General features: G+C 45.0%; 50 protein-coding genes (1 of these 50 cut by a window edge). 37 read left to right on the forward strand and 13 right to left on the reverse strand.

The window, feature by feature from the left end:
- From bamA to tilS, 10 genes are all read left to right on the forward strand, one after another.
- Positions 1-1,274 carry the 3' portion of an outer membrane protein assembly factor BamA gene (gene bamA / locus OA79_RS14280; protein ID WP_063333910.1) on the forward strand. 1,069 nt of this gene lie to the left of the window's left edge, so 1,274 of the gene's 2,343 nt are visible here — the last part of the coding sequence; its start codon lies beyond the left edge, outside the window; it ends in the stop codon at positions 1,272-1,274.
- Between the two features lie 33 nt (positions 1,275-1,307).
- Positions 1,308-1,802 (forward strand): OmpH family outer membrane protein, encoded by a 495-nt coding sequence (locus OA79_RS14285; protein WP_063333911.1) that lies wholly within the window; start codon positions 1,308-1,310, stop codon positions 1,800-1,802.
- 3 nt (positions 1,803-1,805) lie between these two features.
- Positions 1,806-2,843: a UDP-3-O-(3-hydroxymyristoyl)glucosamine N-acyltransferase gene (gene lpxD / locus OA79_RS14290; RefSeq protein ID WP_063333912.1), complete on the forward strand. Its 1,038-nt coding sequence runs from the start codon at positions 1,806-1,808 to the stop codon at positions 2,841-2,843.
- A complete protein-coding gene (fabZ, locus tag OA79_RS14295) occupies positions 2,843-3,280 on the forward strand; it encodes a 3-hydroxyacyl-ACP dehydratase FabZ (RefSeq protein WP_013797122.1) in 438 nt (145 codons plus the stop codon). Before lpxD ends, fabZ begins: the two co-directional genes overlap by 1 nt.
- Positions 3,280-4,056 carry an acyl-ACP--UDP-N-acetylglucosamine O-acyltransferase gene (lpxA, locus tag OA79_RS14300; RefSeq protein WP_063333913.1) on the forward strand — a complete coding sequence of 259 codons (777 nt, stop codon included), beginning with the start codon at positions 3,280-3,282 and terminating at the stop codon, positions 4,054-4,056. The genes fabZ and lpxA overlap by 1 nt, the downstream gene beginning before the upstream one ends.
- 65 nt (positions 4,057-4,121) lie before the next feature.
- Positions 4,122-5,279, forward strand: a complete 1,158-nt coding sequence (gene lpxB, locus OA79_RS14305) for a lipid-A-disaccharide synthase (protein ID WP_063333914.1) — start codon at positions 4,122-4,124, stop codon at positions 5,277-5,279.
- Positions 5,279-5,878 carry a ribonuclease HII gene (gene rnhB / locus OA79_RS14310; protein ID WP_063333915.1) on the forward strand — a complete coding sequence of 200 codons (600 nt, stop codon included), beginning with the start codon at positions 5,279-5,281 and terminating at the stop codon, positions 5,876-5,878. The genes lpxB and rnhB overlap by 1 nt, the downstream gene beginning before the upstream one ends.
- A gap of 3 nt (positions 5,879-5,881) precedes the next feature.
- On the forward strand, positions 5,882-9,361 hold the full coding sequence (dnaE, locus tag OA79_RS14315; protein WP_063333916.1) for a DNA polymerase III subunit alpha: 3,480 nt from the start codon (positions 5,882-5,884) through the stop codon (positions 9,359-9,361).
- 121 nt (positions 9,362-9,482) lie between these two features.
- The gene (accA, locus tag OA79_RS14320; protein ID WP_063333917.1) at positions 9,483-10,430 is read left to right on the forward strand and encodes an acetyl-CoA carboxylase carboxyl transferase subunit alpha; all 948 of its coding nucleotides are present in this window, start codon (positions 9,483-9,485) and stop codon (positions 10,428-10,430) included.
- An 81-nt stretch (positions 10,431-10,511) separates the two neighbouring features.
- A complete protein-coding gene (gene tilS, locus OA79_RS14325) occupies positions 10,512-11,822 on the forward strand; it encodes a tRNA lysidine(34) synthetase TilS (RefSeq protein ID WP_063333918.1) in 1,311 nt (436 codons plus the stop codon).
- On the opposite strand, the gene OA79_RS14330 is transcribed toward tilS, so the two are convergent.
- Positions 11,819-12,496 (reverse strand): AAA family ATPase, encoded by a 678-nt coding sequence (locus OA79_RS14330; RefSeq protein ID WP_063333919.1) that lies wholly within the window; start codon positions 12,494-12,496, stop codon positions 11,819-11,821. The genes tilS and OA79_RS14330 overlap by 4 nt on opposite strands.
- 149 nt (positions 12,497-12,645) lie before the next feature.
- Between OA79_RS14330 and OA79_RS14335 the strand changes: the two genes are divergently transcribed.
- Positions 12,646-12,945 (forward strand): DUF6482 family protein, encoded by a 300-nt coding sequence (locus OA79_RS14335; RefSeq protein ID WP_063333920.1) that lies wholly within the window; start codon positions 12,646-12,648, stop codon positions 12,943-12,945.
- Between the two features lie 11 nt (positions 12,946-12,956).
- Here OA79_RS14335 and OA79_RS14340 read toward each other — a convergent pair whose 3' ends face one another.
- A complete protein-coding gene (locus OA79_RS14340) occupies positions 12,957-13,664 on the reverse strand; it encodes a GntR family transcriptional regulator (RefSeq protein WP_063333921.1) in 708 nt (235 codons plus the stop codon).
- 216 nt (positions 13,665-13,880) lie between these two features.
- Here OA79_RS14340 and OA79_RS14345 point away from each other — a divergent pair, with 216 nt between their 5' ends.
- The 13 genes from OA79_RS14345 (at position 13,881) to rpoS (ending at position 26,052) form a co-directional block, all read left to right on the forward strand.
- A complete protein-coding gene (locus tag OA79_RS14345; RefSeq protein WP_063333922.1) occupies positions 13,881-14,975 on the forward strand; it encodes an aromatic ring-hydroxylating dioxygenase subunit alpha in 1,095 nt (364 codons plus the stop codon).
- 25 nt (positions 14,976-15,000) lie between these two features.
- Positions 15,001-15,957 (forward strand): PDR/VanB family oxidoreductase, encoded by a 957-nt coding sequence (locus tag OA79_RS14350; RefSeq protein WP_063333923.1) that lies wholly within the window; start codon positions 15,001-15,003, stop codon positions 15,955-15,957.
- Between the two features lie 169 nt (positions 15,958-16,126).
- A complete protein-coding gene (locus OA79_RS14355) occupies positions 16,127-17,761 on the forward strand; it encodes a CTP synthase (RefSeq protein ID WP_063333924.1) in 1,635 nt (544 codons plus the stop codon).
- A gap of 93 nt (positions 17,762-17,854) precedes the next feature.
- The gene (eno, locus tag OA79_RS14360) at positions 17,855-19,150 is read left to right on the forward strand and encodes a phosphopyruvate hydratase (RefSeq protein WP_063333925.1); all 1,296 of its coding nucleotides are present in this window, start codon (positions 17,855-17,857) and stop codon (positions 19,148-19,150) included.
- A 106-nt stretch (positions 19,151-19,256) separates the two neighbouring features.
- Positions 19,257-19,535 (forward strand): FtsB family cell division protein, encoded by a 279-nt coding sequence (locus OA79_RS14365; protein ID WP_013797108.1) that lies wholly within the window; start codon positions 19,257-19,259, stop codon positions 19,533-19,535.
- Positions 19,532-20,257, forward strand: coding sequence for a 2-C-methyl-D-erythritol 4-phosphate cytidylyltransferase (ispD, locus tag OA79_RS14370; RefSeq protein WP_063333926.1), 726 nt, complete (start codon positions 19,532-19,534; stop codon positions 20,255-20,257). The genes OA79_RS14365 and ispD overlap by 4 nt, the downstream gene beginning before the upstream one ends.
- Before the next feature lie 15 nt (positions 20,258-20,272).
- On the forward strand, positions 20,273-20,764 hold the full coding sequence (gene ispF, locus OA79_RS14375) for a 2-C-methyl-D-erythritol 2,4-cyclodiphosphate synthase (protein ID WP_063333927.1): 492 nt from the start codon (positions 20,273-20,275) through the stop codon (positions 20,762-20,764).
- Positions 20,761-21,855: a tRNA pseudouridine(13) synthase TruD gene (gene truD, locus OA79_RS14380; protein ID WP_063333928.1), complete on the forward strand. Its 1,095-nt coding sequence runs from the start codon at positions 20,761-20,763 to the stop codon at positions 21,853-21,855. Before ispF ends, truD begins: the two co-directional genes overlap by 4 nt.
- On the forward strand, positions 21,833-22,579 hold the full coding sequence (gene surE / locus OA79_RS14385; RefSeq protein WP_063333929.1) for a 5'/3'-nucleotidase SurE: 747 nt from the start codon (positions 21,833-21,835) through the stop codon (positions 22,577-22,579). The genes truD and surE overlap by 23 nt, the downstream gene beginning before the upstream one ends.
- Positions 22,576-23,241 carry a protein-L-isoaspartate(D-aspartate) O-methyltransferase gene (locus OA79_RS14390; protein WP_082825482.1) on the forward strand — a complete coding sequence of 222 codons (666 nt, stop codon included), beginning with the start codon at positions 22,576-22,578 and terminating at the stop codon, positions 23,239-23,241. The genes surE and OA79_RS14390 overlap by 4 nt, the downstream gene beginning before the upstream one ends.
- The gene (locus tag OA79_RS14395; protein WP_063333930.1) at positions 23,234-24,157 is read left to right on the forward strand and encodes a DUF368 domain-containing protein; all 924 of its coding nucleotides are present in this window, start codon (positions 23,234-23,236) and stop codon (positions 24,155-24,157) included. The genes OA79_RS14390 and OA79_RS14395 overlap by 8 nt, the downstream gene beginning before the upstream one ends.
- Before the next feature lie 86 nt (positions 24,158-24,243).
- Positions 24,244-25,026, forward strand: coding sequence for a peptidoglycan DD-metalloendopeptidase family protein (locus OA79_RS14400; RefSeq protein ID WP_063333931.1), 783 nt, complete (start codon positions 24,244-24,246; stop codon positions 25,024-25,026).
- 30 nt (positions 25,027-25,056) lie between these two features.
- On the forward strand, positions 25,057-26,052 hold the full coding sequence (rpoS, locus tag OA79_RS14405) for an RNA polymerase sigma factor RpoS (protein ID WP_063333932.1): 996 nt from the start codon (positions 25,057-25,059) through the stop codon (positions 26,050-26,052).
- Between the two features lie 93 nt (positions 26,053-26,145).
- On the opposite strand, the gene OA79_RS14410 is transcribed toward rpoS, so the two are convergent.
- Positions 26,146-27,597, reverse strand: coding sequence for an AhpA/YtjB family protein (locus OA79_RS14410; protein ID WP_063333933.1), 1,452 nt, complete (start codon positions 27,595-27,597; stop codon positions 26,146-26,148).
- Positions 27,598-27,827: 230 nt separating this feature from the next.
- Here OA79_RS14410 and serB point away from each other — a divergent pair, with 230 nt between their 5' ends.
- Both serB and OA79_RS14420 read left to right on the forward strand, forming a co-directional pair.
- Positions 27,828-28,739 carry a phosphoserine phosphatase SerB gene (gene serB, locus OA79_RS14415; protein ID WP_063333934.1) on the forward strand — a complete coding sequence of 304 codons (912 nt, stop codon included), beginning with the start codon at positions 27,828-27,830 and terminating at the stop codon, positions 28,737-28,739.
- A gap of 124 nt (positions 28,740-28,863) precedes the next feature.
- Positions 28,864-29,790 (forward strand): LysR family transcriptional regulator, encoded by a 927-nt coding sequence (locus OA79_RS14420; protein WP_063333935.1) that lies wholly within the window; start codon positions 28,864-28,866, stop codon positions 29,788-29,790.
- 17 nt (positions 29,791-29,807) lie between these two features.
- Here the strand turns inward: OA79_RS14420 and OA79_RS14425 are convergent, their stop codons facing one another.
- From OA79_RS14425 to moaA, 4 genes are all read right to left on the reverse strand, one after another.
- Positions 29,808-30,236 (reverse strand): HepT-like ribonuclease domain-containing protein, encoded by a 429-nt coding sequence (locus OA79_RS14425; RefSeq protein WP_063333936.1) that lies wholly within the window; start codon positions 30,234-30,236, stop codon positions 29,808-29,810.
- A 92-nt stretch (positions 30,237-30,328) separates the two neighbouring features.
- Positions 30,329-31,519, reverse strand: a complete 1,191-nt coding sequence (locus OA79_RS14430) for a molybdopterin molybdotransferase MoeA (protein WP_063333937.1) — start codon at positions 31,517-31,519, stop codon at positions 30,329-30,331.
- Positions 31,519-32,067, reverse strand: a complete 549-nt coding sequence (moaB, locus tag OA79_RS14435) for a molybdenum cofactor biosynthesis protein B (RefSeq protein ID WP_063333938.1) — start codon at positions 32,065-32,067, stop codon at positions 31,519-31,521. Before moaB ends, OA79_RS14430 begins: the two co-directional genes overlap by 1 nt.
- An 11-nt stretch (positions 32,068-32,078) precedes the next feature.
- The gene (gene moaA / locus OA79_RS14440; RefSeq protein WP_156486278.1) at positions 32,079-33,074 is read right to left on the reverse strand and encodes a GTP 3',8-cyclase MoaA; all 996 of its coding nucleotides are present in this window, start codon (positions 33,072-33,074) and stop codon (positions 32,079-32,081) included.
- A gap of 178 nt (positions 33,075-33,252) precedes the next feature.
- Here moaA and OA79_RS14445 point away from each other — a divergent pair, with 178 nt between their 5' ends.
- A complete protein-coding gene (locus OA79_RS14445; protein ID WP_063333940.1) occupies positions 33,253-34,116 on the forward strand; it encodes an acyl-CoA thioesterase in 864 nt (287 codons plus the stop codon).
- Positions 34,117-34,152: 36 nt separating this feature from the next.
- On the opposite strand, the gene queG is transcribed toward OA79_RS14445, so the two are convergent.
- Both queG and OA79_RS14455 read right to left on the reverse strand, forming a co-directional pair.
- On the reverse strand, positions 34,153-35,226 hold the full coding sequence (queG, locus tag OA79_RS14450; RefSeq protein WP_063333941.1) for a tRNA epoxyqueuosine(34) reductase QueG: 1,074 nt from the start codon (positions 35,224-35,226) through the stop codon (positions 34,153-34,155).
- Positions 35,227-35,283: 57 nt separating this feature from the next.
- Entirely contained in the window at positions 35,284-35,544 is a 261-nt protein-coding gene (locus OA79_RS14455; protein WP_063333942.1) for a hypothetical protein, read from the reverse strand.
- A gap of 427 nt (positions 35,545-35,971) precedes the next feature.
- Here OA79_RS14455 and OA79_RS14460 point away from each other — a divergent pair, with 427 nt between their 5' ends.
- From OA79_RS14460 to OA79_RS14470, 3 genes are all read left to right on the forward strand, one after another.
- Positions 35,972-37,684, forward strand: coding sequence for an acetolactate synthase 3 large subunit (locus tag OA79_RS14460; RefSeq protein WP_063333943.1), 1,713 nt, complete (start codon positions 35,972-35,974; stop codon positions 37,682-37,684).
- A gap of 2 nt (positions 37,685-37,686) precedes the next feature.
- Positions 37,687-38,178, forward strand: a complete 492-nt coding sequence (gene ilvN, locus OA79_RS14465) for an acetolactate synthase small subunit (RefSeq protein WP_063333944.1) — start codon at positions 37,687-37,689, stop codon at positions 38,176-38,178.
- 91 nt (positions 38,179-38,269) lie between these two features.
- Positions 38,270-38,725 (forward strand): Lrp/AsnC family transcriptional regulator, encoded by a 456-nt coding sequence (locus tag OA79_RS14470; RefSeq protein WP_063333945.1) that lies wholly within the window; start codon positions 38,270-38,272, stop codon positions 38,723-38,725.
- On the opposite strand, the gene OA79_RS14475 is transcribed toward OA79_RS14470, so the two are convergent.
- Entirely contained in the window at positions 38,719-39,594 is an 876-nt protein-coding gene (locus tag OA79_RS14475; protein WP_063333946.1) for a DMT family transporter, read from the reverse strand. The two genes, OA79_RS14470 and OA79_RS14475, sit on opposite strands and share 7 nt — an antisense overlap.
- 290 nt (positions 39,595-39,884) lie before the next feature.
- Between OA79_RS14475 and OA79_RS14480 the strand changes: the two genes are divergently transcribed.
- The gene (locus OA79_RS14480; protein ID WP_082825483.1) at positions 39,885-40,520 is read left to right on the forward strand and encodes a LysE family translocator; all 636 of its coding nucleotides are present in this window, start codon (positions 39,885-39,887) and stop codon (positions 40,518-40,520) included.
- A gap of 102 nt (positions 40,521-40,622) precedes the next feature.
- On the opposite strand, the gene luxS is transcribed toward OA79_RS14480, so the two are convergent.
- Positions 40,623-41,135: an S-ribosylhomocysteine lyase gene (gene luxS / locus OA79_RS14485; protein WP_063333947.1), complete on the reverse strand. Its 513-nt coding sequence runs from the start codon at positions 41,133-41,135 to the stop codon at positions 40,623-40,625.
- 65 nt (positions 41,136-41,200) lie between these two features.
- Complete coding sequence (yjeH, locus tag OA79_RS14490; protein ID WP_063333948.1) at positions 41,201-42,475, reverse strand: L-methionine/branched-chain amino acid transporter; 1,275 nt, start codon at positions 42,473-42,475, stop codon at positions 41,201-41,203.
- A gap of 151 nt (positions 42,476-42,626) precedes the next feature.
- Between yjeH and OA79_RS14495 the strand changes: the two genes are divergently transcribed.
- Positions 42,627-43,055 (forward strand): Lrp/AsnC family transcriptional regulator, encoded by a 429-nt coding sequence (locus tag OA79_RS14495; RefSeq protein ID WP_063333949.1) that lies wholly within the window; start codon positions 42,627-42,629, stop codon positions 43,053-43,055.
- Between the two features lie 83 nt (positions 43,056-43,138).
- Here the strand turns inward: OA79_RS14495 and argC are convergent, their stop codons facing one another.
- Positions 43,139-44,170 (reverse strand): N-acetyl-gamma-glutamyl-phosphate reductase, encoded by a 1,032-nt coding sequence (argC, locus tag OA79_RS14500; protein WP_063333950.1) that lies wholly within the window; start codon positions 44,168-44,170, stop codon positions 43,139-43,141.
- A 176-nt stretch (positions 44,171-44,346) separates the two neighbouring features.
- Between argC and OA79_RS14505 the strand changes: the two genes are divergently transcribed.
- The 5 genes from OA79_RS14505 (at position 44,347) to OA79_RS14525 (ending at position 49,884) form a co-directional block, all read left to right on the forward strand.
- A complete protein-coding gene (locus OA79_RS14505; RefSeq protein WP_231908882.1) occupies positions 44,347-46,020 on the forward strand; it encodes a chloride channel protein in 1,674 nt (557 codons plus the stop codon).
- Between the two features lie 56 nt (positions 46,021-46,076).
- Positions 46,077-47,360, forward strand: coding sequence for a glutamate-1-semialdehyde 2,1-aminomutase (gene hemL / locus OA79_RS14510; protein WP_063333952.1), 1,284 nt, complete (start codon positions 46,077-46,079; stop codon positions 47,358-47,360).
- A 26-nt stretch (positions 47,361-47,386) separates the two neighbouring features.
- The gene (gene pssA / locus OA79_RS14515; protein WP_063333953.1) at positions 47,387-48,172 is read left to right on the forward strand and encodes a CDP-diacylglycerol--serine O-phosphatidyltransferase; all 786 of its coding nucleotides are present in this window, start codon (positions 47,387-47,389) and stop codon (positions 48,170-48,172) included.
- Between the two features lie 109 nt (positions 48,173-48,281).
- On the forward strand, positions 48,282-49,274 hold the full coding sequence (gene msrP, locus OA79_RS14520) for a protein-methionine-sulfoxide reductase catalytic subunit MsrP (RefSeq protein ID WP_063333954.1): 993 nt from the start codon (positions 48,282-48,284) through the stop codon (positions 49,272-49,274).
- 1 nt (position 49,275) lies between these two features.
- Positions 49,276-49,884 (forward strand): sulfite oxidase heme-binding subunit YedZ, encoded by a 609-nt coding sequence (locus OA79_RS14525; RefSeq protein WP_063333955.1) that lies wholly within the window; start codon positions 49,276-49,278, stop codon positions 49,882-49,884.
- Positions 49,885-50,160 lie beyond the last annotated feature (276 nt).

Consider the following 50,160-nt stretch of genomic DNA (forward strand, 5'->3'; position numbering starts at 1 on the left):
CCTTTAGTGGTAATAGCGAAACTCAAGATGAAGTACTGCGCCGCGAGATGACGCAATTTGAAGGCGCGTTAGCGACACACTCAAAAATTCAGTCATCCAAACGTCGCATTGAGCGTCTGGGTTTCTTTGGTAGTGTGGATTTGCGTACTCGTCCTGTGGCGGGCACGACGGATCAAGTTGATATCGATGTGGTCGTAGAAGAGCAAGCCTCAGGTAGTATTCAAGCCAGCATTGGTTATTCACAAGAAGACGGTACAGTACTGGGCTTTGGTATTTCTAAGCGTAACTTTTTAGGAACAGGTAATAAGTTATCTTTCAATGCTTCTCGTACCGATTCCACTCAGGATTACTCGATTAATTATGATAACCCTTACTTTACTGTGGATGGTGTTAGTCGTGGTTTCCAAGTGTTCTATCAAACCAGTGATCATGCCGACGATGATGTTGAGGATTATGACTTAGACGAAATCGGTGTTGGGGTCAATTATGGTTACCCGATTTCAGATACGCAGCGTCTAACCTTTGGCATGACGGTAAAGGAAAGTACGGTTCAGTTAGGTTATGACCCATCGAATGAGACCGAAAATTATGTCGATACTCATGGTAATAATTATGACGATGTTATTGCCAGTTTGACTTGGTCTGATAGTGATTTGATTGGTGGGGTATTGCCAACCAATGGTTATTCGACCAAAGCGACATTAGAAGTTGCTTTACCTGTGGGCGATCAGCAGTATGCAAAAGTAGGCCTGACATCACAGAAGTATTGGAATTTAAGCGGTTCGGACCTGTGGTTGTTCCGTCTGAAAGGTCGTCTTGGTTATGGGGCGGGTTATGGTGACAGTGATTCCTTACCTTTCTTTGAAAACTACTATGCCGGCGGTGCTTATTCCGTGCGTGGTTATGGTGCTTCTTCACTAGGCCCGCAAAACTCATACGATGATGAAGGCACTAGTACGTCAGCATTAGGTGGGAATATTCTAATGACGGGAACCGCGGAACTGATTTTCCCACTTCCTATGGTGGAAGATCATAAGTCTGTGCGTACGTCGATTTTCTTAGATGCTGGTAACGTTTTTACAGACGATTGTTTGTCGACCAATACCGAGTGTAATGAAGGGGTGGACTTGGATGAAATTCGTTTAAGCCTAGGTTTTAGTTGGACATGGATTACACCGATTGCACCACTGTCGTTTAACTTTGCAAGACCATTAAATGCGCAAGACGGTGACAGTACCGACGTTTTTCAATTCCAGTTAGGAACAACTTTCTAAGTTAATCTGAGCAAAAGCATAAGAGGATTTGTAATGAAAAGAATGATATTGGCACTTTGTGCCTTGATGTTGATGAGCAGCGTACAAGCGACAGAAATGGCCGTGGTCGACTTTAGAGCCGCGCTATTACAAAGTAATATTGGCCAACAAGCCGCCAAAGAACCAAAGCAAAAAGTGGCGCAAATGGAAGCCCGTTTAGAAGAAGAACAGACAGCGCTAAAAGAAGCAGACGAGCAGCTTAAAAGAGAAGAATTAACGTTGGCGCCAGAAGAATTCAACAAGCGTCGTAATGATTTAGTGAAAAGACAAAATGGCATTCGCCAAATGGCCGCGAAAATGCAACAACAAGCTAAATTGTTAGAACAAAAGCTGATTGAAAGTCTTACTCCTAAAGGTGAAGCGGCTCTAAAATCCATTATTGATGAACGTAAACTAGACTTAGTATTAAATAGACAGCTAAGCTTATATGCTAATAGTGAATCCGATATCACCAATGAATTGGTGGAACGCATTAATAAGGACAATTAATTTATGAGTTATACGCTAGGGCAATTGGCTGAAAAAGTCGGGGGCGTCGTCAAAGGCGACAGTCACCTCGTTATTGATAGATTAGGGACGCTGGAAAAAGGCACAAAAAACGAATTAAGTTTTTTAGCTAACCCTAAATATCAAAGCCAGCTTGCAGAGACTAAAGCGGGTGCTGTCCTAGTAAAAACTGAAGAGCTTGCGATTGACCTTGATCATGCCATTATCGTTGCTAATCCCTATCTTGCGTTTGCTCAATTGTCGCATTTATTTGTTCCGCGTAAGGAATCTTGGTTAGGGGTTCATCCTTCTGCGGTTGTGGCTGACGATGTACAACTGGGTGAGAATGTCGTGATTGGCCCTAACGCGGTGATCGATTGCGGCGTCATCATTGGTGATGATTGTGTGATTGGAGCGAATACAGTCGTCAGTCGTGGCTGCTCGTTAGGGCGTGCGACGCGCTTATATCCCAACGTTACTTTTTATCATGATGTGTTTGTGGGCGCCGATTGTATCTTCCACAGTGGTTGCATTGTGGGGGCTGATGGTTTTGGCTTTGCGCCAAATAACGGCGAATGGGAAAAAATCGATCAGCTTGGCAGTGTGCTTATTGGTGATCGAGTAGAAATAGGTTCTAGTACGACGATTGACCGTGGCGCAATAGAAAATACACAAATTGGTCATGGTGTTAAAATAGATAATCAAGTTCAAATTGCTCATAACGTCGTAATTGGCGATAATACCGCCATTGCTGCAGGAGCAGCGATAGCAGGAAGTGCAAGGATAGGTGCTTCCTGTACAATTTCTGGTTGCGTAGGGATTGCGGGTCATATCACAATCACAGATCATGTTCATATCACAGCGATGAGTATGGTAAGTAAATCGATTCCAGAAGCGGGCTCTTATTCCTCCGGAATGGGTTTGGAACCAACGCCTAAGTGGCGTCGTTCTGTCGCACGCTTTAGACGAATTGATAATATGGCGAAGCAAGTTACAACACTGGAACAGAAAATTAATAAGCTTTCAGAAAAGGTTGATGTTTAATGATGGACGTAAATGAAATTCGTCAGTATTTACCTCATAGGTACCCGTTTTTACTAGTTGATCGTGTTGTTGAGTTAAATCTGAACGATTCCATCGTGGCGTATAAGAATGTGACTGTGAACGAACCATTTTTTAATGGCCATTTTCCAGATCATCCGGTGATGCCTGGTGTATTGATTATTGAAGCGATGGCACAAGCGGCCGGTGTTCTCGGTTTCAAAACAATGGATAAGACACCAGAAGACGGTTCTATTTATTATTTTGTCGGGTCAGATAATGCTCGATTTAAACGTCCTGTTGTACCAGGTGATCGTCTACAATTGGAAGCAAAGATTATCGCCGAAAAACGCGGTATCTGGAAATTTGAGTGTAAAGCAACGGTTGATGGCCAGCTTGCTTGTTCTGCAACCATCATGTGTGCTGATAGGAAGTTATAGTGGCGATACATCCAACTGCTTTAGTCGATCCGAGTGCTGAACTTGACCCAAGTGTTGAAGTTGGGCCGTTTTCTGTGATCGGAGCGAATGTTAAAATTGGAGCTGGTAGTGTTATTAAATCTCATGTGGTGATTAATGGTCATACTGAGATTGGTGAAAATAATGAAATTTACCAGTTTGCTTCTGTTGGAGAAGCAAACCAAGACAAAAAGTACAAGGGTGAGCCAACGCGTTTGGTGATTGGTAACAGTAATGTTATCCGTGAAAATGCTACTATTCATCGCGGTACCGTACAAGATCAAGGCATTACTATTATAGGTAGTGGTAATTTGTTTATGGCCAGTACGCATATCGGTCATGATTGTGTTGTCGGTGACAATAATATTATGGCGAACTATGCGGCATTAGCTGGACATGTGACGTTAGGCGATAATGTCATTCTGGGTGGCTATACTGGGATTCATCAATTTTGTCAGGTGAATTCATACAGCATGTGCGGCATGGGATCCATGGTCTCAAAGGACGTACCAAGGTTTATCATGGTATCCGGAAATCCAGCTAAAGCGCATGGTATGAACTTTGAAGGGATGCGTCGTCGAGGTACTCCGAAAGAGGTCATACGTGCCTTGAAAAATGCCTATAAAAGTGTCTATTTGAAAGGCTTAACACTGGAGTCCGTACTGAGTGAATTGGAACAAAGCCCAGACTATTCCATTCCTGAAGTGGAAAAATTTGTCAGATCGATTCGAGCGTCTGAGCGCGGGATAATTCGATAACTCCCCCATAGAAAAAGAAAACCCCGGAACGCTTCGGGGTTTTTTCGTTATTAGAGGTTGTATTAATGAAAGTGACGTCGACAGCACGTTACGTGTTGGTTGCCGGAGAAGCATCTGGTGATATTTTAGGGGCGAATTTAATCAAGCATTTAAAAGCGTTACAGCCCGACGCTGTGTTTGAAGGAATTGGTGGGCCTCTAATGGAAGCGGAAGGTTTAACCAGTATGGTGCCAATGGATAGACTGTCAGTGATGGGGTTGGTGGAAGTCCTAGGCCGTTTGAGAGAATTACTGGGTATTCGTAAGCGTCTTTACCAATCTTGTTTGGCTAATCCTCCTACCGCCTTTATTGGTATAGATTCCCCAGACTTTAATTTGCCATTGGCAAGAAAGCTGAAACAAGCTGGCATTCCAACAGTGCATTATGTGAGTCCGTCTGTTTGGGCATGGCGTCAAAAGCGCATTTTTAAGATTAAAAAATCGGTTGATTTAATGTTGGCCTTGTTTCCCTTTGAACTGCCTATTTATCATCAACACAATATCCCTGTGGTGTGTGTTGGTCATACCTTAGCGGACGATATTCCTTTGCAGAGTGACCCACAGCAAGCCCGTGAAGCGCTAAAATTGGGCCCAATTACAGGGCCAGTGTTTGCTATTTTACCTGGTTCGCGAGAAGGCGAAGTGGCTCGACTTGCTCCCTTGTTTGCTGAGACCATTAAGTTGATTAAACAACAGGAACCTCAGGCGACGTTTCTGATGCCTGCGGCGAATCAGGCTAGACGTGAACAAATTGAGACGATTCTACAAGAAGTGAATGCGCAAGCGGTGATTACAGATGGGCAATCACGTACTGTGATGGCGGCTGCGGATGCTATTTTATTGGCGTCAGGTACGGCGGCGTTGGAAGCCATGTTGGTTAAACGCCCCATGGTCGTCGCGTACAAGGTGAATCGATTAACCTTTGCGATCATGAAACGTATGATTAAAGTGCCTTATGTGTCTCTGCCGAACTTACTGGCAAATGAAACCCTGGTACCTGAATTATTACAAGACGAAGCGGTACCAGAGAGTTTGGCTACACGCTTGGTGCAAACCTGGCAATCTTTTAGACAAGATAAACAAATACAGCAAAAGTATTTGGATTTGCATCAGATGCTACGAAAAAATGCCGGAGAGCAAGGCGCAAAAGCGATTATCAGTATGTTGGCGGATAAGGAAGTCTAATGGAACCCTTCGTAAGCGAGTTGTATTCAGGGACCTTGTTGGCCGGCGTAGATGAAGCGGGCAGAGGGCCGTTGGCTGGCGAGGTCGTCGCGGCGGCGGTGATTCTAGACCCACAGCAGCCTATTGCCGGTCTTGCAGATTCTAAAAAACTGTCTGAAAAAAAGCGTGAAGCTCTGTTCGATGAAATCCAAGCTAAAGCACTGTGTTATGCCATTGCCAGTGCTAGTATTGAAGAAATCGATCAATTGAATATTTTGCACGCTAGTATGCTGGCCATGTCGCGAGCGGTGGCAATGTTATCGCCTATGGCGGAGCATTGTTTAATTGACGGTAATCGTCTGCCACTTAATTTACCTTGTCCTGCCGAAGCGGTAGTGAAAGGGGATGCTCGACATGCGGCCATTTCGGCGGCCTCTATTTTGGCGAAAGTAACTCGTGATCGAGACATAGTAAAAGCGGCTGAAGTGTACCCTGGATATGGTTTAGAGAAGCATAAAGGTTACCCGACGGCACAGCATTTAGAAGCCATTCGACAATTTGGTGTGACCCCATTGCACAGACGCAGTTTCGCACCCGTTAAAAAGATTCTAGAGGGATAAGTTTTGTCCGCATCGTTCATACATTTAAAAGTGCATACCGAGTTTTCTTTGGTGGATGGCTTAGTCAAGGTCAAAGGTCTGTTAGGGACAACGGAATTAATGTCCATGCCGGCGGTAGCCATCACAGATGAAAATAACTTATGTGGTTTTGTGCGTTTTTATAAAGGGGCTATGGATAAAGGCATTAAACCTATTTGTGGTGCTGATGTCGTTATCGAGGATGATACCGGGGAACTCGAATCTCGTTATCGTATGACTTTATTGGCGATGTCCAATAAAGGTTACAAGAACATCATAGAAATCATTTCTAAAGGATATCAGCTAGGGCAAGTTGAAGGTCGACCAGTTATCCAGAGAGAGTGGATTGAGGCGTCTAGCGAAGACGTGATTGCTTTATCCTGTGCAGGTTATGGCGACATCGGCTTGTTGTTGCAAAAAGGCCGGGCAGAGTTAGCGAAGCAACATTTGGCTTATTGGATGTCTGTGTTCCCTAATCGCTTTTATGTGGAGTTACAGCGCACTAGTCGAGCGGGTGAAGAAGACTATATTCATGCCGTTGTTCCTCTGGCTGCTGAGCTGGGCTGCCCCGTGGTGGCGACCAATGACGTGCGCTTTTTAAAACGAGAAAACTTTGAAGCCCATGAGGCACGAGTGTGTATTCACGATGGGGTTACACTTGATGATCCTCGACGAGTACGTCGTTATTCTGAAGAGCAGTACTTTAAAACGCCTGAAGAAATGGCGGAATTATTCCAAGACATTCCTGAAGCTTTGGAAAATACTGTTGAAATAGCAAAGCGCTGTAGTGTCGATGTATTACTGGGTAAATATTTCTTACCTGATTATCCTGTGCCGGATGGCATGACCATGGAAGAGTTTTTTAACAAGCTGTCGTTCGATGGCTTAAAAGAGCGCTTTGATGTGTTGGTGTTGAAGTACGGTGAACGTGTTGAGAAACGTCGACAGGAATATTGGGATCGTTTGGATTTCGAATTAAACATTATTAATCAGATGGGGTTCCCAGGTTACTTCCTGATCGTAATGGACTTTATACAATGGGCGAAGGACAACGATATTCCAGTCGGTCCTGGTCGAGGTTCAGGTGCCGGTTCATTGGTGGCCTATGCGTTAAAGATCACAGACCTTGATCCGCTTGAATACGATTTACTGTTTGAACGTTTCTTGAACCCCGAGCGGGTATCCATGCCTGACTTTGATATCGACTTTTGTATGGATAACCGAGACAAGGTAATTGATTACGTATCGCGTACTTATGGTCGTGATGCGGTTTCCCAGATTATTACCTTTGGTGCCATGGCGGCTAAAGCCGTTGTGCGAGATGTCGCGCGTGTGCAAGGTAAGCCATACAGTTTGGGTGATAAGCTGTCCAAGTTGATTCCCTTTGAGATCGGCATGACGCTGAGCAAAGCACTTGAAGAAGAGCCCGCGCTACCAGAGTTTTTGGCAGCGGATGAAGAGGCGGCGGATGTCATGGAAATGGCCATGTCTTTGGAAGGGGTGGTACGTAACTTTGGTAAGCACGCCGGTGGTGTGGTAATCGCGCCAACCAAACTGGTCGATTTCGCCCCACTGTATTGTGAAGAAGATGGCTCCGGCTTGGTGACTCAATACGACAAAAACGACGTAGAAGAAGCCGGGCTAGTGAAGTTCGATTTCTTGGGCTTGAAGACCTTGACCGTGGTTGATTGGGCGGTGAAAAACATCAATGATATCCATGCCCTAGATGGCAAACCGCCATTGGATATTGCCCTGATTGATCTGGAAGACAAATCCACCTACGACTTACTGCAAAGAGCCGAAACCACGGCGGTATTCCAGCTGGAATCCCGTGGTATGAAGGAACTGATTAAGAAACTATTGCCATCGCGCTTTGAAGATATTATCGCCTTGGTAGCACTGTATCGTCCTGGTCCATTAGGGTCCGGCATGGTAGATGACTTTATAAACCGTAAGCACGGGCGTGCCGAATTAGCCTTCCCTCATCCTGATTACCAACATGACGATTTGATCCCTGTCTTGGAGCCTACATACGGCATTATCTTGTATCAAGAGCAAGTAATGCAGATCGCTCAGGTGCTGGCGAAATTTTCTCTAGGTGGTGCTGACTTATTGCGTCGTGCTATGGGTAAAAAGAAACCTGAGGTCATGGCGGAACAGCGCTTGATCTTCATGGAAGGGGCGTTAAAAAACAACGTCGATAAGGATTTATCCGGTAACATCTTTGATTTGATGGAGAAGTTTGCTGGCTATGGTTTCAACAAATCTCACTCGGCGGCCTATGCCTTAGTTTCCTATCAAACCGCTTGGTTGAAAAATCATTATCCAGCGCCTTTTATGGCGGCGGTTTTGTCTGCTGATATGCAGAATACGGACAAGATCGTCATTTTCATTGAAGAGTGTCGTTCGATGAATTTGGCACTGGAATTGCCAAACGTGAACGAGTCTGTTTACAAGTTTACGGTCAATCCAGCAGGCGCTATAGTGTATGGTTTAGGTGCCATTAAAGGGGTGGGTGAAGGCCCAATTGAAGCCATTGTAGAAGCGCGCAAGGATGGTCCGTTTGAACACATTTTTGATTTCTGTCAGCGTGTTGGCAAGAAGGTCAATAAACGAGTGATGGAAGCATTGGTTCGTTCTGGTGCGTTTGACACCATAGGACCAAACCGTGCGACCTTGTACGCTTGCATTGATGAAGCCTTGAAACGGGCCGTGCAAGACGCCAAAAACCAAGATGCAGGCATGATGGATCTGTTTGGTGTGGCGGTAGAAGAGAGCACTGAAGATGCGTATAAGGAAATAGGCATCCAGCATGAGTGGCCTGGTAGACAGCGCTTAGACGGTGAAAAAGACACCCTAGGTTTGTATGTGACAGGTCACCCTATTGATGAGTATGAAAAGGAGGTCAGACGATTTGCACGCTCAAAAATTGTCGATCTGCAACCGAAGCGTGGTGACACGCAAGTCATGGCAGGATTGATTGTCGATTTGCGTGTAACAAAGAGTAAAAAAGGTGGTAACATTGCCTTCGTCACATTGGATGACCGTTCCGCTCGTATTGAGGTGACGGTGTTCCCTGATAACTATGAAAACTTCAAAGACATCATCGTCAAAGACGAAGTGGTTGTGGTGGAGGGGGAGATTTCAGTAGACGAGTTTCGTGGTGGACAGAAAGTCATTGCCCGAAATGTACTTGATATTGCTCAAGCTCGTATTCGTTATGTCGAAGCATTGCGAATTACTTGGAGTTCAGAGTCAGTAACACCAGCTGATATTCAGTCATTAGCTGATCAAATGTCAGAATTCCGCGGAGACGGTTGTGATGTGGTCATAGGGTTTGATACCCCTGAAGCTTTTGGTGATATCCGTTTAGGTTCCAGTTGGCGAGTTCGTCCAGATGACGATTTAATTCACCAACTACAGAAACAATACGGTAAACAAAATGTTCAGTTAGTGTATACTTAGGCTCATTTTATAATTTGTGCAAAGGAATGTGGCGTAGTAATACGTTTTATCGCTTTAGAGCAATTGGCACGATGCCATTTGCCTTATATTTGATGGCAACCAGACAGCAGTGTAGTTAACGATGAATTTAAATTATTTACCATTCGAGCAGCCGATTGCTGAGCTTGAACAAAAAATTGAAGAATTACGTTTAGTAGGCAATGATAATGAACTGAACATCAGTGATGAAATCAGCCGACTAGAAGACAAAAAAGTCGCCCTAACAAAAAGTTTATTCAGTAATTTAGGCGCTTGGGAAGTTTCACAGCTTGCCCGTCATCCAAAGCGTCCTTATACACTGGATTATATTGAACACGTCTTTACGGATTTCGAAGAAATGCATGGTGACCGTCACTATGCTGATGACCGTGCCATTGTCGGTGGCATCGCGCGTCTAGATGGCCGTCCTGTGATGATCATTGGTCATCAAAAAGGCCGTGAAGTGAAAGAAAAAGTATTGCGTAATTTTGGTATGCCTCGTCCTGAAGGTTACCGTAAAGCTTTGCGCTTGATGGAAACGGCTGAGCGTTTCAATATGCCTATCGTTACCTTGATCGACACACCTGGGGCTTACCCAGGGATTGGTGCGGAAGAGCGTGGTCAGAGTGAAGCCATTGCTTACAACCTGGCGGTTATGTCGCGTCTAAAAACGCCTATCATCTCGACAGTTATTGGTGAAGGTGGTTCGGGTGGTGCGCTAGCAATCGGTGTGTGTGATGAACTGATGATGTTGCAATACGGTACTTACTCCGTTATCTCACCAGAGGGTTGTGCTTCTATCCTATGGAAGAGTGCAGAACGAGCATCGGATGCCGCAAAAGCAATGGGCATTACCGCGCCTCGTCTAAAAGAACTTGGTTTGGTTGATACCATCATCCCAGAGCCAATGGGCGGAGCACACAATGCTCATGAGCAAATGGCTCACAGCCTGAAAGAAAACATTTTAGCGGCATTGGATCGTATGGAAGCGTTAACAACAGAAGAGTTGTTGGCACGTCGTTACAACCGCTTAATGTCATACGGCTTATAATCGATTGATTTGCTCAAAAGCCTCCTGATTGGAGGCTTTTTTGTTTCTGCTCCCGACGCTTAATGAAATGGTTCACTTTATATGAGTTTTCAGCAGCATCCGCCTTTAAACTTTGCGACTGACATCGAGTTTAACCCGATTTGGTTGACGTCTTTGTTTGTGCAAGCAAACAGAGTTTGGGTGGCGTACAGTGGTGGTGTTGATTCCCATGTATTATTGCACGCTTTGGTGAGTCAAATTCCCCCTGAGCAAAAAGCAAAGGTTACCGTGATGCACGTGCATCATGGTTTAAGCCCAAATGCAGACGCGTGGTTAGACCATTGCCAGCAAGTTTGCCAAGCCCTTAATGTCACTTTTTATGCCCAAAAAGTGAATTTGAAAACACAAGCTTCGCTGGAAGATGCGGCTCGAAAAGCAAGATATCAGGTCTTTGAAGAAAGTTTGTCGGCTGAGGATGTGTTGCTTTTGGCCCACCATCAAGGAGATCAAGCGGAAACGGTGTTGTTTCGACTGGCAAGAGGGTCTGGAACGAAAGGGTTAGCTGGCATGCCATCGATTCGGTCTTTAGGGGATAAGGGGGCTTGCTTAGTACGGCCATTTTTGGCGATCAATAAGGCTCAAATAGAGCATTATGCGAAGCAACATGCTTTACATTGGGTGGAAGACGAATCCAATCAAGACGAACGCTTTTCGCGTAATTTTCTACGTCAAAACGTTATTCCTTTAATGAAGACTCATTTTCCAAATTTGGAACAGAGTGTTTCCAACATGGCGCAACGAGTCGCTGACGACTACGAAATGTTAGCTAGCTTGTCGGCGCAACATTTATCGAATGTATCTAATGTCCATGGTGGGTTGGATTTGAATTGGCTGTATCAACAGCCAATGCCACAAAGACGCTTTTGGTTGCGACAATTTGTAGAGCAAAAAACGAGCAGCTTAACGCAAGCGCAATGTGACAGTGTTCTTAATATGTTTGCTGGCGGCGAAGATAAGCAACCTGAGTTCGTGTTTGCTGATGGTCGTTTGATGCGTCATCAGAATGCCCTGTATGTGCTACCAAGTGAACGTTCAGTCGAGTATGGTGCATTGGTGATTGGCCAAATGAAAACGCGAGGTTTTGACCAACTTAGACTCATCCAAGGGACGGGGGTTGAACTGAAAGCACGACCTTTGGGGGCCAAATTATTATTGCCAAATGGACAGACTCGCTCATTGAAGAAATGGCTAAATGATCAGCAGATTCCGGTTTGGTGGCGAGAGCATTTACCTTATGTGTTTATTCAAGATGAGTTAGTCGCGGTTGCCAATTTATGGCGTCACCCTGATTACGGCCAACTGCAGTTTGAGTGGCAACCAAGCAAGGCTTTACCCTTTCCTAACCATCACTAAACTTGAATGAGCCAATCTGCAGACGATTTTGTTTGAGCGACTTGTTCTGCATTGAGTGCATCGTTTTGTTGAATTCTATTCATGGCTTGTTGATAAGACAGGTTCCACGTCGTTTGATGTCTGAGTGCTAATCGTTCGATTGCGGTCGCCAGCGGAACATCTAGAAACCAGCGTTCATGGTAATAATCACCTGCTTTCTGCCAATCTGTCTCAGGTAAGAATAAATAAAGTCCTTCAATCAAGATGACTTTGGTGTGTTTTGAAATGGATATGTGGTCGTCAATTGGGTCGCCTAACCCATGATCAAAACTGGGCCATTGGCAGTCTAGGGTTTGATAAGCGTTGGCAATGTTAGCGACATACTGGGCGAATTTATGATGATCAAACGTCCAAGCCGCGCCACGTCGAGCAAATGCCTCATCGGCATTGGGTAAGTTACGTAAGCTTTGTTTGGGGAGGTGGAAGCCATCCATAGACAGACAAGCGACCTGTGAAGGATGTTCGGCATTAACGTGTTCGGCTAAGTAGCGAGCAAGCGTACTTTTTCCAGAACCCGGCCCACCTGCAAGTGCAATCAGACAGCGTTTATCTTGTTGCAAATGAGTCTGTATCTTTTCGATTGCTAGTTTTACATCGGCAGTATTTTGGTACAAGTTGTGGCGTGTTGTATTCATTTGGTCAGCTGCTCATGGATCATGCTTATTGTTGTTAAGTGAGCCTCTGATTCTGAAAGATTTTAGCTGCCCTAAAATAATCACTGAACCTTTATGGCTTTCTCTGCGTACCAATAATACCTTCTAATGAACCATTGAGGCCATTCAGTATGCAATTAAAAGAATTAAAACGTACTCAACATTTTGACAAAGTAAAGTTGCACTCCTTGGAGTCAAATCTCTATCAGTTGTCAGTGGTGGTGGATGGTAAAGAGGATTATGTTATGGATGGCAAAGGGCGCTTTATGACCAGTCACAACAAACTCGAGCTGCAATCCTTGTTTAAAGAAAAGCAGGTGGATGCCATGGTGTTATGTCATCAAAGTGCCTACGATGAGATGGTTGGGCAGCCACCAAGCATGGCGGGAAATACTCTAGAAGTACCATTGGGTAATACAGATTTAGCGTAATAATTCGCCTTTTACTGCAGTACTTGCATTTTTTCGTTGGTGTCTTCTTTTTGCGAGAAGACTTTGGCGTAACCTAGTGTGGCGTTGGCATGTTCTCGCATGATGGATTCCGCTCGGCTGCTTTGGCCTTGGCTGATGGCATCAAACACTGCATGATGTTGCATGTGAGCAAAGTTGAAGCGGCGAAATTCCAGTACCAAATTATTGCGGTCGAATGCCAGTGCACTCACTGAAGCAAAAGGTAAGTGTTCGTTACGGCTAAGTGCTTCATAAATGGCTGGGTTATTGCTGGCGTCGATAATGATTTGATGAAAGCGCTGATTGATGTCGTGGTATTGCGCCAAGTCTTGTTCATCAAGTTGACCGTTTTCAAACAGTTGGTCGCCCGCCTGAAGCAATTGTTTTAATTCTATCTTTTGGCCTTCCGATAGCCCGTTTTCTGCGGCTTGTCTGGCGGCCAAGCCTTCAAGTACGCCTCTGACTTCAATGGCACCTGTGATGTCTGATAAGGTCACTTGTCGTACTTCATAACCGCGTGCCGGTCGCTTGGTTAATAAACCTTCCTGTTCCAGAGTTCGAAATGCGATGCGAATTGGAGTGCGTGACACACCGAGTCGTTCAGCTGTCGGAATTTCAGCAATCCGTTCCCCCGCGGCCAGTTCGCCTGACAGCACCATTTGTCTTAATCGACTGATTACTTCCTGACCCGATTTACTCATGCCTTCTCTCAGTTCTAGATTAAAGAAAGAGAGAATAATAGCGCATATGACGAGAATGTAAAATTGGATCCAATTTGATGTGGTTTGACATTATAAAGTTGGCTGAGTCATTCAAAAAAGGTTTATTGGATCCAATTTTGTGATTTTAGACTTGTTATTATGTTTTTTTGTTTTATATTGGATCCAATAAATACAATAAGAAGCAGGAGTATCCTAATGAAGCAACAAACCTATCCCAAAAATGCTTGGTATGTGGCCGCCATGTCTGAAGAGGTGGCGGGCAGCAAACCTCTTGGCCGTAAAATTTGTGGTGAAAGCATGGCTTTCTACCGCTCTCATGATGACCAGATCGCCGCGGTTCTCGATTTTTGTCCGCATCGTGGTGCGGCTTTATCGTTAGGGTATGTGGAAGATGGGCTTTTGGTATGTGGGTACCATGGCTTAAAAATGGGCGCGGATGGTAAAACTCAGTCGATGCCACTGCAACGAGTTCAAGGTTTTCCATGTATGAAATCCTATGCAGTCGAAGAGCGTTACGGGTTTATCTGGGTTTGGCCCGGTGAACAAAGCAAAGCGGATGTCTCTTTGATTCCGCAATTAGAGTGGGCCGACAACCCAGAATGGGCTTACGGTGGCGGCCTGTATCACATTAATTGTGACTATCGCTTGATGATTGATAACCTGATGGATCTGACTCATGAAACTTACGTTCATGCGAGCAGTATCGGGCAGAAAGAAATTGATGAATCACCTGTGGATACCAAAGTCGATGGTGATAAAGTCATTACCAGTCGTTTCATGGAAAACATCATGCCGCCGCCATTCTGGCAAGCGGCGTTACGTGGCAATAATTTGGCAGACGATGTTCCTGTCGATCGTTGGCAGATTTGCCGTTTCAGTCCACCGTCTCATGTGATGATTGATGTGGGTGTGGCGCATGCTGGACAGGGTGGTTTTGAGGCCAGTAACGATCATAAAGCCAGTAGTACCGTAGTGGATTTCATTACCCCTGAAAGTGACACCTCTATCTGGTATTTTTGGGGGATGGCGCGAAACTTTAATCCCCAAGACGAAGCGCTAACGGATCGCATTCGAGAAGGGCAAGGGGCGATTTTCGAGGAAGATTTAGAGGTCTTGGAGCGGCAGCAGGAAAACTTATTAGCATTTCCCGACTATGATTTATTGAAACTGGACATTGATGCTGGTGGTGTGCAGTCTCGAAAAATCATTGAGCGTATTATTGCACAAGAGCAGCAAGAAAATGTCAAAGCGGCGCCATCTGATGGTCCGCTGCAAGTGATTTCTTTTTAGTTGGTTTGGGAATGAGGTTGTTGAAATGATTCCAGTGGTTGTGAAAAACGTCGTTGCGGAAGCGCAAAATGTTGTGCGACTCGTCTTGGGGAGCCTTGATGGGGCGGATTTGCCTACTTTTGAAGCTGGAGCGCATATTGATGTGCATTTGCCAAGTGGTCTGATTCGCCAATATTCTTTGTGTCGTTTACAGGTTGAACCACAGTATTACGAAGTGGCGGTGCTGAAAGACCCGCAATCTCGTGGCGGTTCTGAAGAAGTGCACCGTCTGATCATTGGCGACGAGCTGGCAATTAGTGCGCCTCGTAACCATTTTGGTCTGATTGACAGTCCTCGTCATAGTGTTTTGATTGCAGGTGGTATTGGTGTGACGCCGTTGTTACCGATGGCACAGCAATTACAAAAGCAGGGTCGATCTTTTGAATTCCATTATTGTGCTAAAACGCCTGAGAAAGCGGCGTTTTCAGAGTCATTAAAAACGGCCTCCTTTGCGGACAAAATGTTTTTTCATTTTAGTCAGCAGGCTGATTCTGGTCGCATGGACATGGTGAATGTTTTATCTCGTCATGCCTTTGATGGGGAGCTTTATGTTTGCGGTCCAGCGGATTTTATTAATGAGGTTTTAAGCCAAGCCCGAATGCAAGGTTGGGCAGAAGATAAGTTGCATAGAGAATTTTTTGCCGCCCCCGACGCGTCAGAGGACGAATCGGATAATGCGGTATTCCAAGTGAAAATCCACAGCACAGGGGAATTGATCGAGGTGTCGGAACATCAAACCATGTTTGAGGCGCTGGATCAGCATGGGGTATTTGTGGCTGTCTCTTGTGAGTCTGGTGTGTGTGGTACTTGTCAAACCGGTGTGATAAGTGGCACTCCTGATCATAGAGATGTGTTCTTGACGGAAGCGGAGCGACAACAGGGTCATTGGGTTATGCCATGTTGCTCTCGCGCTAAGTCGAAAATTCTAGAACTGGACTTGTAAGGCACGCTTTTTATGTGTGTCATTTTTTGCCTCGAATGAATGCAAAACAAGGATGTTTTACATTGAGAGATGGGGCCAGCGATGCTATCATTTCCTCCCGTCCTGAAGGTGCATTTTTCAGCATCATCAAATTTCATATTTATCTATTTTTAAGGCGGGTTAAACACTCATGGCGACACGATATATTTTCGTAACAGGTGGTGTAGTATCATCTCTTGGTAAAGGATTGGCATCTGCTTCTTTAGCGGCCATTCTTGAATCTCGTGGGCTAAAAGTCACCATGTTAAAGCTGGATCCGTACATCAATGTGGATCCTGGCACCATGAGTCCCTTCCAGCACGGTGAAGTGTACGTTACTGAAGACGGCGCTGAAACCGATCTTGACCTTGGTCACTACGAACGTTTCATTTCCACTAAAATGGGTAAACGTAATAACTTTACCAGTGGTCGTGTTTATCAGCATGTATTGAAAAAAGAACGTCGTGGTGAGTACCTTGGTGGTACGGTTCAAGTTATTCCGCACATTACCGATGAAATCAAACGACGTGTTATCTCGGGTGCCGAAGGCGCTGATGTTGCTTTAGTCGAAATCGGTGGCACCGTTGGCGACATTGAGTCGCAACCTTTCCTTGAAGCGGTTCGTCAATTAAAAGTGGAATTGGGTTCTCGCCGTGCCTTGTTCATGCATTTAACCTTGGTTCCTTACATCCGTACGGCGGGTGAAACTAAGACCAAACCAACGCAACACTCTGTGAAAGAATTGCGTTCTATTGGTATTCAGCCAGACATTCTAATCTGCCGCTCTGAAGTGACCATTGAGGCGCCTGAGCGTAAGAAAATTGCTTTGTTTACCAGTGTTGAAGAGCGTGCTGTTATTTCATTGCCGGATGCCGACACGATTTACCGCATTCCACAAATGTTAAATGACCAAGGCCTAGACAGCTTGATCGTGGAATACTTCAATCTAGACTGCAATATGCCAGATTTGGCCATCTGGAACAAAGTGACGCAAGCCAAATTGAATCCTGAGAAGCAAATTAACATTGCCATGGTTGGTAAATACATGGAATTGCTGGATGCTTACAAGTCTTTGATTGAAGCCATGGATCATGCTGGTATTCATGCGCGTACGAAAGTGAAATTGCATTACATCGATTCTGAAAGCATTGAAGAAAATGGTACAGAAGCGTTGAAAGGTATGGACGCGATTCTGGTACCAGGTGGTTTCGGTGAACGCGGTGTTGAAGGTAAGATATTGACCGCACAGTATGCTCGAGAAAACAAAGTACCTTATTTGGGGATTTGTTTGGGTATGCAGGTAGCGGTTATTGAATTTGCTCGTAATGTGGCAAAATTAGACGGTGCGCACAGCACTGAATTTAATCTAAAAGCAGAGAACCCAGTTGTTGGTCTGATTACAGAATGGACTAATGCAGAGGGTTCCAAAGAAATCCGGTCAGAGGAATCCGATCTAGGTGGAACGATGCGTCTCGGCGCGCAGAACTGTAATCTCACAGAAGGCACAAAAGCCTTTGATGCTTACGGTAAAGCGGTGATCACGGAACGTCATCGTCATCGTTACGAAGTGAATAACTTCTACGTATCTGATTTAGAAAAGGCAGGTCTGACGATTTCAGGTCGTTCAGAAGACAACTCTTTGGTTGAAATGATCGAAATTGCTGATCACCCTTGGTATGTCGCTTGTCAGTTCCATCCAGAATTTACGTCAACACCTAGATATGGTCACGGCTTATTCAGTGCCTTTGTTCACGCGGCATTGAAATACGCAGGAAAAGAAAAATAAGTAAAGAAAGCGAATAAGTAAGAAAGCGTTATTTATTACTTTCTAATGCAAACAGGCTGTTTGTGATTTTTTATCTATTTGAAGAGGTTTGTTATGAGTCAAATCGTTGATATTAAAGCCAGAGAAGTATTGGATTCTCGTGGTAACCCTACTGTTGAAGCTGATGTGATTTTGGCGGATGGTTCAGTAGGTTCAGCGTGTGCACCGTCTGGTGCCTCTACCGGTTCTCGTGAAGCTTTGGAACTACGTGATGGCGATAAAAGTCGTTATCTAGGAAAAGGTGTCTTAAAAGCAGTTGCCGCTGTAAATGGTCCTATTCGTGATGCTTTGATTGGGCAAGATGCACTGGCACAAGCTGAGCTAGACAAGGTGATGATTGATCTTGATGGCACCGAAAATAAGTCAACTTTTGGTGCAAATGCTATCTTGGCGGTTTCTTTGGCCGCCGCGAAAGCCGCCGCAATCTCTAAGAAAGTGCCTTTATACGCTCACATTGCTGACTTGAACGGCACCTCTGGTCAATACTCTATGCCTGTGCCTATGATGAACATCATCAATGGTGGTGAGCACGCTGACAACAATGTTGATATTCAAGAATTCATGGTTCAGCCAGTCGGCGCGCCAAACTTCCGTGAAGCGCTACGTTACGGCGCGGAAATCTTCCACGCTTTGAAAAAAGTCTTGAGTGCTCGTGGTTTGAATACCGCGGTGGGAGATGAAGGTGGTTTTGCTCCAAACCTTGCTTCTAACGCGGAAGCTCTTGCTGTAATCAAAGAAGCCGTTGCGGCGGCAGGTTATGAGTTAGGTAAAGACATTACCCTTGCGATGGACTGTGCTGCATCTGAGTTCTACGAAGACGGTAAGTACAACTTGAAAGGTGAAGGTAAAGTCTTCTCTTCAGAAGGTTTCTCTGATTACCTTGCCGAGTTATGTGAGGCTTACCCAATCGTTTCCATCGAAGATGGTTTAAACGAATCTGACTGGGAAGGTTTTGCTTACCAAACGAAGATTCTGGGTGACAAGATCCAATTGGTTGGTGACGATCTTTTCGTAACCAATACTAAAATCTTGAAGCGCGGTATCGATGAAGGCATCGCTAACTCTATCTTGATCAAGTTTAACCAGATTGGTTCTTTGACTGAGACGCTTGAAGCGATCAAAATGGCTAAAGACGCAGGTTACACAGCGGTGATTTCTCACCGTTCAGGTGAAACTGAAGACGCAACGATTGCTGATTTGGCAGTTGGTACGGCGGCGGGTCAAATTAAGACAGGTTCTTTGTGTCGTTCTGACCGTGTTGCTAAGTACAACCAATTGCTACGTATCGAAGAGCAATTAGGTGGTAAAGCACCTTACAAAGGTCTTTCTGAGATCAAGGGTCAAGCTTAATTCTGCTTGACCTAAAAAAAGGGAGAACTTAGTTCTCCCTTTTTTTGTTTTTTTCATGCGATTCCTTTGATAATAAGGGACAGTTTTTTTAATCGTAGAGGATATTATGGCGCGTTTATTATTGGCTTTTTTTGTCTGTGCCATTGGATACCAGTGCTATCACCTATATTTTGGTGAGCAAGGGGTAAAACGTCAGGAAGAGCTGGCTAAGCAAATTGCCTATCAAGAACGCATTAATCAAAGATTGAAGCATCGTAATGATGCCTTACGTGCTCAGGTTGAAGATCTACGTTTAGGTGAAGAAGCGGTGGAAGAGCATGTTCGTACAGAGCTTCAGTATATTAAAGATGGTGAAGTGTTTTATCGTATGGTGGAAAAAAGATGAGCCAGGCAATGTGGGTGATTATTCCTGCCGCTGGTGTGGGACAACGTATGTTGTCTGATTGCCCTAAACAATATTTATCCCTGGCCGGCGAAACCATTTTGGACCGCACCATTGAGGTGTTTCTAACACACCCATGGATTGCGGGGGTGGTGGTTGGCTTAGGAGCGAACGATGCCTATTGGCCAGCGTCAAAATGGTTTGATAATCCACGTGTGAGAACTTATGTCGGTGGGGCGGAGCGCTGTGACACGGTACAAAAAGGGTTGCAGTTACTGCAACAAGCGTCGCTTCAAGATGAGCAGCACGTGTTAGTGCATGATGCGGCTCGACCGTTGTTATCCCAGAGTGCGTTATCGCGTATTATTAAGCATGAATCATCGCAGGGAGCATTGTTGGCGATGCCGTCAAAAGACACGGTGAAACAACAAGAGGCTGTTAGCTCAGTGGAACCGATCTCAAAAGTAAAAAGCACATTAGATCGACGTCATATCTGGTTGGCCCAAACACCACAAAAATTTCCTTTGGGCGCGTTATTAGGCGCCTTAGACCAGGCTCAAATGGACGGTAAACAGGTTACCGATGAATGTTCCGCTATGGAGTTGCAAGGCTGGCAGCCAGACTTGGTGATGGGTGAAAACAGTAATATTAAAGTGACATTGCCCGAGGACTTGATTATAGCCGAGGCGCTTTTTTCACACTTATCAAATTCAAAAGCGCATTAAGTTGGAGTTATTTTTATGATGCCATTTCGTATAGGTCATGGGTTTGATGTTCATAAATTTGGCGAGGGTGATCATGTTATTCTAGGTGGCGTGTCGATTCCTTATTCGCAAGGGTTGATTGCTCATTCAGATGGGGATGTTGTGTTGCATGCCCTGACAGATGCTTTGCTGGGCGCAGCCGCTTTAGGCGACATCGGTAAGCATTTTCCTGATACCGATGCAGCATTTTCAGGGGCGGACAGTCGCATTTTACTAAAGCGTGCTTTCGCTGAAATCAAAGCATTGGGGCTACTGGTTGGCAATGTAGATGTGACTATTCTAGCGCAAGCGCCGAAAATGCGACCACATATTGATGCCATGCGAGCCAATATTGCCGAAGACCTTGAAATCGCTATGTCAGAGGTAAATGTAAAAGCCACGACAACAGAGAAGTTGGGTTTTACCGGGCGCAAAGAAGGCATTGCGGTGGAAGCGGTGGCATTGTTGTATAAGCAAGGAGTCTTATGAACACGGATTGGCAATACGCTTGGTCAGAACCTACCAATACGGGCGACCTAAAAACACATGCCCAAGACTTTTATGTGGAAGAACAGCTCGGCTTTGAACCAGATGGAAAAGGTGAGTTCTGTTATGTGTTTATTGAAAAGCTAGGCGTTAATACTGACTTCTTAGCAAAGCGCTTAGCTCAATTGGCTGGGATTGCGCCGAATAAAGTGACTTACAGTGGCGTAAAGGATCGTCATGCTTGTACACGGCAATGGTTTTGTTTGCATACCCTGAATGAGGAAGCGGATTTATCGGACCTTCATCAGGCCTTCCGTGAACCTGAGAGTGTCCGTTTGATTGCTCAATTACGTCATTCTAAAAAGCTAAAAACGGGAACGCATTTTGCTAATCGTTTTATCATTCGGTTGCGTAATGTGGCGGGTGATCTAGAAGAATTGGAAGCGCGTTTGCAGTTGATACAGCAAGGTGGGGTGCCGAACTATTATGGTCCTCAGCGTTTTGGTATTAACGGTAATAATTTGCACAACGGCAAAGAGTTTGTCCTAAAAGGGCGGCAAAGTCGTCGCAAATTATCAAAGACAGAGTCCTTTTGGTTGTCTGCTATTCGTTCTTGGTGCTTCAATCAAGCCTTGAGTGATCAGGTTGAAAATGGCATGTGGAATCGTTTGTGCGATGCGGATATTGCACAATTTCAGCATAAAGAAGAACAGTTCCGAGTACAGCAACGATCAGCCTTGATGCATTTGAGTGTGGCGCGAGGCCAGATAAGCCCGGTATTGCCCTTGCTAAGCCCAGGCTGGGAAGCGGGTACGGGACCCCAAAGAGAAGCCGCTATAAAAGCGTCATTGGCAGACCATGGAGAACTGGTTGAAGCCTTAATGGATTTTGGTTTATCTCGAGACAGTCGTCTAGCCAGGTTGGTGCCAATGAACATGGCCTGGGAATTGCTAAAGGAAGATACGGGCAAGACCCAGTTAATACTTGAATTTTCGTTACCGAAAGGTTGTTTCGCTACCAGTATTCTGCGAGAGATGATGAATTTTACGGACAAATCAGCTGAGAAGTATCATGAGAATTCTGATCGCGAATGACGATGGCATTGATGCGTTGGGCATTCAGACCTTATCAAAACATCTACAAGCGCACTATGACACCTTGATGGTTGCGCCTGATCGTAACCGCAGTGGTGCCAGTAACTCGCTTACCCTTACTCGTCCTTTGCAACCCAGTAAAGTGGCGGAGAAGACGTATAAAGTAGACGGCACGCCAAGTGATTGTGTCAATTTGGCCTTGTCTGGGGTGATTGATGGGCAAGTCGACTTGGTGGTGTCCGGTATTAATCATGGTCCTAATTTAGGGGATGATGTAATTTATTCAGGTACCGTGGCGGCCGCTATGGAAGCAAGGCATTTAGGTCGTCCTGCGTTAGCCGTGTCATTGGTTGGCAATCAACACTTTGCAACCGCAGCGCAAGTCGTATTGGCTTTGTTAAAAGACACTCATACATTGAATATGCCTACTGGCGTATTGCTCAATGTGAATGTGCCGGATTTGCCTTATGAAGAGATCAAAGGCATTCGTGTTACTAAGTTAGGATATCGTCATAAAGCACAAGCGCCTGTTTCCGCTCAGCACCCTCGTGGGATGCCAAGTTATTGGATTGGCGCCTTATCGGATCCGTATGACGCATCGTCAGGTACGGATTTTGATGCGGTGGCAAATGGCTATGTTTCCGTGACGCCGATTCACACAGACATGACCTGCTACGAAGCAAAATCTTCTTTGGAAAAATGGATTGATATCGTCACACTATGAGCCAGCATGACCTTAATTGGTTAATCACACATACGGAGCCAAGAGCCTCCGGTATGATTCATCAGCTTGAACAGCAGGGTATTACTCATTCTGAGCTATTGGCTTTAATGGGTAATATTCCTCGGCATGAGTTTGTGGAACCCGCCTTTTCACATTTGGCTTATTCTGCCACTCCCTTACCCATAGGTCGTAACCAAACCATTAGTCAGCCATTAACGGTGGCCAGAATGACGGAGTGGTTATTGCAATATGCCAGGTTGGGTCGTGTGTTAGAAATTGGTACCGGCTCTGGCTATCAGACTCGTATTTTGGCGCATTTTTTTAATAAGGTGCATACCGTAGAGCGCCAGCAATCTTTGTTCCAACAGGCTAAGCAAAGGTTGTCTTCCATGGGCATCAATAATATTGAATATCTGTTTGCGGATGGGCAAGCGGGTTGGCCTCACCGTATTGAAATGGATGCCGTGATTATCACTGCGATGGCCAGTAAAATCCCTTTAGCACTGACAAATTGTTTAAAAGAAAATGGCATTCTGATTATGCCGATTGATCACCCTACGCCACAAATAGGGTGTTGGCGTAAAGAAGGGGAACGTTGGAAGTGTTTGGGCAATGAGTCTGCTTACTTTGTCCCGTTATTAGAAGGATTGGAACATGCCTAAATGGCTTAAAATATATTTAAGTGGCGTCCTAATGGGCGCGGCGGATGTTGTGCCAGGGGTATCTGGTGGTACGGTTGCCTTTATTGTTGGGGTGTATGATCGTTTGATCGCAGCCCTCAGCGGCGTTAATAAAGACAGCATTCAAATGCTATTCAAAGGCGACGTGAAAGCCTTATGGCGTCATTTTGATGGTGGTTTTTTATTGGCATTAGGTGCTGGTGTGGTGACCAGTATTTTTCTGATCGCTGGCCTCATTACCCATTTATTGGTGGTGTATCCTACTTATTTGTGGAGCTTTTTCTTCGGTTTGATTTTGGCGTCTGCGGTGTTCTTATTAAAGCAGGTCAAGTCTTTCTCTGTTCGTCACGGTATTGCTCTCATTGTCGGTATTTCTGTTGGTGCAAGCCTATCACTGTTAGTGCCTACGACTATGAATACCTCTAATATGATGGTGTTTTTCGCAGGGATGATTGCGATCTGCGCTATGATCCTACCTGGTATCTCAGGCAGTTTTCTCTTATTGATAATGGGCTTGTATGGTTTTGTGCTGAATGCGGTAAAAAGTTTGGATCTCACCGTGATTGTCATTTTTGCCGCTGGGGCCTTGGTTGGCTTACTGAGTTTCTCCAAGTTGCTGAATTATTTATTGCATAAAGCTCATGCCATGACCTTATCGTTTTTAACAGGCATTATGCTTGGTGCTTTAGTGAAAGTCTGGCCTTGGAAAGAGACCTTAAGTTGGGAACAAATTGGGGATAAAAGCATACCAGTAGAAACAAATTTAATATGGCCTTGGCAAGTATCTGACTATCAATTGTTGAATGATTTGGTGGTGCCAATGGCTTTTATTTTAGTTGGTGTTTTGGTGATTTTTTGTGCGTCTTACATTTATTTACGAAATGAAGACAAAAGTTAATAAACGCTACAATTCTATTGTTTGAGGGAAATATTATCTTTAGTTGTCATGATAAAAAGCCTGTCAAAAAGACCTTAGTCAGTCATATGGCTCAATTGGTTTTACTGTGCTTTTTTTTGACAGGATGCTCTTATCAAGTTCTGCATTTCCCAGATAAAAATACGTCATCTTATTCGTCAAATCATGCTCGTGTTTCTTCTGTTCCTGCGTCTGGGTACTATCGCGTCCGCAGCGGCGACACCCTGTTTTCTATTGCCTTTCGCTACGGCTTGGATTATCGCGCCTTGGCGAATGCCAATAATATTGATGCCCCTTATGTCATTTATCCTAATCAAAAAATACGTTTGAAAGAGGCGAAAAAGGCGACATCTTCACAATCCAAATCCTCGTCGCAGGTGTCTTCTCAAACGGCTAAAGTCACGCCAAAACCACTTCCTTCTGTCAGTCGTAACGAGCCTAAAAAAGTGGCAACAAAAACCACGACTCCCGTTACAAAAGACATTAAATGGGCTTGGCCTGTTGAGGGTGAAGTGAAAAGGGGGTTTTCAAACGCTGGGGTTAGTAGTAAAGGTATAGACATCAAAGCACAGAAAGGTGATTTGGTGAAGGCAGCGGCAGATGGCGTTGTTGTGTATGCAGGCAGCGGTCTCATTGGTTATGGAAACCTAGTGATCGTGAAACACGATGATGTTTACTTGAGTGCCTATGCGTACAACGAAAGAATCATAGTAAAAGAAAAGCAAAGTGTTCGAGCTGGTGATTCCCTTGCTGTAATCGGTGGTAAGGGGACAGATAGACCCTTGCTTCACTTTGAAGTTCGCCGAGATGGACAGCCGATTAATCCGTTAGATGTATTACCCAAAAATTGAGTAAAAACTAGCGTTTTTTAAGGAGGGGGTATGAAGTTAGCAAGCATGGATAAAAATACAGCTAAGGTTTCGAGCGTCAGAGACTTTGACCTTGATACACTTGATGGCTATCAAGAAGAGGCAGCGGATGAAGAATTTGAATCTGCAGTCAATGCTCGATACGCGGAAGCAGACTCTTCTAAAAGTTTGGATGTTACTCAGCTGTATTTGAGTGAGATCGGTTTTTCACCTCTTTTATCTGCAGAAGAAGAGGTTTATTTTGCGCGCCTCGCTTTGAAAGGTGATGAGAAAGCGCGCAAACGCATGATCGAAAGTAATTTGCGATTGGTTGTGAAAATTTCCCGTCGCTATCTCAATCGTGGGTTGTCTTTACTTGACCTGATTGAAGAAGGTAATTTAGGGCTCATTAGAGCGGTAGAAAAGTTTGATCCGGAACGAGGTTTTCGTTTTTCAACTTACGCGACATGGTGGATACGTCAAACCATTGAGCGTGCCATCATGAACCAAACCCGAACCATTCGTTTACCCATTCATGTTGTAAAAGAGCTTAATGTATATCTTCGAGCTGCTCGTGAACTGACTCAAACGTTAGATCATGAACCGAGCCCTGAAGAAATTGCAGACAAGCTTGATTGTCCTGTGGAAGATGTGCAGAAAATGCTGGGACTGAATGAGAAAGTCAGTTCTATTGATGCGTCTTTCGGTGGCGAAAATAACGACAAAAGCTTAGTCGAAGTTTTGGCAGATGACTTGCATCAAGGGCCCGAAGCAGATCGTCAGGATGGTGACGTGTTGCAAGGCATTGAGCAATGGCTTGATGAACTAAGTGAGAAGCAATGTGAGGTGATTACGCGCCGTTTTGGGCTTCGTGGTCACGAGGCCAGTACACTTGAACACGTTGGGGCAGAAATCGGTTTAACACGGGAACGTGTGCGTCAGATTCAAGTGGAAGCGTTACGTAAATTACGTTTAATCTTAGACAAAGAAGGTTTGTCACTGGATGATGTGATTAGCATGAATGAATAAACCACGCTCTTCACAAGCCATATAACGCAAAAGGCCCAAATAGCATTTGGGCCTTTTAGTTTGTGTTTTTCTATTTTATCTTGCCGTCTATTTTTACTGTTTTGCTAGCGCTTCAGAGTCGGTCATGTCGAGGATATATTGTTGTATTTGTTGGCTGTATTTATCGGATAATCCTTTGACTTCGTACGCCAAGATTTCTTCACCATCTTCTTCAATGATATCGGGCAGGCTAGTAAACACACGGTTTTGGATTTGTGATAAGGTAAAAATGTCATCTGTTATGACCAGCTTATTTATGTGCTCGGTTTTTTTCAATTGAGCGACCTTATCAAGTACCCCAGTTATTTTTTCAGGCTCCAGTTTGTCTGCTTTGATCATATGCGAGATTTGCGTATTACCTTGGTGAAGGCCTAAATGAAAGTCGAGTTTTGGCGCTTCCTCGTAGAGCTCATTTTCATAGAGCTTTTCGACTAATCCAATGAATAATTCAGCAGTACAAACTGCATTCAAATATAAATTGTCTTCACAGTGTTCAGCGCTAAAGAGAATGATAGCGGCGTCATTCTGGTATTGGTGAACTTGACCTAGGTAAGTTTCACTGGCTTGAAACATGGCTCGGTAAATGGGCGTTAATAAATTCGCTACTTGAAGCGGCGATAAGTCTTCGTGCCATTTTTCTAGGTTGAGAATGTCGAAATAAAGTAAGCAATTACGTTGTTTTGATTCTTCAAATATTGCGTCAAAGTTCATTTCAAATTGGGCTTTTTCGACCTGGCTGATTTCTTCTTCCGGTAACGTTTCCGTTGTGTTCGTTTTTGTATTGGAAATAGCTTTGGCGGCTTTTTTCTTCGGACGAGTTTCGGTAACTGCTTGATAGAGTAGGCGTGCTTCTTTGTAAACCGGTTCTACAAGGGTCGATTTTCTTTGTTTTTTATCCAGGTTAATTAATGCATCACGGATGTCATTAATGGGATTAAATAACCAGCGAGTGAGAATAACGATGAAGAGCAGGGCGATGGTGGAGATAAAAATGGCCACGCCAATGAGTAAGTTATTAAGGTGTTGCAATGTGGCTTGAGCTGGTGTCTTGTCTAGCGTGATAAGAACGTGTCCAACGATTTCATCGCGGAATTTAATACTAGAGCTGTATACTCGACGTTTTTCACTGGGTCTCAGTTCTTGTTCAGAGCGGATGCCTGCGCCACTACTATCTGCTTCGGCTAAGAGTTCGTCTTTCTTATTGTAGACCCGTGCGCTAAGGATATTTTCATCAACCACTAGGCGATTTAGCAGAACGTTTAAACTCAGTAGGTCGTTAGTCAAAATGGATTGAGTGGCATTGAAAGCGGCTTGTGTTGCCAGGCTGCTGCCTAATACTTCTGTTTGCTGGGAAAGATAATTGCTCAGCGCGTGCGTCATGGTGTACCAAAAAATACACACGGTTAGAATCATTAATGAAAGGAACGTGGCGACCGTAATCGTAGAGGCGCTGAGTCGCTTACGTATGAACGCTGAGAAAACCTTCTTTTTTGATTGGGTGTCCATTCATTTCCTTTAGGCTTATACACAGAACAATGACTTAAGTATACACATGATAACGGCCGTTTTCTGAAATCTTTAAGTGACATCGAAGCCGGTTGAATAAGTTTTTGTTTTTCTAAACAATCAGTAAGGCTTTTACTCTTACTCATGTTATCCACCTCGTGAGATAAATCCTGCTTAGAGAAAAGAAAACGATTTGTTATAGTAGGCAGCACATTATTTGAGGAAGCCCTATGTCAGCTAGTATTACGCTTATTGGATCGTTTGGAACCGACTATTTAAAACAGTTCCATGCTTGGTTAAATCGTCAAAATCTTTCTGCTGAGACGCGTTTATTATCGGATGATCATGAGGCGATAAGAGTGGCTCAAGTGACGTTAGTGGGCGGTTTTCCTGAGCTCGATGCGTTGCGAGCTGAATTGTTAACTTTGGCTGATGAAACTGGCATAGATCATATCCTACAAACCACGGCCCTAGACATCAAAGCGGGCGGTGTGGCCGTCTTTGACATGGATTCGACGTTAATTAAAGCAGAAGTCATGGATGAATTAGCGGTTGAAGCGGGCATTGGTGAGCAAATTGCAGCGGTGACAGCCAGCGCCATGCGAGGCGAAATCGATTTTGTGGAAAGCTTTGTGCAACGATTAGCGCTTTTAAAGGGATTGAGCAGTGATGTAATGGACGGTGTCTATCAGCGTATTCAACCGATGGATGGGATTGCCAGATTAATGTCTGTGCTTAATCACTTTGGTTGGCATACCGCGATCTTATCAGGTGGTTTCACCTACTTTGCAGACCGAGTGCAAGCGGAATATCAGATGAGTGAAGTTCATGCCAATGTCTTAGAAATTGAAGATGGCGTGTTAACTGGCAAGCACCTTGGTGAGATTGTCGATGGTGAGCGTAAAAAGTTCTTGCTGTCTAAAATCGTGAGCGAACAGCAAGTGGATTGGTCGCAAACCATTGCGTGTGGCGATGGTGCTAACGATTTGTTGATGCTTAATCAGGCCGCTCTTGGGGTGGCGTTACATGCCAAACCACTTGTTCGTCAACAAGCGCCTTGTCCGATGAACCAGCTTGGTTTAGATGGAATATTATATCTTTTAGGTATGACTTCAGCGGAAATAAAACGTCTTGAAGCTTAATTTTGTTTGCTTTTCTTATTGTTAGATTGATGATTTTGGGCAGATTCAACGGGAAAACTATGGTCTTCTAGAAAAGCTTGTTATGATCATCAGTTATAATAATAAGTCTAAATGAGGTGTGGTTGTGTCAGAAATCAAGTTGTCGGACATCGATCTGAATTTGCTTTATGTGCTTCAAGTTCTGATTGAAGAGCTAAATGTGACCAAAGCCGCCTCTCGTTTAAATGTTTCCCAGCCTGCTGTGAGTCGCTCCTTATCTCGTTTAAGAGATGTGTTTGATGACCCCTTGTTTATTCGAACTTCTCATGGCTTGTCAGCAACGGCGAAGACACAAGGCTTGGCGCCTTATTTGACCGATACGCTGAAAAATCTCGAAAACCTGATACAACCCGTCGAATTTCATCCTGCACAAAGCCAGCGACGCTTTTCTTTATCCACCACAGATTTTGGCACGCTAACCGTCTTGCCTAAGATACTGGATCAGTTTCGACAGGAAGCCCCCAGCGCGGTACTGGATGTGAAATCCTGGAACGAAGACATGGTCACCGAGCTTGATCAACGTAATATTGATCTGGCTGTGGCCGTTTTATCGAAGGAGCCACCGCCAGGTATACGAGCAATGCGTTTGCAAAGTGATTGTATGGTGTGTTTGGCGCGTAAGGAGCATCCTCTTCTTACTCAAGGGTTAACGCTCGATGCTTATTTGCAGGCGGACCATGTTCAAGTCGTCCTAGGGCGGCGTGAATTTTTTGCGGTGGATCGGGAGCTTGATAAACTGGGACACAAACGACATGTGTCTGTGCATTTACCGAACTTTGTGCCAGCGGCGAGAACGGTTATGAACAGTGATTTGTTATTAACTGTGCCAAGGCTCTTTGCTGAAGACATGGTACAGACGGCATCAGACATAGAGCTGTTTGAGTTACCGTTTCAAACGCGCAGCTTTGATTATTCTATGATTTGGCATGAAAGTTACCAGCATGATTCCGCGCATATTTGGTTTCGTGGTTTATTAAGACAGGCTTTTCTTAATGCTACACAATCCACTTAAAGCGCTCTGAGCTCGTTTTATGGTTCCAAGTTAGCTAAACGACTGACCCATTCTTTGGTTAATACTTCCACTAGACTATAACGTTTTAACGTCATGGCTTCCGCTAAACTGTCGAAATTTTCTTCCAAATAATCGTGCAGAATGGAGTCTCTTAATTGCATCAAGTATTTGATTTGTTCGGCCTGTTCGAAAGTCACATCTTTGTGTTTGAGAAGCGCTTCTAGCACATCTTTACGAGCGTGCACTTCCGTTTGGTAATGATGTTTTAAAACGTATTTTGCCAGATCCAGCATAGAGGCAACGAGAAGTTGAAACGAATGCTCTATGATCATCATTTCATCACGGTTGTATTCTCCGTTTTTGGTTTGCTTACGAAATGAGTCGAGTCTTTTGATCATACTGTGCTGATGATCATAAAGAGCATTTTCCCAATTTAAGTCTCTCATTTGAGCACCTCATTAATAGATGAAAGCGCACTTTCTTCAGTACGCTATCATCAGTTTAGGTGAGCATTGGCTATTTTGAAAAGATTGGAGGTTTAGAAACTGTTAAAAGGGTAGAAATCGTATGCTTGGTTTTCTTGTACGGATTCTCGTGCTTTGATGTGCAGATAGCCTTGGCTTTCACAGGCGGCTAACAAAGCGCCGGAACTTTGTTGAATATGTGGGTACGCTTTACCCTGTTGGATTGTCACTCGTAAGAATTCGTCTCGTTGAATGGCTTTGGGACGATGGAATCCGGCTTTCACTTTGTAAGCTTCCGGTCTCGTCGCTTGCGCGCCAGCGCACACCGATAGTAATAAACGGGCAAACCAATGAAACGTCACTAGGGTTGAACTGGGGTTGCCGGGCAATCCTAAAAAAGGAACCCCATCTAAGCTGGCATGCACCAATGGCTTGCCAGGTTTGATGGCAATTTTCCATAGGTGCAATGTGCCGAGCTTTTCCAGAACATGTTTCACATGGTCTTCTTCGCCAACTGAAACACCGCCCGATGATAAGATTACGTCACATTCTTTGGTCAATTGCTGCAAAGCCTGTTCTGTTGCTTCTGGCGTATCCGCTGCGTGCAGCGAGCAGGTCACCCTATGTCCGGCTTCAGTGACTAAAGCGTCGAGCATGGGACCATTGGAATTGTAAATTTGACCGGTTAGTAGTGGGGATCCTGCCGAGACCAATTCATCCCCTGTGGTTAGAATGCCCACTCGCAATGGTTTAAATACGCTAACTTGAGTCATGCCTAAGCTGGCAAGTAGACCAATTTGCATGGCAGTCAGTTGCTGGCCTAACAAAGCAATGGTTTGGCCTTGTTTCATATCTTGGCCGCTTGGTCTGACATGATCGCCTTGTTGTGGTGTTGAAAGAAAACGGACCCGCTCGGCTTCAACTTGGGCATTTTCCTGCATGATAATGGTATCTGCCCCTGTGGGTAAAATAGCGCCCGTGAAGATTCGTGCACAGGTGCCAGCTTGTAAGGGCTGTGGTGCTTGTCCTGCGGCAACGCGTTGGCTGACTCTAAAGGCTTTGCTATCTTGCCAGTCTTGATAGGCAATGGCATAACCATCCATTGCGCTATTGGCCTGTGGAGGGACGTTCATCGGTGCCACGATATTGCTCGCTAAGATACGACCTAATGTCTTCGATAAGGGTAAGGTTTCGGTTTCTACACGCACTGTAGCGGCCTTTTCGATAGCGGTTAACGCCTCTTCAAAAGCAAGCAAATTCGACATTAAGAGGTGACTCCATGAGCGCTATTTGGGGTCAAAGGCCCAAGTAACATACCAACAAAGTTACATGGTCTATGGGAGGCGTCTAATTGTTCTTTTAAAATGCCGTTCCAAGCGGTTCGGCAAGCGCCTGTGGAGCCTGGTAAGCAAAATATTAAGGTGCGGTTAGCTAAACCGGCAATGGCACGAGATTGAATGGTTGATGTGCCAATTTCTTCATAGGAAATTTGGCGAAACAGTTCCCCAAAACCATCAATGGCTTTGTCGAACAAAGGTGTCATGGCCTCAGGTGTGCTGTCGCGAGCATAAAACCCTGTACCGCCGGTAATGAGTACCGCATGGGTGTCTTCATCGGCAATCCATTGAGAGACGACGGCACGCATTTGATAGACATCGTCTTTGACGATATGACGCTGTCTAAGGTGATGGCCAGCTGCGTTCAGCATCTCAATTAATGCTTCGCCAGAAGTATCTTCAGCCAATGTGCGAGTATCGGAAACGGTTAAAACACTGATGTTTAGTGGTCGAAATGGGGTTGCTGTTTTTGCCATTGTATTCCTTCTCAGCCGCCAGTTGCGCTCATAAAGCGAAGTATCTGCGGCGCTTCTTCTAGATTGAAGTGATGTTGCTGTGGCTTGAGTGCCAAAGCATCAATAATGCGTTCTTCGAGTAACGGGGTATTGTTTGGATGGACTCGTAAAAGACTTTTTAAGTCTTTCGAGTGTTCATTGCCTAGACAAAGTAACAGGCGACCCTCTGCGGTTAAGCGTACGCGGTTACAGGTGTCGCAAAAATTATGACTGTGCGGGGAAATTGTACCGATACGATTCTCATACCCTGCGACTTGATAATATCGTGTCGGGCCGCCTGTGGTCATGGTACTAGGGCTTAATTGGTAATGTCCCGAGATCGCTTCGATCACATCGTCGCTGGACATGTACGTGGCCGCTCTATCATGATCGTGGATCATACCCAAAGGCATTTCTTCTATGTAACTGATGTCCAAACCACGGTTTAGAGCAAAGTCAGCCAAGGCTGGCACTTCATCATCATTACGGCCTTTTAAAATGACGCTATTGAGTTTTAAGCGTTTAAAAGGCAGTTGGGCCGCGCGTTCGATGCCGTCAATGACCTGTTGGAACTTATCTCGTCGCGTTAGCTGGTAAAAACGCTCGGCTTTCAGGGTGTCTAAGCTGATGTTGATGCGTGAGATGCCTGCGTTCAATAAGGCTGGGGCCATTTTTGCCAATTGTGAGCCATTGGTGGTGATGGTGAGTTCTTCCAATCCGGGGGTATTGGCGATTTTCTCAATTGCCCAAAGAATGTTTTTACGAACTAACGGTTCACCACCTGTAATGCGAATACGTTTGGTGCCCATGGCAATAAAGGTTTGTGCCACAAAGACAATTTCTTCCAAGGAGAGTATCTGTTCGCGGGCTAAAAACGAAACGTCTTCGTCCATACAATAGGTGCAACGAAAATCACATCGATCGGTTACCGAGATGCGTAAATAATCAATTTTGCGACCAAAAGGATCGATCAGTTCAGACGTAGCCAAGACATTTCTCCACTTGCAGAGTGTCATAAAAGCAAAAAAGACCTGTGTTAGTAAAGTAGCAAGGCGGTTTTCGCGAGATTAATTCGAGGAATTCATATTTTATCTGAATTTGCGGATCGTGGGACGAGTGAAAAAACGTCATAATAGGGTGCAATTATTGTTGTCGAGGAGTGGCATCTTGAACCCTGTTGTAAATAATCTCATTGAATTATTGAAACTAGAACGAGTATCTGACACTCAGTTTATCGGTCGTAGTCAGGACATAGGTTTTCCAAAACTGTTTGGTGGCCATGTTATTGGCCAAGGTCTAAGTGCGGCCACGCAAACGGTAGAAGGGCGTTTTCCTCACTCATTGCATTGCTACTTTTTACGCCCAGGTGATTCCGCCGAGCCGATTCATTATGACGTGGAAATAGTCCGTGATGGCGGCAGTTTCAGTCTACGTCGTGTGGTGGCGTCTCAGTTTGGTAAGAGTATTTTGGTGATGACGGTGTCTTTCCATCTGCAAGAGCCGGGTTTAGATCATCAGGATGCCATGCCAAATGTGCCCGGTCCTGAGTCTTTTAAATCAGAACTGTCTTTATTCCGAGCGCATGCAGAAGAAATCCCAGAAAAAGTGCGTGAAATCTTCACTGCTGATCGTCCCATTGAATACCGTATTGTGGAGAACCAAAATCCGTTCCGTCCTCGTCCTGGTATTGCTAAGCGCCATATGTGGATTCGCAGTGTTGCTCCGTTACCAGATGATGAGTTGATTCATCAATCCATGCTGGCGTACACCACGGACTATGGTTTTATTGAAACCGCCTTGATGCCCCATGGTTTATCCATTGGCAACCCGTATTTGAACATAGCCAGTTTGGATCATGCGATTTGGTTCCACCGTCCATTCCGCTTAGATGAGTGGTTGTTGTACGTTGCAGATTCGCCGTCGGCTTCTTCAGCGAGAGGGTTTGCACGGGGACAAATCTTTAATCAAAAAGGAGAGTTGGTCGCATCGACAGCTCAAGAAGGTTTGATTCGCTACTCGAAAGACAAATAGTCTAAAGAGAGGATCGATAGACGAACTCAGGCATGATTAACCCAGATGTTGCGTGAGCGCCCATTGAATATGCTCTTGGACTAAAGGTGTACTGTGTTCAAGCGCCTGCTGTAAGACCTTTATGGTTTCCTCTGTGGTAGGGGCGTTGCCGAGGGCAACGGCAAGGTTGCGCTGCCAGTTTTCATAACCAGTACGGCGAATGGGAGAGCCTTCGGTATTTTTTAAGAAGGTGTCTTCATCCCACAGAAAGAGCTCGACTAAGTCTGCGCTATCTAGGTTGTGTCTGGGGTGAAAATCGTCCTCTTCTGTGTGCTTGGCAAATTTAGTCCAAGGGCAAACTAATTGGCAATCGTCACAGCCAAAAATGCGATTGCCCATTTTGCTTCTTAACGCTTCAGGAATAGGGCCTTTATGTTCAATGGTGAGATAGGAAATGCATTTGCCTGCATCCAGCACCCAAGGCTCAACAAAGGCGTCGGTTGGGCATTGAGTTAAACAAGCGTCGCAACTGCCGCAATGACGCGTTTTTGTTGGTTTATCCACTGGTAAGGGTAAATTGGTGAAAATTTCCCCGAGTAAAAACCAGCTGCCTGCTTTTGGGGTTAACAATAAGGTGTTTTTTCCTATCCAGCCCATGCCAGCTTGTTCGGCAATTTGTCTTTCTAATACGGGCGCACTGTCGACAAAAGCACGGTAACCATGGTCGCCAACCTGTTCTTGTATTTTCTTGGCCAGTTGCGTGAGACGTTTACGGATCAGTTTGTGGTAATCACGGCCTAAAGCGTAACGAGCAATGTAAGCTTTTTCTGTGGTTTGCAGGCGTTTTACCGTTTCCACTGATTGCGGCAGATAGTGCATGCGTAAGGAAATAACTCGGCGTGTGCCTGGATGGAGTTGTTCAGGGTAGAAGCGCATGTCGCCATGGTTAGCAAGATAATCCATGCCGGCATGATAGCCTTTGTCTAACCAGTTGTTGAATTGGTCTTTGTGTTGTCCAAGGTCGGGATCCACAATGCGTGCATCGGCAAAGCCAAATTCGGTTGCCCATGTTTTTATATCAGTGACCAGTTTTGCAAGGTCGTCTGGTGTGGAAAGTGAAGAAGGCAGCAAGGAAAATCCGGTTTATCTTGACGCTAGGCAAAGGCTGCCTAGCGAAAGTCAATTTGATTAGTAAAGTAAGGCATCGCCTTTCACGACGTCCATTAATAGTTTGATAAACATACGATCCGCTTCGGTATGTTCTTCTGGGATTTTCAAGGTGGTCTGGCTAGACACTTCTTCTGCAATGCGTTGATAAGCATTTGGCTCATTGATGTTTTCTTTGGCAATGCGCACTAATTCAGAAGCCAGTTTAGGGTCCATTAATAATTTACGGAAACAGCGTAAGAACTCGTCGATGATGCGTTGTTGGTTTAGTTCGTTAGCCATGGTAAAACTCCTAATCAAATAATCTGCGTATGACACCATGAAGCGGATATTAGAGCAAGTTTTTCTGTTTGTTTTCGTGTATTGCTGTTGACAATATATCGCCTCAAAGCGAGAATTGACCTCTTATAAATCGACACCATCCAGTCGATAAGGTCATATCTTTGAGCCACTAGCTCATTTCAATCAGAGTCAGTCTGATAAGCACAAGCATAACATGACGCAATATCGTTATTTTATGCTTCTCCTCGCGAAAAGACGCGGGCAGTGTAACAACTGCGATTTATTGCGTTTGAGTGTTCTTTTTTTAAAGTTACCTCAGTTAGTTCAGCAAACTTCGTTCTATCAACTTTAATCTGCTTGTCGTATGCGGTTACAATAGCCGCACTAATAATTTTAACAGCAGATAAATACTATAGAGGGTAACAAGGTGGAGTTATTATCCGGTGGTGAAATGATCGCCCGCTTCCTCAAAGATGAGGGAGTTGAATATATCTATGGTTATCCAGGTGGTGCCGCACTTCACATTTACGATGCTTTGCATCGTCAATCTGATGTTAAGCACGTTCTGGTTAGGCATGAACAAGCGGCTACCCACATGGCAGATGGTTATGCACGCGCGACAGGTAAGGCTGGCACCGTGCTGGTTACCTCTGGGCCTGGTGCAACCAATACGGTCACTGGTATTGCGACCGCTTACATGGACTCTATCCCAATGGTGGTTATCTGTGGTCAGGTAATGAGTTACCTGATTGGTGAAGATGCCTTCCAAGAAACCGACATGGTCGGTGTTTCGCGTCCTATCGTAAAACACAGCTTTACGGTAAAGCATCCTTCTGAAATCCCCGCCATCATGAAAAAGGCGTATTACATTGCGTCCAGTGGCCGTCCCGGTCCTGTCGTTATCGATGTGCCGAAAGACATGACCATGCCGGGTGAGAAATTCGAATACAAATACCCTGAGTCGGTTTCATTACGTTCTTATACGCCACCGACGAAAGGCCACAGTGGTCAGATCAAAAAAGCGGTTGAGCTGTTGTTAGCGGCTAAGCGTCCGGTCATTTACGCTGGTGGCGGTGTCATCATGGGTGGTGCGTCGGATTTATTGGTCAATCTAGCCAAATCCTTAAATGTACCTGTGACCAACACCTTGATGGGCTTGGGTGCTTACCCAGGAACGGATCGTCAATTTGTCGGTATGTTAGGCATGCACGGCAGTTACGAAGCCAACATGACCATGCATCACAGTGATGTGATCTTGGCGGTGGGCGCGCGTTTTGATGATCGTGTCACCAATGATCCAGACCAATTCTGTCCTGGCGCAAAAATCATTCACATTGATATTGATCCTGCGGCAATTTCTAAGACCATTCGTGCAGATGTGCCAATTGTCGGACCTGTTACTCAGGTATTAGAAGAAATGCAGTCATTAGTGGCTGGCGAGCAGAGTAATACCGAAGCCTTGGAAACTTGGTGGAAACAGATTGATGAATGGCGTGCAGTACACGGTGGTCGATACGACACAAGTGGTGAGAAAATTAAACCACAAGCGGCCATTGAAGCTTGCTGGCGTGCCACAAAAGGAGACGCATTTGTGGCTTCGGATGTGGGCCAACACCAGATGTTTGCTGCTCAGTATTACAAGTTTGACAAGCCAAATCGTTGGGTAAACTCAGGTGGCTTAGGCACGATGGGCTTCGGTTTACCGGCGGCGATGGGCGTCAAAATGAACTTCCCGAAAGAAACCGTGGTTTGTGTAACCGGTGAAGGCAGTATTCAGATGAATATTCAAGAGCTGTCTACTTGTTTGCAATACGGCTTGCCGGTGAAGATTTTATGTCTTAATAATGGTTATCTTGGCATGGTTCGCCAATGGCAAGATATGAACTATGAAGGTCGTTATTCGAATTCCTACATGGATTCATTGCCGGATTTCAAAGTACTGATGGACGCTTATCGTCACAAGTATGTTGAAATTCGAACCAAAGATGAACTTGATGCCAAGATGGAAGAAGCGTTTGCAATGCAAGACCAATTGGTCTTCATCAATTGCTACGTGGATCCAGAAGAGCACGTTTATCCAATGCAAGTGCCACGCGGCTCTATGCGCGATATGTTCTTGAGTAAGACGGAGCGAACCTAATTATGCGACATATTATTTCTGTACTAATGGAAAATGAGCCTGGTGCTTTGTCGCGCGTAGTGGGTTTGTTTTCTCAGCGAAACTTTAATATCGAGTCTTTGAACGTTGCCGCAACGGACGATCCAACCTTGTCTCGTCTAACCTTGACCACATTTGGTTCGGATCAAGTGGTTGAGCAAATCACCAAGCAGCTAAACAAGTTGATTGATGTGGTTAAGCTGGTGGATTTGACCGAAGGACAGCACATTGAACGTGAAATGATGTTGGTGAAAGTGCGCGCAACGGGTGCTCAACGAGCAGAAGTGAAGCGTACGGTCGATATCTTCCGTGGTAACATTGTGGACATGACACCGTCGATCTATACCGTTCAAATTGTTGGTGAGTCCGACAAATTGGATGGTTTTCTACAAGCATTAGGTGGAGCACACTTGCTTGAGGTAGTCCGAACAGGTGTTTCTGGTATTGCTCGTGGTGAGAAAACATTGTCTCTTTGATTGTGGACTAAATGTACAACTGCTTGTCACCTTTAAAGGCCGCGATTTATCGCGGCCTTTCTATTTCGAAGCCCTTTGATAGGAACGCAATGTGGATAAAACGAATTGGAAGTTACTCAAAGCTTTAGGCGAAAATGCGCGATTGACTTACGCTGAGTTGGGCAAATTAGTGCACCTGTCTGCCCCAGCGGTAGCAGAGCGTATCCGAAAATTGGAGGAAGCTGGCGTGATTACCGGTTATCACGTGAAGGTTAATTTGGAGAAAATTGGTATTCCTATCACTGCGCTGGTGGAGTGTCAGGTGTATCGTACTAAAGAGCGGGAATTTAAAGCTTTGGTGATGAGTCTGGACGAGGTGGTGGATTGTTACAATGTCACTGGGCCTTATGCTTTTGTGTTACGAGTGGCGGTGCATTCTATGTCTAAGCTCGATCAATTGCTGGAACGTCTTATCGATCTAAGTGACACCAATACCATGATGATACTATCGACGCCGGTATCTCGTGAAATACCGGCGGACAGTGAGAAAACGCCAGAGACTTATTGAGCGACGCTGGCCGGCATTTTATTTTGGCGCGGCCACTGGCTGATGATCATGCCGACAAAGATCAGCGCACACCCCATGAATTCACGTGTTGATAAGTATTCATCCATTAACAACCACCCGCCAATAGCGGCGAAAACGGCTTCTGTTGATAAGATCAATGCTGCCGAACTTGGTGCAACATTCTTTTGTCCTAGGGTTTGCAAAGAATACGCGATGGCAGAAGAGGCAATACCTGCGTAAACCAATGGCAGCCAGCTTTGTTGAATGTTTTGCCAGGTGGGCTGTTCTGTTAACAGGGCAAGAATCCAAGAAAAGACCGCCACAATGACTAGCTGCACGATTGAGAAGCTAATGATAGGCACTTTACGCGAGTAGTAACCAACCACCAAAACGTGTGCCGCCCAGAAGAAAGCCCCCGCTAACTCAATTGCATCGCCTTTTTGAATGCTTAAGTTCGGTCCCACAGTAAGGATGTATAACCCGATGACAGCGAGAGCAATACCCAGCCAAGTATGACGTTCAATGGTGTGTTTTAGAAACAAGCCAACAATCGGCACAATGAGCATGTACATGGTGGTGATAAAACCTGCGTTGGCGGCTGTGGTATAAAGTAGGCCTATTTGTTGTAACGTCGCTCCAGAAAACAGGATTAATCCAGCAATAGCGCCAGCTTTTATGGTTAAGCCTATGTCTGCCTTGCGATGACGTTCAAATAGATAGGCCAATGGCAACATGGATAAAGCGGCTAAGGTAAAGCGAGCCGCATTAAAGCTGTATGGGCCGAGGGATTCCATTCCAACGCTTTGCGCGACAAAGGCAAAGCCCCAAATCGTTGCCGTTAGCCACAGAAATAAATGGGAAATCGTCATCTTTTTTCTCTTGTTTAAAAAGTGGATAAATCGTCTTTTGTTACGTGGGAAAAATTGTAGGTTTAAGTTGTGTTTTGCGACATAACAAAGACAAAGTAAGGCAAGGGATTCGCTTTAGATTCGAAAGAAATGATGATGACTGACTTACGAATAGATGGCTGCTCTTAGGTGGATAAAAAAACACGTTTATAGAATCTCATAAAACAGTTGGCAGAAGATGAAACTCAAGGTAAAGTTGCGCCCCTTTTTGATGGTTTTCTGAACAGATTATAGTGTAGGAGTAAGCTGAAGTGACCTTGAGTTTATGGTTGACGATCGCACCTTTGATTATGTTGTTGTCGCTTGGGCCTGGCCCTAATAATTTTACCGCGATGCACAATGGTATGCAGTACGGTGCGGTGCCTGCAGTGATTGCAGTATTTGGACGTAACTTGGCATTCAGTCTCTTGATGTTGGTATCCGCATTGGGTTTGGGGGCCATTATTGTATCGTCTGTATTTTGGTTTAGTGTCATTAAGTGGCTCGGTGTGGTTTACCTTTTCTACATTGGCGTGAAAACTTGGCGTAGTGCGGCAACGGCTTTGCAGGAACACGAGTCGGAAAATGGTGTGCGGGCAAAATCCAATCACCTTGCCAGAATGCGTCAGGAGTTTCTGGTTGCCGTCAGTAACCCCAAAGCCATTTTGTTGTTTACTGCGATTTTTCCACAGATGTTGGATTTGACTCAGCCAGTGCCAATGCAATTTTTCTGGATGGGAGTGACTTTTTGCGTGACTGAATTTATTGCCGCTTATGTCTATGCTTTGGGTGGTAAGCAGATTCGCCGTTTGATTAAGAAGCCCAGTGGTATGAAAAATTTAAATCGAGGGATGGGAAGTGTGTTTGTTATGGCCAGTGTATTTTTGGCTACCGCGACCCGTTCTTGAGCCTTTTGACTCTGGTTATTTAAATCGTCAGATAATCAAAATGTTGAGCATAAAAAAGGTGACACTAGGTCACCTTTTTTATTTGGTATGCAGCTACAATCCTTAGCTGTGTTCTTTCAAGAACTCTTCGCTTAGATACAATTCTTCATTGCTGTTTACTTTTACATCGCGCTCTAAAATCATTGTTGCAATTTTTTGTGCTTCTTCTAGAGAGTGCATTTCGTAAGTACCGCACTGGTATTCGTTCAGCTCTGGAATATCGGCTTTAGCTTTTACTTTTAATACGTCTTCCATTGCCGCTTTCCAAGAGGTGGCAACAGTGTCTTCAGAGGGGGTGCCGATTAAGCTCATATAAAAACCCGTTCGGCAACCCATTGGCGAAATGTCGATAATTTCAACGTTGTCGCTATTTAGATGTTCACGCATGAAACCCGCAAACAAATGTTCCAGTGTGTGAATGCCTGTTTCAGAAAGGATTTCTTCATTTGGCACACAGAAGCGTAAATCAAATACTGTGATGTCGTCACCTTTAGGGGTGGACATGGATTTAGCGACACGAACGGCCGGTGCGTCCATACGTGTATGATCAACACGGAAGCTGTCTAAAAGTGGCATAGATTCTCTCCTTTTCAGCCATAACAGAGTGAGGCTATGGCGTGTATAAAATTAACTTAGCCGAATTATACATTAAGATTGATGGTTTTACTGCTGCTTTTGATGGATCTTATCCATTCGTAGCAGAGTGCTAAGCAAAACATAATCGCTGCGAATAACATGCTTTCACCGATGAAAAATGCCATCAAACCACAGCTGCAGAGTGCCAGTAAGGCCAACAGTTTTAATTGCCTATTTAAAAGCTTAATAGCCGCGATGCAGGTTAGGGTGTAAATGAGCAGAAAGCTGCCATTGGTCATTTCAATAAACCACGCCATTTTCCAGCCAGACAGCTCTGAAAACAGGATAGACAGCAAGGTGATGGCGCACACCAAAAATACGGCTTTTGCTGGAGAACCTTGGGCATTCAGTTGGTTGAATTTGGATGGTAAAGCGCCTTGCTGAGCCATGGATTGGACCATGCGGGAAAAGCCAAGGATGTAAATGGCCACATTAGCGAACGCAATCACATAAGCGCCTACGGCAAAGATTCGACTGCCGGTATCCCCTAGTAATTTACTGACCAGTAAAGCAAGAGACTGACTGTTAGTGACCTCGTCGCCATAAGTTTGATGCCAAGCAATCAATAACACTAAACTCAAGTAAGCAAGAATCACAATGGCAATGCCGCCCAATAAAGCAATAGGAAAGTCACGGGTAGGGTTTTTGAATTCGGCCCCCATATGTGCCATGACCTCTATGCCAAGAAAACACCAAAAAATGATCCCAGTGGCGTAGAGAGTCGTTTGCCAGTCAGCCAGATTGCTCGGTGATGTGATCACTTGAGTGCTGGATTGAATATCACCTAATAAGCACAGCATGATGATGGTGGCAATCATGGCGATGACCACGCCACTTTGAAAGCGAGCAGAGGTTTGAATGCCGGCTATCGCAAATAGCATCATGCCAACTAGGGTGATGATGCTAAAAGTGAGAATCCAGTTTTCCGTAACATTGAAGATAATACTGAGATAGGCTGCGGCGACTTTAATGGCGACCGCGGGGCCAACGAGCAAGATACTTAAGAATAACCAACCGACGGCTTTTTCAATACCACCGCCAAAGGCTCGCCCTATGTAATGAGACGCACCGCCAGCAGAAGGGTATTTGGCTCCTAAGAAAGCAAAGATAAACGCAATGGGAATAATCATTGCAGCCGTTATGAGCCAAGCATAAAAAGCAAAAGAACCTGCTTGTGCGACCGACATGGCAGGTAAGATCATTAGACCCGTACCTATGAAGGTGGTGACTGTCATGGCCATGCCTTGAAGTGGGCCAAGAGTTTGGTGATATTGAGTCATAGTGAACCTTGATGAATAAGCTGTTTTTTAATGACTTCTAGCATAAAATAAGGCGCTCAATAGGAAACGATACAAGATGACGCTATTGAGGTGCAAAATGACGGAAGTTCCGTCATTTTGTCTCGGATGATGGAAGAATAAGAGGTGTTGAGTGGCGGATCAGTATGATCAAAAGATTCTGGCATTATTAGTCGCCGATGCGCGTTTGTCTGTGTCGGATATTAGTCGACAAGTGAATTTGTCTCGTTCAGCGGTGACGGATCGTATTCGGCGCATGGAAGAGATTGGTACCATTACAGGCTACCATGCACATACGTCGGTTTCTAAAGAAGAGGGTGTGACCGCTTATCTAGCGCTAACATTTCGGCCGCTCTCTTGCGATTTGGTGCAACCTCTTATCGATGCCATACCTGAGGTAAAACTGGCTCACTCTATCAGTGGTGATGTGGATTTGATGGTGCTTGTGCAGGCGGCTTCAATGGCACGGCTGCATCAGATTCGCAGTGAAATGGATTCATGGCCAAATTTGGATAAGGTGGTGACGCACATGTGCTTGGCTAAGCGTGTAGATCGTTGGTGATGTTACCCATTGGATTCAAATGGTTAACATTGAGACATAAAAAAACGGGCTTCAGCCCGTTTTTTTATGTCTCAGAGAAGAGATTAAGGCATCATGCCCAGCGCGGTTAAGCCCATATTTTCTGGCAAATCCAACATGATGTTCATGTTTTGGATGGCCTGACCAGATGCGCCTTTTACCAAATTGTCGATCACCGAAAGTACAACGACTTTGTCTCCGCCTTGTGGGCGATACACCGCAATACGACAGAAGTTAGCCCCCTTGGTGCTGCGGGTTTCTGGCAAGCTGCCTGCCGGCATCACATCAACGAAAAACTCGTCTTTGTAACGTTCTTCAAATAAGCTTTGCAGGTCCACTGTGGTGTCGATTAAGGTGGCATACATAGTAGAGTGGATGCCACGAATCATAGGGACTAGGTGAGGAACAAAGGTTAATCCAACAGGGCTGTCAGTAACGGCTTGTAGTCCCTGTTTGATTTCCGGTAAATGACGATGTCCAGCGACGCCATACGCTTTAAAGCTTTCACTGGCTTCACACAATAAAGAACCAACATTCGCACCACGACCTGCGCCACTAACGCCGGATTTAGCGTCTGCGATTAAATGTGCTGGGTCAATGATTCCGGCTTCCAATAAAGGAATTAAGCCCAATTGCGTTGCCGTAGGGTAGCAGCCGGGGTTGGCCACAAGTTGTGCTGTTTTGATGGCCTCACGATTGATCTCAGGTAATCCATAGACGGCCTTTGCAACGTAATCTGGTGTTCTATGATCCATGCCATACCATTTTGACCATTCTATGGTGTCTTTGATACGGAAGTCCGCGCCCAAATCAACAACCTTAACACCTCGGTCGATTAATTCTGGGACTTGATCCATGGCCACGCCATGAGGTGTGGCAAAAAATACTAAGTCGCATTGTGCCAGTTCGTCTACACTTGGGGTTGAGAATCGTAAGTTGTAATGACCGCGTAAACTTGGGTAGATATCTGAAACCAGTTTGCCTTCTTCACTGCGAGAAGTAATGGCCACCACATCAACTTGAGGGTGGTTTGCAAGTAGTCTTAATAACTCGGCTCCGGTGTAACCCGTACCGCCAACGATACCTATTTTATACACGATGTTATCCTATCTATTGATGCCTGTACTATTGGCCTGTACTGAGGCGATTGCGAATGTTTAATATAACTGATTGAATAGTGCACGAAATTTGCTCCCGTTAAAAGTGAGGAGGCGGTCTGAAAGGGTTAAATTTAAAGGAAAAGTGGCTTGCAACGGCAAAATCTTATGATGACTTGTTTAAGTTGTCTTTATTGGGTGGCTTGTGCGGCTTAGTGTGTGGTCTAGTGATGGCCTTTTTTTATATGGTCATGTACGTTCCCGCTCGTTATTTTATCAATATGGAGTTTGATTCTTTTGCTTCGCTGCCGTTATTCACTCGTATTGCGCTGCCTGTTCTGGCCTGCTTTCTATTAGCCTTATTATTTCATTTTACCCCTAAGGCTTATCACAAGGTTGGCGTGCCTTATGTCGTAGAAAGGCTGACTTATCATGGTGGCCATTTGCCCATTTGGAACGGTCTGATGCAATTTGTCTCTGCTGTTGTGGGCTTGCTGGGAGGTTTGTCTATGGGCAAAGAAGGACCAGCGGTGCATCTCGGGGCAACCTTAGGCAGTGTATTGGCGGTGCGAACAAAGTTGACCCAATACGGTGTGGAAACCATGTTGGCTTGTGGTGTCGCTGGGGCCATATCAGCCATTTTTCAAACGCCTCTGGCGGGGGTGCTGTTTGCTTTTGAAGTGATCTTCTTAGAGTATCGACAGCATTTTGTGTTGCCGGTATTACTGTCTTCCGTGGTGGCAACCTTTGTTAGCCATTTTCTTATCGGACCGATGAATGCATTTGATATTAATGCCTTGCATCATGTGACCTTATCGTTTGAATTATTAGCGGCTTGTCTGCTATTGGTGTTGATGATTGTTCTGCTGGTGGCGCTGTTTTTTCATACTCAAAAAATGGCTTGGCGTTTTAGTCAGGTTTCTGTTTGGTGGCGTTTTTCCATTGTTGCTCTATTAACGGCTCTTGCGGCCTTTTATCTTCCCGAAAGTTTGGGCATTGGTTATGGGTCTTTAAGTCGTTTATTGAGTGGTGATTTGCTTGTTTATGCTTTGTTGGTGCTGATCTTAGTAAAAACAGTATTGACGGCTGTCACCATTGGTTTGGGCATTCCCGGAGGCATGATTGGTCCCGCTTTTGTCATTGGAGGTATGGCCGGTGTCTTTGTTGCTTTAGTTTTTGGTGTGACGGCAGATAACATTGCTTTGTTTGCTCTATTGGGTATGGCGGCTATGATGGCGGCCAGTTTTCAAGCGCCGTTAACCGCGTTGGTTGCCATCATAGAAATGACGCAATCTTCTTCTTCCATTGTTCCTGCTTTGTTTGTCATCGTGCTGGCTTGTCTCTTGCTGAGGGTTGTGTTTCATCAAGAATCCATTTTTACAGAGCGACTTAAGTTCATGGGAATGGCATCCTCGATTAGTCCATTTCGTCGTCATTTACGGCAACATAAGGTGTCTTCGGTATCGGATGATGCTTTGATCCTACCGGTCAAGATTCCTCTTGAGCAAGTGAAAGATTTGGCTTCAAGTATGGTAAACTATGCGGTATTCGAAACGGATGGACATTGGTATTGGGTGCATCGTGCTCATATTTTAGAGGCCTTGCAGAACCTAGATGTTGGCCCGCAACCTTGGCTTCGATTTGATCAGGGAGTGGGGGTGATGGATTTGCGGCTTGCCGTTGTAAGTGAAGCCATTTTACAAATTGATGAGCCATCTTCTTTAGAAGCTTTATTGAGTTGGTTTCAAGAGAGCAGACAAAATGATGTACTGATTCGTTTACCAAATGCCATTTATGGTGTGGTTTCGAAACATCGTTTGGATCAATTTTTACTGAAGCATGATGACTAAAATCGGTCTTTGTTTCGTATGAATGAGAATATATTAGTAATAGGATTTAGCAAATTATGAGTCGTTCAGAAGATCTTTATGCACGCGCGCAGCACCGAATCCCTGGTGGCGTTAATTCCCCCGTTAGAGCGTTTAATGGTGTTGGTGGGACACCGGTCTTTTTTCAGCGTGGTGAAGGTGCGTATGTTTATGATGAAGATAAAAAACGCTATGTCGATTATGTGGGTTCTTGGGGGCCAATGATTTTAGGTCATTCTCATTCCGATGTGTTAGAGGCTGTGCGCCAACAATTGAATTTCGGTTTAAGCTTTGGTGCGCCTACGGAAGTGGAAATCACCATGGCAGAAAAAGTGTGTGAACTGGTGCCTTCTATGGACATGGTGCGCATGGTGAATTCAGGAACCGAAGCGACCATGAGTGCGATTCGTTTGGCTCGTGGCTACACTGGCCGTGATAAAATCGTCAAGTTTGAAGGTTGCTACCATGGGCACTCTGATTCTTTGCTGGTGAAAGCTGGTTCGGGGGCCTTAACGTTAGGTGTGCCTAACTCGCCAGGTGTTCCTACTGATCTGGCGAAACATACCATCACATTGCAATACAATGATATTGAAGGTGTGCAGCAGTGCTTTGCCGACATTGGTGCAGACGTGGCTTGTATCATCGTTGAGCCAGTGGCTGGCAATATGAATTGCATTCCTCCAGTGGCGGGGTTCTTAGACACTTTGCGACAAGTCTGTGATGAGTCTGGTGCGGTATTGATTTTTGATGAAGTCATGACCGGTTTCCGTGTCGCGTTGGGTGGTGCTCAGGAGCATTATAACATTCAACCAGACTTAACTACCTTAGGAAAAGTGATCGGTGCGGGTATGCCCGTTGGTGCTTTTGGTGGTAAACGCGAGATTATGGAATGTATTTCGCCTTTAGGGCCTGTCTATCAAGCAGGGACTCTGTCAGGGAACCCGGTTGCGATGGTTGCCGGCCTAGCGGTGCTAAATAAAATCAGCGAACCGGATTTCCACAAAACATTAGGTGAAAAAGCGACGCGCTTAGTCACCGGTTTAAAAGCCGCAGCCGATGAGGTTGGCGTGCCATTTTGTGTGGTGAGCGTTGGCGGTATGTTTGGTTTCTTCTTTACCGAAGCGGAGAAAGTGACCAGCTTTGCTCAGGTGCAAGAGTGTGATTTGGATAAGTTTAAAGCCTTTTTTCATTCTATGTTGGAAGAGGGTGTGTATTTTGCACCGGCCTCTTTCGAAGCTGGCTTTATCTCTCAAGCGCACACAGACGAAGACATTGATTTTACCATTGCAGCAGCAAAACGAGCGTTTGCTAAACTGAAGTAATTACATTGAAAAGAAGGTTATTTTAAATGCCTAATGATGACATTAAAGACCCCGAAATGGATAAATCGGCGATAGACTCAACGGATGAAGCGGAAATTTGTGATGGGAAAAAACAGCCTAGGAAAGAGGTTTACCTGCTGCCTAACTTATTCACAACAGCGGCGTTGTTTTCGGGGTTTTATTCCATCATCGCAGCGATGAATGGAGACTATGGTCATGCGGCTGTAGCGATTTTTATCTCCATGGTATTCGATGGTTTGGACGGACGTGTCGCTCGTCTGACTCATACGCAAAGTGCATTTGGGGCTGAATACGATTCTTTGGCAGACATGGTGTCGTTTGGCATCGCGCCAGCATTAGTCGCGTTTACTTGGTCATTGGCGCCGCTTGGCAAAGTAGGCTGGATTGCCGCGTTTATTTATGCCGTTGGCGCGGCCTTACGTTTAGCTCGCTTTAATACCATGCTAGGTGTCGAAGAAAAACGTTACTTTACTGGTTTGCCTAGTCCTGCGGCAGCGGCCATTGTGGCCAGCGTAATCTGGGCATCGAATGAAAGTGGCATTGCGGGTGAAACCCTATCCACTCTAATGGCGTTGTTAGTGCCTGTCGTTGGCCTGCTGATGGTAAGTAATGTCAAATATCGTAGCTTTAAAGACTTAAACCTTAAGGGTCGTGTGCCTTTTGTTGTGTTATTGATGGCGGTGTTGGTGTTGGTGTTGATCGCGCTTGAGCCTTCATTGGTGCTGATGGCTGTATTCTGTCTATATGGGCTTTGGGGTATTGGCGGCATTATTTTTAAATCTTTACGGTAATAAATTTTAACCTCAAACCGACTAAGCTATATCGAATAGATTTGTGTCGGTTTTGAACCTTTCTCTGCGGGCACACTCTATTCATTAAGTCTTCAAATAGAGGTGTGTCATGCAGATTAAAATTGCCAAAGCGTCGGATTGCCATGAAAGTAGTGTGACGCCTGAGTCTGTCTATTTAAATCGACGTCAATTTATGCAAGCGGGCCTGATCGGGGCAAGTTCTTTAGGTTTATCTGGTCGCGTACTGGCTGACAGTCAAGAGGTTAGTCCTCTTACTATTCCAACGTCTCTTGAAGGGGCTTTTAGTCAGTTAAGCAAAACCCCTTATGGTCAATCCGAAACAGCGGCTCCTTATGATGTGGCAACCACCTATAATAATTTCTATGAATTCGGTTATGGTAAAAGTGACCCTGCGGATTATTCTGATTCCTTGCAACCGTTTCCCTGGAAAGTTCGAGTAGAAGGTGAAGCGGAGAAGGTAGGGGATTTTGATGTTGAAGACTTCATAAAAGACAGTCAATTGGAAGAGCGTATTTATCGCTTAAGATGTGTTGAAGCTTGGTCTATGGTCATTCCTTGGATTGGCATACCGCTTGGCGAGTTTCTTAAAAAGTTTCAGCCCAACTCCAAAGCAAAATACGTATATTTTGAAACCTTATATGATCCTAAGCAAATGCCTGCTCAGCGTGGAAATGCATTGGATTGGCCATATCGTGAAGCCTTGCGTATTGATGAGGCAATGAATTCACTCGCCTTCCTAGCGGTGGGGATGTATGGCAGCGTATTGCCAAACCAGAATGGTGCCCCGTTACGTTTGGTCTTGCCTTGGAAGTATGGTTTTAAAAGTATCAAATCCATTGTCACTATTCGTTTCGTTGAATCCATGCCACAAACAACATGGAATATGTTGGCGCCAAGTGAATATGGCTTTTATGCGAATGTAAATCCAGGGGTCGACCATCCTCGTTGGTCTCAAAAGCAAGAGCGACGATTGCCTGGAGGCGTACTCTTCCCTAACGTGATTGAAACCCAAATGTTTAATGGCTATCAAGAAGAAGTGGCAGGATTGTATCAGGGTATGGATTTAACTCGGTATTACTAATATGGCGCAATTTTGGGACCGAAAAGAAAAACCTTGGATAGTGATTCTATTTAGTTTGCCGTTTTTATGGATGCTGGTGTCTTTGCTAATGGGGCAATACTTTCCGGATCCAGGCAAAATACTCATGCGACTCACAGGGATATGGGCATGCGTGTCATTAGTCTTAGTGCTCTTTATGACGCCCATAACCAAATATACCCAATTCAAATTTCTAGCACGCTATCGACGCTTTATCGGTCTGTCGTCATTTTTGTATGCTTTGTTGCATATGGTTTGCTACTTGGTGTTGTTTGCTGGGTTGAGTTGGACGTGGATCGCGAGTGATTTGATCGAGAAACCTTACATTTACGCTGGGGTGGGGGCGTTGGTGATTTTGACGACCTTGGCTATAACCAGTTCTAAGCGAATGATGAAGAAATTGGCGAAACGTTGGAAGCCACTGCATCGTTTGGTCTACTTGTCTGCTCTCTTAGTATGGCTGCATTTATGGTGGCAAATAAAGAGTGATACCAGCATTCTTGTCTGGTTCAGTGCTTTTGCTATTCCATTGCTTCTTATACGAATTCCACAAACTCAGAGTGTAAAAAAGTATTTTTTAAAAAAGAATTAAAAAGTACTTGCTAAAAATCTGTAGATCCTTAATATACGCCCTCGCTGACACGGACAGGGCTTCACTCTCTAACAGAGATTGAGCAGCTTAAGTGTAACGGCAACGCTCTTTAAAATAGATAATCAGATAATTTGTGTGGGCGCTCGCTAGGGCTTCAAAAAAGAAATTGAAGTCTTACGAGAGTCAAACACGTCAATTCGCTTTATTAAGTAAAATTGTGAGTGTTTCGAATTTGAGTGAGCAAGCTTTTTAACTGAAGAGTTTGATCATGGCTCA

This window comes from Marinomonas sp. TW1, assembly GCF_001625355.1.
In the GTDB taxonomy this organism is placed as follows: Bacteria; Pseudomonadota; Gammaproteobacteria; order Pseudomonadales; family Marinomonadaceae; genus Marinomonas.

Coding starts and splice junctions, on each gene's coding strand:
- OA79_RS14425 (WP_063333936.1), bottom strand. CDS start 30,236: ATGAGAGACTTAAATTGGGAAAATGCTCTTTATGATCATCAGCACAGT.
- ispD (WP_063333926.1), top strand. CDS start 19,532: ATGAGCCAGGCAATGTGGGTGATTATTCCTGCCGCTGGTGTGGGACAA.
- OA79_RS14400 (WP_063333931.1), top strand. CDS start 24,244: ATGGCTCAATTGGTTTTACTGTGCTTTTTTTTGACAGGATGCTCTTAT.
- luxS (WP_063333947.1), bottom strand. CDS start 41,135: ATGCCACTTTTAGACAGCTTCCGTGTTGATCATACACGTATGGACGCA.
- moaB (WP_063333938.1), bottom strand. CDS start 32,067: ATGGCAAAAACAGCAACCCCATTTCGACCACTAAACATCAGTGTTTTA.
- lpxB (WP_063333914.1), top strand. CDS start 4,122: ATGAAAGTGACGTCGACAGCACGTTACGTGTTGGTTGCCGGAGAAGCA.
- rnhB (WP_063333915.1), top strand. CDS start 5,279: ATGGAACCCTTCGTAAGCGAGTTGTATTCAGGGACCTTGTTGGCCGGC.
- OA79_RS14475 (WP_063333946.1), bottom strand. CDS start 39,594: ATGACGATTTCCCATTTATTTCTGTGGCTAACGGCAACGATTTGGGGC.
- OA79_RS14345 (WP_063333922.1), top strand. CDS start 13,881: ATGAAGCAACAAACCTATCCCAAAAATGCTTGGTATGTGGCCGCCATG.
- eno (WP_063333925.1), top strand. CDS start 17,855: ATGAGTCAAATCGTTGATATTAAAGCCAGAGAAGTATTGGATTCTCGT.
- OA79_RS14410 (WP_063333933.1), bottom strand. CDS start 27,597: ATGGACACCCAATCAAAAAAGAAGGTTTTCTCAGCGTTCATACGTAAG.
- OA79_RS14390 (WP_082825482.1), top strand. CDS start 22,576: ATGAGCCAGCATGACCTTAATTGGTTAATCACACATACGGAGCCAAGA.
- yjeH (WP_063333948.1), bottom strand. CDS start 42,475: ATGACTCAATATCACCAAACTCTTGGCCCACTTCAAGGCATGGCCATG.
- lpxD (WP_063333912.1), top strand. CDS start 1,806: ATGAGTTATACGCTAGGGCAATTGGCTGAAAAAGTCGGGGGCGTCGTC.
- OA79_RS14350 (WP_063333923.1), top strand. CDS start 15,001: ATGATTCCAGTGGTTGTGAAAAACGTCGTTGCGGAAGCGCAAAATGTT.
- pssA (WP_063333953.1), top strand. CDS start 47,387: ATGCCTAATGATGACATTAAAGACCCCGAAATGGATAAATCGGCGATA.
- accA (WP_063333917.1), top strand. CDS start 9,483: ATGAATTTAAATTATTTACCATTCGAGCAGCCGATTGCTGAGCTTGAA.
- OA79_RS14430 (WP_063333937.1), bottom strand. CDS start 31,519: ATGTCGAATTTGCTTGCTTTTGAAGAGGCGTTAACCGCTATCGAAAAG.
- fabZ (WP_013797122.1), top strand. CDS start 2,843: ATGATGGACGTAAATGAAATTCGTCAGTATTTACCTCATAGGTACCCG.
- OA79_RS14340 (WP_063333921.1), bottom strand. CDS start 13,664: ATGAGTAAATCGGGTCAGGAAGTAATCAGTCGATTAAGACAAATGGTG.
- serB (WP_063333934.1), top strand. CDS start 27,828: ATGTCAGCTAGTATTACGCTTATTGGATCGTTTGGAACCGACTATTTA.
- OA79_RS14335 (WP_063333920.1), top strand. CDS start 12,646: ATGCAATTAAAAGAATTAAAACGTACTCAACATTTTGACAAAGTAAAG.
- msrP (WP_063333954.1), top strand. CDS start 48,282: ATGCAGATTAAAATTGCCAAAGCGTCGGATTGCCATGAAAGTAGTGTG.
- surE (WP_063333929.1), top strand. CDS start 21,833: ATGAGAATTCTGATCGCGAATGACGATGGCATTGATGCGTTGGGCATT.
- OA79_RS14525 (WP_063333955.1), top strand. CDS start 49,276: ATGGCGCAATTTTGGGACCGAAAAGAAAAACCTTGGATAGTGATTCTA.
- ispF (WP_063333927.1), top strand. CDS start 20,273: ATGATGCCATTTCGTATAGGTCATGGGTTTGATGTTCATAAATTTGGC.
- ilvN (WP_063333944.1), top strand. CDS start 37,687: ATGCGACATATTATTTCTGTACTAATGGAAAATGAGCCTGGTGCTTTG.
- OA79_RS14355 (WP_063333924.1), top strand. CDS start 16,127: ATGGCGACACGATATATTTTCGTAACAGGTGGTGTAGTATCATCTCTT.
- OA79_RS14395 (WP_063333930.1), top strand. CDS start 23,234: ATGCCTAAATGGCTTAAAATATATTTAAGTGGCGTCCTAATGGGCGCG.
- OA79_RS14365 (WP_013797108.1), top strand. CDS start 19,257: ATGGCGCGTTTATTATTGGCTTTTTTTGTCTGTGCCATTGGATACCAG.
- rpoS (WP_063333932.1), top strand. CDS start 25,057: ATGAAGTTAGCAAGCATGGATAAAAATACAGCTAAGGTTTCGAGCGTC.
- tilS (WP_063333918.1), top strand. CDS start 10,512: ATGAGTTTTCAGCAGCATCCGCCTTTAAACTTTGCGACTGACATCGAG.
- hemL (WP_063333952.1), top strand. CDS start 46,077: ATGAGTCGTTCAGAAGATCTTTATGCACGCGCGCAGCACCGAATCCCT.
- OA79_RS14285 (WP_063333911.1), top strand. CDS start 1,308: ATGAAAAGAATGATATTGGCACTTTGTGCCTTGATGTTGATGAGCAGC.
- truD (WP_063333928.1), top strand. CDS start 20,761: ATGAACACGGATTGGCAATACGCTTGGTCAGAACCTACCAATACGGGC.
- OA79_RS14330 (WP_063333919.1), bottom strand. CDS start 12,496: ATGAATACAACACGCCACAACTTGTACCAAAATACTGCCGATGTAAAA.
- OA79_RS14455 (WP_063333942.1), bottom strand. CDS start 35,544: ATGGCTAACGAACTAAACCAACAACGCATCATCGACGAGTTCTTACGC.